This is a genomic window from Acinetobacter sp. CIP-A165, assembly GCF_000367985.1.
Lineage (GTDB): Bacteria > Pseudomonadota > Gammaproteobacteria > Pseudomonadales > Moraxellaceae > Acinetobacter.
Window position 1 is genome coordinate 32,230 of the sequence record NZ_KB849202.1, and the last position, 57,671, is coordinate 89,900.

46 protein-coding genes, 4 tRNA genes and 2 pseudogenes (1 of these 52 running past the window's edge) are annotated in these 57,671 nt (G+C 42.3%); 40 read left to right on the forward strand and 12 right to left on the reverse strand.

Annotated features, from left to right (window positions below):
- The first annotated feature begins 223 nt into the window (after positions 1-223).
- Positions 224-1,669, forward strand: a complete 1,446-nt coding sequence (locus tag F991_RS05785; protein ID WP_004669820.1) for a C13 family peptidase — start codon at positions 224-226, stop codon at positions 1,667-1,669.
- Positions 1,638-2,483 (forward strand): S-formylglutathione hydrolase, encoded by an 846-nt coding sequence (fghA, locus tag F991_RS05790; RefSeq protein WP_004669821.1) that lies wholly within the window; start codon positions 1,638-1,640, stop codon positions 2,481-2,483. The genes F991_RS05785 and fghA overlap by 32 nt, the downstream gene beginning before the upstream one ends.
- 29 nt (positions 2,484-2,512) lie before the next feature.
- On the opposite strand, the gene F991_RS05795 is transcribed toward fghA, so the two are convergent.
- The gene (locus F991_RS05795) at positions 2,513-2,788 is read right to left on the reverse strand and encodes a DUF2218 domain-containing protein (RefSeq protein ID WP_004669822.1); all 276 of its coding nucleotides are present in this window, start codon (positions 2,786-2,788) and stop codon (positions 2,513-2,515) included.
- Positions 2,789-2,970: 182 nt separating this feature from the next.
- Between F991_RS05795 and rpe the strand changes: the two genes are divergently transcribed.
- The 17 genes and pseudogenes from rpe to F991_RS05880 all read left to right on the forward strand — a co-directional run bounded on the left by rpe (position 2,971) and on the right by F991_RS05880 (position 16,900).
- Complete coding sequence (rpe, locus tag F991_RS05800; RefSeq protein WP_004669823.1) at positions 2,971-3,657, forward strand: ribulose-phosphate 3-epimerase; 687 nt, start codon at positions 2,971-2,973, stop codon at positions 3,655-3,657.
- Positions 3,658-4,014: 357 nt separating this feature from the next.
- Positions 4,015-4,440 carry a hypothetical protein gene (locus F991_RS05805; RefSeq protein ID WP_004669824.1) on the forward strand — a complete coding sequence of 142 codons (426 nt, stop codon included), beginning with the start codon at positions 4,015-4,017 and terminating at the stop codon, positions 4,438-4,440.
- 101 nt (positions 4,441-4,541) lie between these two features.
- Entirely contained in the window at positions 4,542-6,323 is a 1,782-nt protein-coding gene (locus tag F991_RS05810; protein ID WP_004669825.1) for a copper resistance system multicopper oxidase, read from the forward strand.
- Positions 6,310-7,200: a copper resistance protein B gene (locus tag F991_RS05815; protein WP_004669826.1), complete on the forward strand. Its 891-nt coding sequence runs from the start codon at positions 6,310-6,312 to the stop codon at positions 7,198-7,200. The genes F991_RS05810 and F991_RS05815 overlap by 14 nt, the downstream gene beginning before the upstream one ends.
- 82 nt (positions 7,201-7,282) lie before the next feature.
- Complete coding sequence (locus F991_RS05820) at positions 7,283-7,786, forward strand: hypothetical protein (RefSeq protein ID WP_004669827.1); 504 nt, start codon at positions 7,283-7,285, stop codon at positions 7,784-7,786.
- Between the two features lies 1 nt (position 7,787).
- Positions 7,788-8,330 (forward strand): hypothetical protein, encoded by a 543-nt coding sequence (locus tag F991_RS05825; protein ID WP_004669828.1) that lies wholly within the window; start codon positions 7,788-7,790, stop codon positions 8,328-8,330.
- A gap of 159 nt (positions 8,331-8,489) precedes the next feature.
- Positions 8,490-8,807, forward strand: coding sequence for a DMT family transporter (locus tag F991_RS05830; protein ID WP_004669829.1), 318 nt, complete (start codon positions 8,490-8,492; stop codon positions 8,805-8,807).
- A gap of 47 nt (positions 8,808-8,854) precedes the next feature.
- A complete protein-coding gene (locus F991_RS05835; RefSeq protein WP_004669830.1) occupies positions 8,855-9,343 on the forward strand; it encodes a methylated-DNA--[protein]-cysteine S-methyltransferase in 489 nt (162 codons plus the stop codon).
- Positions 9,344-9,691: 348 nt separating this feature from the next.
- Positions 9,692-10,924, forward strand: coding sequence for a bifunctional glutamate N-acetyltransferase/amino-acid acetyltransferase ArgJ (gene argJ, locus F991_RS05840; protein ID WP_004669831.1), 1,233 nt, complete (start codon positions 9,692-9,694; stop codon positions 10,922-10,924).
- Between the two features lie 139 nt (positions 10,925-11,063).
- A complete protein-coding gene (gene nadA / locus F991_RS05845) occupies positions 11,064-12,128 on the forward strand; it encodes a quinolinate synthase NadA (protein WP_004669832.1) in 1,065 nt (354 codons plus the stop codon).
- 132 nt (positions 12,129-12,260) lie between these two features.
- Positions 12,261-12,337, forward strand: a tRNA-Pro gene (locus F991_RS05850).
- Between the two features lie 70 nt (positions 12,338-12,407).
- Positions 12,408-12,484: transfer RNA gene (locus tag F991_RS05855), tRNA-Arg, on the forward strand.
- A gap of 38 nt (positions 12,485-12,522) precedes the next feature.
- Positions 12,523-12,598, forward strand: a tRNA-His gene (locus F991_RS05860).
- Positions 12,599-12,616: 18 nt separating this feature from the next.
- A tRNA-Pro gene (locus tag F991_RS05865) sits at positions 12,617-12,693 on the forward strand.
- A 322-nt stretch (positions 12,694-13,015) separates the two neighbouring features.
- On the forward strand, positions 13,016-13,483 hold the full coding sequence (locus F991_RS05870; RefSeq protein WP_004669833.1) for a DMT family transporter: 468 nt from the start codon (positions 13,016-13,018) through the stop codon (positions 13,481-13,483).
- A 287-nt stretch (positions 13,484-13,770) separates the two neighbouring features.
- Positions 13,771-15,376 (forward strand): annotated as a pseudogene (locus F991_RS05875) (GMC family oxidoreductase).
- 348 nt (positions 15,377-15,724) lie between these two features.
- Positions 15,725-16,900 (forward strand): zinc-binding dehydrogenase, encoded by a 1,176-nt coding sequence (locus tag F991_RS05880; RefSeq protein WP_004669836.1) that lies wholly within the window; start codon positions 15,725-15,727, stop codon positions 16,898-16,900.
- 117 nt (positions 16,901-17,017) lie between these two features.
- Here the strand turns inward: F991_RS05880 and F991_RS05885 are convergent, their stop codons facing one another.
- From F991_RS05885 to betI, 4 genes are all read right to left on the reverse strand, one after another.
- Complete coding sequence (locus F991_RS05885) at positions 17,018-17,809, reverse strand: TorF family putative porin (RefSeq protein ID WP_004669837.1); 792 nt, start codon at positions 17,807-17,809, stop codon at positions 17,018-17,020.
- 64 nt (positions 17,810-17,873) lie between these two features.
- On the reverse strand, positions 17,874-19,568 hold the full coding sequence (gene betA, locus F991_RS05890; RefSeq protein ID WP_004669838.1) for a choline dehydrogenase: 1,695 nt from the start codon (positions 19,566-19,568) through the stop codon (positions 17,874-17,876).
- Between the two features lie 78 nt (positions 19,569-19,646).
- Positions 19,647-21,119, reverse strand: coding sequence for a betaine-aldehyde dehydrogenase (betB, locus tag F991_RS05895; RefSeq protein ID WP_004669839.1), 1,473 nt, complete (start codon positions 21,117-21,119; stop codon positions 19,647-19,649).
- Positions 21,112-21,735 carry a transcriptional regulator BetI gene (gene betI, locus F991_RS05900; protein WP_004669840.1) on the reverse strand — a complete coding sequence of 208 codons (624 nt, stop codon included), beginning with the start codon at positions 21,733-21,735 and terminating at the stop codon, positions 21,112-21,114. Before betI ends, betB begins: the two co-directional genes overlap by 8 nt.
- Before the next feature lie 200 nt (positions 21,736-21,935).
- Between betI and F991_RS05905 the strand changes: the two genes are divergently transcribed.
- Both F991_RS05905 and F991_RS05910 read left to right on the forward strand, forming a co-directional pair.
- Positions 21,936-23,534 carry a BCCT family transporter gene (locus tag F991_RS05905; protein ID WP_004669841.1) on the forward strand — a complete coding sequence of 533 codons (1,599 nt, stop codon included), beginning with the start codon at positions 21,936-21,938 and terminating at the stop codon, positions 23,532-23,534.
- 120 nt (positions 23,535-23,654) lie between these two features.
- Positions 23,655-25,715: a choline transporter gene (locus F991_RS05910; RefSeq protein WP_004669842.1), complete on the forward strand. Its 2,061-nt coding sequence runs from the start codon at positions 23,655-23,657 to the stop codon at positions 25,713-25,715.
- Positions 25,716-25,767: 52 nt separating this feature from the next.
- Here F991_RS05910 and F991_RS05915 read toward each other — a convergent pair whose 3' ends face one another.
- Positions 25,768-26,223 carry a hypothetical protein gene (locus F991_RS05915; RefSeq protein ID WP_004669843.1) on the reverse strand — a complete coding sequence of 152 codons (456 nt, stop codon included), beginning with the start codon at positions 26,221-26,223 and terminating at the stop codon, positions 25,768-25,770.
- A gap of 531 nt (positions 26,224-26,754) precedes the next feature.
- Positions 26,755-28,394 (reverse strand): annotated as a pseudogene (gene mqo / locus F991_RS05920) (malate dehydrogenase (quinone)).
- Positions 28,395-28,909: 515 nt separating this feature from the next.
- On the opposite strand from mqo, the gene F991_RS05925 reads away from it, so the two are divergent.
- The 4 genes from F991_RS05925 (at position 28,910) to F991_RS05940 (ending at position 32,896) form a co-directional block, all read left to right on the forward strand.
- Positions 28,910-29,092 (forward strand): hypothetical protein, encoded by a 183-nt coding sequence (locus tag F991_RS05925; RefSeq protein ID WP_034595476.1) that lies wholly within the window; start codon positions 28,910-28,912, stop codon positions 29,090-29,092.
- A 275-nt stretch (positions 29,093-29,367) separates the two neighbouring features.
- Positions 29,368-30,129, forward strand: a complete 762-nt coding sequence (locus F991_RS05930; protein WP_004669846.1) for an ABC transporter ATP-binding protein — start codon at positions 29,368-29,370, stop codon at positions 30,127-30,129.
- The gene (locus F991_RS05935; protein WP_004669847.1) at positions 30,126-31,556 is read left to right on the forward strand and encodes an ABC transporter permease; all 1,431 of its coding nucleotides are present in this window, start codon (positions 30,126-30,128) and stop codon (positions 31,554-31,556) included. The genes F991_RS05930 and F991_RS05935 overlap by 4 nt, the downstream gene beginning before the upstream one ends.
- Complete coding sequence (locus F991_RS05940; protein WP_004669848.1) at positions 31,553-32,896, forward strand: DUF3526 domain-containing protein; 1,344 nt, start codon at positions 31,553-31,555, stop codon at positions 32,894-32,896. The genes F991_RS05935 and F991_RS05940 overlap by 4 nt, the downstream gene beginning before the upstream one ends.
- A 116-nt stretch (positions 32,897-33,012) precedes the next feature.
- On the opposite strand, the gene F991_RS05945 is transcribed toward F991_RS05940, so the two are convergent.
- The 3 genes from F991_RS05945 to F991_RS05950 all read right to left on the reverse strand — a co-directional run bounded on the left by F991_RS05945 (position 33,013) and on the right by F991_RS05950 (position 37,455).
- Positions 33,013-34,296, reverse strand: a complete 1,284-nt coding sequence (locus tag F991_RS05945; protein ID WP_004669849.1) for a ribonucleotide-diphosphate reductase subunit beta — start codon at positions 34,294-34,296, stop codon at positions 33,013-33,015.
- Positions 34,297-34,434: 138 nt separating this feature from the next.
- On the reverse strand, positions 34,435-34,566 hold the full coding sequence (locus F991_RS17095; RefSeq protein ID WP_004669850.1) for a hypothetical protein: 132 nt from the start codon (positions 34,564-34,566) through the stop codon (positions 34,435-34,437).
- Between the two features lie 54 nt (positions 34,567-34,620).
- Positions 34,621-37,455 (reverse strand): ribonucleoside-diphosphate reductase subunit alpha, encoded by a 2,835-nt coding sequence (locus tag F991_RS05950; RefSeq protein WP_004669851.1) that lies wholly within the window; start codon positions 37,453-37,455, stop codon positions 34,621-34,623.
- A gap of 523 nt (positions 37,456-37,978) precedes the next feature.
- Between F991_RS05950 and bfmR the strand changes: the two genes are divergently transcribed.
- Together bfmR and bfmS are read left to right on the forward strand one after the other, a co-directional pair.
- Entirely contained in the window at positions 37,979-38,695 is a 717-nt protein-coding gene (gene bfmR, locus F991_RS05955) for a response regulator transcription factor BfmR (RefSeq protein ID WP_004669852.1), read from the forward strand.
- An 85-nt stretch (positions 38,696-38,780) separates the two neighbouring features.
- On the forward strand, positions 38,781-40,421 hold the full coding sequence (gene bfmS, locus F991_RS05960) for a sensor histidine kinase BfmS (RefSeq protein WP_004669853.1): 1,641 nt from the start codon (positions 38,781-38,783) through the stop codon (positions 40,419-40,421).
- Between the two features lie 96 nt (positions 40,422-40,517).
- On the opposite strand, the gene F991_RS05965 is transcribed toward bfmS, so the two are convergent.
- Both F991_RS05965 and F991_RS05970 read right to left on the reverse strand, forming a co-directional pair.
- Positions 40,518-40,874, reverse strand: a complete 357-nt coding sequence (locus F991_RS05965; protein WP_004669854.1) for a hypothetical protein — start codon at positions 40,872-40,874, stop codon at positions 40,518-40,520.
- Positions 40,875-41,232: 358 nt separating this feature from the next.
- Complete coding sequence (locus F991_RS05970) at positions 41,233-42,651, reverse strand: sensor domain-containing diguanylate cyclase (RefSeq protein ID WP_004669855.1); 1,419 nt, start codon at positions 42,649-42,651, stop codon at positions 41,233-41,235.
- A 395-nt stretch (positions 42,652-43,046) separates the two neighbouring features.
- Here F991_RS05970 and F991_RS05975 point away from each other — a divergent pair, with 395 nt between their 5' ends.
- The 13 genes from F991_RS05975 to nuoN all read left to right on the forward strand — a co-directional run.
- Positions 43,047-43,598: an NADH-quinone oxidoreductase subunit A gene (locus tag F991_RS05975; RefSeq protein ID WP_004669856.1), complete on the forward strand. Its 552-nt coding sequence runs from the start codon at positions 43,047-43,049 to the stop codon at positions 43,596-43,598.
- 6 nt (positions 43,599-43,604) lie between these two features.
- Positions 43,605-44,282: a NuoB/complex I 20 kDa subunit family protein gene (locus F991_RS05980; RefSeq protein WP_004669857.1), complete on the forward strand. Its 678-nt coding sequence runs from the start codon at positions 43,605-43,607 to the stop codon at positions 44,280-44,282.
- An 86-nt stretch (positions 44,283-44,368) separates the two neighbouring features.
- Entirely contained in the window at positions 44,369-46,156 is a 1,788-nt protein-coding gene (gene nuoC / locus F991_RS05985; RefSeq protein WP_004669858.1) for an NADH-quinone oxidoreductase subunit C/D, read from the forward strand.
- Positions 46,157-46,168: 12 nt separating this feature from the next.
- Positions 46,169-46,678 (forward strand): NADH-quinone oxidoreductase subunit NuoE, encoded by a 510-nt coding sequence (gene nuoE / locus F991_RS05990; RefSeq protein WP_004669859.1) that lies wholly within the window; start codon positions 46,169-46,171, stop codon positions 46,676-46,678.
- On the forward strand, positions 46,675-48,000 hold the full coding sequence (gene nuoF / locus F991_RS05995) for an NADH-quinone oxidoreductase subunit NuoF (RefSeq protein ID WP_004669860.1): 1,326 nt from the start codon (positions 46,675-46,677) through the stop codon (positions 47,998-48,000). The genes nuoE and nuoF overlap by 4 nt, the downstream gene beginning before the upstream one ends.
- Positions 48,001-48,011: 11 nt before the next feature.
- On the forward strand, positions 48,012-50,696 hold the full coding sequence (nuoG, locus tag F991_RS06000) for an NADH-quinone oxidoreductase subunit NuoG (protein WP_004669861.1): 2,685 nt from the start codon (positions 48,012-48,014) through the stop codon (positions 50,694-50,696).
- Positions 50,697-50,699: 3 nt separating this feature from the next.
- Entirely contained in the window at positions 50,700-51,716 is a 1,017-nt protein-coding gene (nuoH, locus tag F991_RS06005) for an NADH-quinone oxidoreductase subunit NuoH (protein ID WP_004669862.1), read from the forward strand.
- A gap of 18 nt (positions 51,717-51,734) precedes the next feature.
- Complete coding sequence (gene nuoI / locus F991_RS06010; protein ID WP_004669863.1) at positions 51,735-52,277, forward strand: NADH-quinone oxidoreductase subunit NuoI; 543 nt, start codon at positions 51,735-51,737, stop codon at positions 52,275-52,277.
- The gene (nuoJ, locus tag F991_RS06015) at positions 52,277-52,795 is read left to right on the forward strand and encodes an NADH-quinone oxidoreductase subunit J (protein WP_171063453.1); all 519 of its coding nucleotides are present in this window, start codon (positions 52,277-52,279) and stop codon (positions 52,793-52,795) included. Before nuoI ends, nuoJ begins: the two co-directional genes overlap by 1 nt.
- Positions 52,795-53,103 (forward strand): NADH-quinone oxidoreductase subunit NuoK, encoded by a 309-nt coding sequence (gene nuoK, locus F991_RS06020; RefSeq protein WP_004638057.1) that lies wholly within the window; start codon positions 52,795-52,797, stop codon positions 53,101-53,103. The genes nuoJ and nuoK overlap by 1 nt, the downstream gene beginning before the upstream one ends.
- Positions 53,100-54,995 (forward strand): NADH-quinone oxidoreductase subunit L, encoded by a 1,896-nt coding sequence (gene nuoL / locus F991_RS06025; RefSeq protein WP_004669865.1) that lies wholly within the window; start codon positions 53,100-53,102, stop codon positions 54,993-54,995. The genes nuoK and nuoL overlap by 4 nt, the downstream gene beginning before the upstream one ends.
- 1 nt (position 54,996) lies before the next feature.
- The gene (gene nuoM, locus F991_RS06030; RefSeq protein WP_004669866.1) at positions 54,997-56,595 is read left to right on the forward strand and encodes an NADH-quinone oxidoreductase subunit M; all 1,599 of its coding nucleotides are present in this window, start codon (positions 54,997-54,999) and stop codon (positions 56,593-56,595) included.
- A gap of 3 nt (positions 56,596-56,598) precedes the next feature.
- Positions 56,599-57,671, forward strand: partial view of an NADH-quinone oxidoreductase subunit NuoN gene (nuoN, locus tag F991_RS06035; protein WP_004669867.1) — the 5' portion only. 424 nt of this gene lie beyond the right edge of the window; only the first 1,073 of its 1,497 coding nucleotides appear in the window; its start codon is at positions 56,599-56,601; its stop codon lies off the right edge, out of view.

Genomic DNA, 57,671 nt, shown 5'->3' on the forward strand with positions numbered 1-57,671 from the left:
TACTAAAAGTAATGGCAGCATAATTTAAATATTTAGAGCGGATTTATCACTTATAAAACTGAATTGAGTGGTCTAATTAACGGAACCACATTATAGTGCCAAAGCATAATTGCTAAAAAAATCTGCTCCAGCATACACTAGCATTTCGCACCGCATCTTTTTAAAAAATGAAATTCATTCTGTAAAAGATTGGCATATTTTGAGTTTAATCCCGAAGAATTTTATGATAGACCTCAAACCATCGATAAATATCTGGCATGATTTTAAAAGTAACCAAATTGCTGGAATGTGGTTGTTTCTAGGTTCGCGTCGATCTTTACAAGTGGTTCACCCTTCGATCACGCAGCTGATTCTGTGGGGGATTTTGGGCGCTTGTACCAACTCACTTTATAGTTGGTTGGTGGCGGGGCAGGTTGGAGACTTTAACTCTCAAGGTTTGATTGGTTATGCGCTTTGGCCTTTTATTGCCCTAATTGTTGGTATTTTTTTATCACAACGGATGAACCAACCACGCTTGATGCTCGTTCCTGCATTACTGTGGTTAGTGCTTGATACCAATATCCTGCTTTTACAGTGTTTGGTCCAATATCTTGGTTCAAATGGTTATCTCAATTTTATTCCCGATAGTATTTATAACGGTTTGTTGCCACCATTATTTGCAGGACTTTTTGTTTGGCAAAGTTTGGCTGTGATTTGGGTTTTTTCTCGTGCGTTGAATTGGCCATGGTGGGAACGTACTTTGGTCTTCGTGGCGACCATTGCAACTTTGGTGGTTTGGCAGTTATCGGTAAAAGATCAACCGATTTGGAAGGTTGAAGAAAGACCAGCCACTTTTGCAGAAGACGCCTTCTATGCTCAAAGCCATTTATTAAATAATGCGTTAGATCAAATTCAATACAGCGATATTGCTAACAGCCATTGGTATTTTTTTGGTGTGGCTGGAGACAGTTATGCGGATGTATTTAAGTCTGAAATTGAGCGAATAAAAGAACAATTTGATACCCGTTTTGGCACTTTTGGTCGCTCAATTATGCTGGTCAATAATCCTGCAACACGTTTAGATATCCCGATTGCATCTAAAACCAGCATTGAATTGACTTTGCGCCGTATTGGTCAGCAAATGAATCGTGATAGTGACGTTTTATTTCTTTACATGACCTCACATGGTGAGCGTAATCATTTTGAGCTTGAAAATGCGCCTTTAGATTTGGGGCAAATTGATCCGAAATGGTTACGTGAGACACTTGATAAATCAGGGATTCGCTGGCGTGTGATCGTTATTTCAGCATGTTATTCAGGCAGTTTTGTTCCAGCACTACAATCGCCAGATACCTTAATTATTACGGCTTCCGCGGCAGATAAGACCTCGTTTGGTTGTAATAGTGAAGCGGACTATACTTATTTTGGTCGTGCTTTTTTTGATTTAGCCATGCGCGAACAACATTCGATGAAAGCGGCTTTTGATCAAGCAAAGCAAACGGTAACCAAATGGGAAGTTGCACAAGGGGTTGAGCCTTCTGAGCCACAGTGGTCGATTGGTCGAAATATGGAACTCATGCTACCGCAATTGGAGCCGTATTTATTCCCAACGCAGAATATGGCAACAACTGATACTACAAAAACACAGGATAATGAACATGCAGCTACTACAAAAAAATCGTTGTTTTGAGGGTGAGCAACGTGTTTATCAAATTGAGTCTCAACATCTTAAGGGCTTAACTAAAGTCGGGGTTTATCTACCGCCTGCGGCTTTAGAGGGCAAAGCATGTTCAGCTTTATTTTATCTTGCAGGCTTGACGTGTACGGAAGACACTTTTGCGATCAAAGCCCATGCACAACGTATGGCTGCTCGACTCAGTCTGATTTTAATTACGCCAGATACTTCGCCTCGAGGTGAAGATGTTGCACAAGGTGATCATTGGGATATCGGGCAGGGCGCAGGATTTTATCTGAACGCGACGCAACAGCCTTGGGCAGCGCACTATCAAATGGAGTCTTATCTGGTTGATGAGCTGTATGCACAAGTGTTGCATGCGTTTCCAATTATTGAAAATCGAGTCGGAATTTTCGGGCATTCAATGGGTGGTCACGGTGCATTGACCTTGGCATTTAAATATCCTAAACAATTTAAATCGGTTTCTGCATTTGCCCCAATTTGTGCGCCAAGTATTTGTCCTTGGGGTGAAAAGGCATTTAGCCAATATTTAGGTGATGATCGACAAGCTTGGTTGGCACATGATGCAACCGCTTTGGTTCAGCACAAAGGGAAGTTGTTTGAGGAAATATTAATTGATCAAGGTATAGATGATCAGTTTTATAGCCAACTCAATCCCGAAGCATTCAAGCAAGCGTGTTTGGATGCAAGTCAACCGATTACCTTGCGTTTGCACCATGGCTATGATCACGGATATTACTTTATCCAAAGTTTTATGGATGATCACTTACAGTTTCATGCCATTCAACTCGAAAAAGTAGGCGATTAATCTAAAAGAAGCTCAAATGGTGCTTCTTTTTAACTACGTTGCCATTCAGCAGTAAATTCTTGCTGTGCCATGCGATTTAAATGATCAATCACCACTTGTTCTAAACGTTCGACATCTTCTTGTTGGTTTTCAATAAGGACGTCTAAATGTTGTTGTTGAGGTGTTAATGTTACGGTTGCAGTCGGCATAAAGATTTTTGAATGCGTTTCCGTTTCAGCCACTTCAAACTTATGTTTCCAGTGATTTACTAAACGTTTGCTAATACGTTTTCCTTCGATGGTTGTAATTTGTGTAGTGCTATTCATTTCTCTAAGTCTTGTTGTGGCTTGATTTTCAACTTAGCAAATTTGATTTTATTTGAAAATAGCATTCCTGCAACGTGCTGTTGCAACTTTGCAATGCTGTATTGATGACTTTGTAACAGGCGGAGTTACGGTAAATTTGTTATACTTCACCCATCATTTTCTTAGTTTTTGCCAGGTCATCCATGTCCAAGCCGTATTTAATTGCTCCTTCGATTTTATCTGCTGATTTTGCACGTTTAGGTGAAGATGTAGAAAAGGTTTTAGCTGCGGGTGCAGACGTTGTACATTTTGATGTGATGGATAACCACTATGTACCGAATTTGACTTTTGGTGCACATATTTGTACCGCATTAAAAAAATACGGCATCAAAGCACCGATTGATGTGCATTTAATGGTGTCGCCTGTTGACCGTATGATTGGTGATTTCCTTGATGCAGGCGCAGACATTATTACCTTTCATCCTGAAGCATCCCATCATATTGATCGTTCTTTACAATTGATCAAATCGGGCGGTGCGAAAGCAGGTTTGGTGTTTAATCCTGCAACGCCGTTACATTATTTAGATTATGTATTAGATAAAGTTGATCAAGTTCTTATTATGAGCGTAAATCCGGGTTTTGGCGGACAAAAGTTCATCCCAACGACGTTAGAAAAGCTACGCCAAGCGCGAAAAATCATTGATGCGAGTGGTCGTGATATTCGTTTAGAAGTTGATGGTGGTGTAGGTCCAGCCAACATCCGAGAAATCGCAGAAGCCGGTGCAGATATGTTTGTGGCGGGTTCAGCAATTTTTGGTCAACCAGACTATAAAGCCGTGATTGATCAAATGCGTGCAGAGTTGGCTAAAGTTGGTGCGAAAGAAGTCTAGTATTTTTTTAACACAGGGTGTGGATAACTTTGTTTATAACTAGGTGGATAACAGTGTTGATAAGCAAGGGGATAACATGTTGTTAAAATAAACAAAATGATTTCAACTGTTTATATTCACAGCAAAATGATGAAAAAAGGACAATTTTTTGTCCTTTTTTTGTGCGCTAAGATGTTTATTTTGCTTTATTTTTATTCTTACGGTTCTTTGGGCACAATTGTGTGATTAAACAGCAGCTTTAATCTAAACGACGATTAAGTTATTACAATTCGAACATGAAGTTGATTGTGCAAATCAATGAAAGAAATTATGCTAAACATATCGAACAGCTTTCATCATTGAAACCAAGGATATTCAGTGCAACTTCTCAAACAATACAAACAACTGTGGTTTGTATTCCTGATGATTTTTTTCATTGGGGGAAGTGGTGTGGTTGCTGCTGCAGTTCCAGCGATTCAATTTGAACAAAAAACGGGTATAACAACACAAACGATGCCGTGTCATGAACTATACAGGGCAGATCACCATCATCAGATGTACATGCCCGATACAGATGTTTCGACTTCAGCAAAATGTCATGAAGCACATCTGCAAGGTGGTCAGCATTGTCAGGACTGCAATAGTCCAACGCATTGTCAAACGACAAACTTTGCGTTAGATCAACAGACGCCGAAGCTTTCTTCCTTAGTGTTGTTAGAGCTGCATACGCATAAAAATACCGACTATCAAGCCCGACATCTTGCTGGATATTGGCAAGAGATATTACGCCCTCCTAAAGCCTGATCTGCTTTAAGTTTCCCTCTTTTTCCTTGTGCCATATCTGGCTTGGGTCTAGTGGAAATTTATACCGCTTAAAGTCAGTTTTATTAGATTAGGAAAATATCATGTCTTCAAAAATATACGCTGGCGTTGTTGCCAGTCTGAGCCTATTGTTTGCACCCTATAGTTGGGCTGCGATTAAAGAATATCATCTCAATATCAATCAAGAGATGGTTAACATTACTGGGAAACCAGTCAAACGCATGACGGTAAATGGTAAATTTATTGCACCGCTTTTAGAGTTTGAAGAAGGCGATGAAGCGGTCATCCATGTCCATAATCAATTAAAAGATCAAGATACCTCTTTGCATTGGCATGGTTTACTTTTACCCGGTCTGATGGATGGTGTGCCAGGATTTAATGGTTTCCAAGGCATTCAGCCAAATGGCAGTTTTGAGTATCGTTTTAAGGTACGTCAAAATGGAACCTATTGGTATCACGCACATAGCAAGGGACAAGAACAAGATGGGCTATATGGCGCACTGGTGATTTATCCAAAAGGCAAACAGCCTGTTGCGGCACATGAAAAAGCACAGCGTGACTATGTGGTGATGCTCTCTGACTTCCATGAAACGGACAGCGATCAGATCATGGCAAATCTTAAGAAATCTGCGGAGTATTATCAGAATCAACGTGAAACGGTTGCCGATGTTTGGAAACAAGTCAAACAACAGGGTCTAAAAGCGACATGGCAAGACCGTTCAATGTGGAATCAGATGCGGATGCTTAAAACGGATTTGTCTGATGTCACAGGCTATACTTTTCTTGTAAATGGAAAAACACCACAACAGAACTGGACGGGCGCATTTAAAACAGGTGAAAAAGTTCGTCTGCGTTTTATCAATGCCTCGGCTATGTCATTTTTTGATGTGCGTATTCCAAATCTAAAAATGACGGTGGTGAGTGCGGATGGTCAGCCAGTACAACCTGTAGCAGTCGATGAGTTTCGTATTGGTGCAGCGGAGACCTATGATGTACTGGTTGAGCCAAAACAGCCACATTATCAAATCGAAGCTGAATCCATTGATCGTTCGGGTTTTGCCATCGCTTCGTTACATAATGAAATTCAAACTCAGCATCAGCATACGATTGAAATGCCTAAACCACGTCCACGTTCATTATTGACGATGGATGATATGGGGCATAGTTCGAATGCTCAGATGGATCACAGTGCGCATAGTCAAATGAAGATGGCTGAAATGGATCACAGTACCCACGCGCAGATGAATCATGATACTCATGACCAAATGGATTATAGCGCTCATCAACAGCAGACAACTGCTCGTAATGAAAAGTCAAAACCTGAAACAGTATTTGGTTGGGCCAATGCAGCAACGCCTGTGGGACATAAAGCTTTGCAGTACGCTGATCTGAAATCCTTAACACCGCAGCCTGATATCCGACCAGCCGAAAGAGAGTTGGTGATTCGTCTTGGTGGCACCATGGAACGTTATATTTGGACCATCGATGGGAAGAAGTTTAGTGACAAAGATTTTGAACCGTTGAAAGTACAGTATGGTGAACGTATTCGTTTGAAGTTTGTGAATGAAAGCATGATGGCGCATCCGATGCATTTACATGGCATGTTTATGCAACTAGAAAATGGGCAAACTGCAGCCAATATGCCCAATAAACACACCATTGTGGTTCCACCGGGTCAAACAGTCACTGCCATGCTTACCGCAGATGAATTGGGCGAATGGGCGATTCATTGTCATTTATTATTCCATATGTCAGCAGGCATGATGAGTAAGTTGATTGTTGCAAATGTCGATGATTCAAAAACCGTAAAGCAAAAAACCAGCCCAGTTCAGTCATCTCAAGGAGAGAGCCATGCACATCACTAAGCGATCTTCTGAGATCAAGCGATATACTCAATTGGTTCTTATTGGTGGTCTCATGTCCTCGATCAGTCTATTGACCTCGGCACATGAAGGCCATGATCATCAAATGATGCAATCACAATCGAGTATGCAATCAAATGCATCTGCATCAATGGATCATTCAGACCATCCAATCATCCCGCCACAGCAAAACCAGATTACTCAACATGGGAAGCATGATCATCGGCTAGAACATGGCGGGCAAGTTTATCAGGCGACCAGTTTGGAGAGTGCTTGGACTGTGGATGATGACGGACGAGGACGTGCCAGTACTGAGTTGAAAACTTGGGTCGGAACAGATGAGAATAAAGTTTTTATCAAAGCCCATTTAGAAAAGGCTGAATCCGAGCAAGCTGACACTGAAGCAAAGGTATTGTACAGTCGTAATATTGCAGATTTTTGGGATATACAGGCAGGTTTGCGGTATCAATATCAGTCTGAACAACAGCAAGATAAAGATCAATGGAGTGCGGTATTTGGCTTACATGGTTTAGCACCTTATTTCTTTGAAACGGATGCGTATGTATATGCAGGCCAAGATCAGCGTTGGCAGCTGAGTTTAGAAAGTAGCCGTGATATCTTGTTCACCCAAAAGTTGATTGCACAGCCTTATGTGAATGCAGATGTGGTATTGAATGATGAATCTAAATATGCACGTAAAACAGGTCTATCTAAGCTGCAAACGGGTGTACAAATGCGTTATGAAATCAGTAAAAAAGTGATGCCGTTTATAGATGTTGCCTACGCTTATCATAAAGGTGTAAAGCAGACGGAATGGCAAACCGCATCGCAGCGCGAAAAAGGTGGATTGTACGGTGCTGGTGTTACGCTAAAGTTCTGATATTTTGCTTAATTTTTAACATTTTTGAGATACTGTTGGTTTATACTAGCAGTATCTTTTTTGAGTCATTTATGGTGCATCAATGGCTTTAGAACAACAAGACAATCAAATAACAGAAAGAACAAAGCAATCTGAAAAGGTCGGGCGTACCCAAGATACGTTAGCGTCGCAATTAGAGTTGATTGCACCCGATGGCAGTATGTACGTGAGTTACTATAATATTCCACAGATGAGTAGTGTTGTGGAGGCTCAACGTGTCAGAAAAGCACTGATTCCTTTTGCTGCAATACTGGTAGAACACAATATTGATTTAGATGTACGTCATTTAACCCTTTATCACGATGACTCAATTGATGAGGTCACGGCTGTATTACAAGCATTGAACTTAGGTGCAGAATTACAGCAAACAATGTCTCATTATGAGCCATTGGAACTTGCAAACTTCAAACCACAACAATCTGATGAATTGAGCAACAAACAAGAAAGAGTCGGATTTTATTTAAAAGCAGCTCAAAAATTTTTATATGTGATTTTAGAAAAGTGTAGACAATGGGTTAAAGCATTGCGAAGCAAAAAGGATAAATAATATGCCGAGATGGATGTATGGCCTTATGGGCTTTGCATTGATTTGGCTGGTTTGGACCAATTGGCTCAAACCTGTACCCAATCTCACTCAGGTTACTGCACAGGGTGTGCAAATCGTAGAATTACAGTCTTATGAAGGTACCTTTCGTGTGCTTTCACGCAAAGATTATCATTCGGGGCGAGAGGCTGAGTTTTCTCCAATTGATTTAGCGGTCGGTTGGGGCGATATGGCGAAACCCGATATCTATAAACATGTTGATATTTCACAACGGAATCGTTGGTATTATTGGCGTGTAGATGCACAGCCTCCCATTGCGTTACGCGAAATCGCAGTACAAAGTGCCAATATGCATATCGTGCCTGCAACCGCACAGGTCGCGGAACAGCTTAAGAAAATTAAAAAAGATGATTTGGTTAATTTGAAAGGTGCATTAATAGAAATTCAGGCACCTGATGGATGGCGTTGGCGGAGTTCCTTGTCACGTGAAGATACGGGGAGTGGGGCATGTGAGTTGATGCGAGTCGATAGTGTGGTTTGGTATTGAGTGTTTGGTATAAGTAAGCCATTGAATAAGCATCGTTTAGATACATAATAATTCACATGATGGCAAGATTATAAATTACACTATTGGGTTGAGTAGGACGACCTCTCAATAAAGAATCACGTTGGGACGACCCAACCCTTGCTATACACGAGAGAAAAAATGGCGTGGGCAATTTTAATTTTGGCAGGTATTTTCGAAATTATTTGGGCGTATTCAATGAAACTGTCAGAGGGTTTTACTCGTTTAACTCCGACAGTGATTACCCTCGTTTTTATGATTTTGAGTTTCGGTTTACTTGCGACAGCAATGAAAACTTTGCCGTTGGGCACTGCTTATACCGTTTGGACAGGGATCGGTGCAATCGGATCATTTATTATTGGTATTATGGTATTAAATGAACCTATGACGGCTATGCGAATGATCGCAGCGGTACTCATTGTATCTGGTTTAGTTTTGATGAAACTTTCATCAAATTAAGAAAAATTCCCCCTCTTTATTAAAGTGGGGCTAGGGGAGCTTTTTTCATGCAACTGGTTTATATGTATATGGATTCTCCAGTGGGTACATTAAAACTGGTTGCGCATGATCACGCCTTAGTTGCGGTGATGTGGGACAATGAAGATCATAAGCGCGTACGCTTGGCAGCGTTGTTAGAGAACACTCAACATCTAATGCTGCTTAAGGCGAAACAACAATTACAACAATATTTTGCAGGACAACGTCAGCAATTTGATTTGCCTTTGGATTTTCAGGGTACGGACTTTCAACAGCAAGTTTGGCAAGCTTTGCTGACCATACCTTATGGGGAAACGCGTAGTTATAAGGATATTGCGCTTCAGGTTGGCAATGAAAAAGCCGTACGTGCAGTCGGTGCTGCTAATGGCAAGAATCCAATTTCAATTATTGCGCCGTGTCATCGGGTGATTGGTTCTGGTGGAGCATTGGTGGGCTTTGCAGGTGGGTTGGATAAGAAGCAGATTTTGTTGAACTTAGAGCAAAGTAAATCTGCTTAGTTTATTGATAAAAACTCGATTTTTTTGATTATTTAGCATAAGCTTTTAAGGTAAGGTTTGATATATAAACCTTAGTAGATTTTTGATACGCGGAAATGTCACCCGCAACCTGCGTGGTTTAAAAAACAGGTAAGTTATTGTATTTATAATTTAAATTAAATAGATGCAAAAAATGAACAGGTTTTGCGGGGGACAAATGGTTTTGCCTACTTTTCCCGAAAGAAAAGTAGGTCGAGCCGAAGGCTTATCCTAAAATTGGATGAATGTTCGGCAAGACTCCGATGAGATAGATCTCTTAATTGAATATCAAGCTAAAATCTTTAAAGCTCAATGAATGGAAGTTTAAAAATGGCTGTTGGTGACGTAACGATGCCACTTATGCATGTGGTGCAGGGTGTAAAAATTGGCTCAACTGAGGCGTATGTACGTTATCCAAACCGACGAGATTTGGTCATTTTTCAATTTGCTGAAGGTTCAAATGTAGCAGGGGTGTTTACCCAAAGCGCATTTGCGGCTGCGCCAGTTTTACTCAGTAAAAAACATTTGGCTGAAAGCACTTCACAAAAGCAGCCACGTTATCTGATTATTAATACAGGCAATGCCAATGCCGCAACAGGCACTGTGGGCTATCAAAATGCCGAAGCAACTTGTGCCAAACTTGCTGAATTAACAGGTGTGCAAAGCAATCAGATTTTGCCATTTTCAACAGGTGTGATTGGTGAGCAGTTGCCAATTGAACGTTTGGTTCAAGGTATTCAACCTGCGTTGAACGATCTAAATACTGATCATTGGGTAGATGCTGCATCAGGGATTATGACCACGGATACCACACCAAAAGGCGCGTCTGAACAATTTGAACTCGATGGCATCACTTATACCATGACCGGTATTAGTAAAGGTGCAGGTATGATTCGCCCGAACATGGCGACTATGTTGAGCTTCGTTGCCACAGATGCTCCGATTGCAAAAGCATTGGTTGAGCAGCTTCTAAAAACAACGGTTGAGCATTCATTTAACCGCATTACCATTGATGGGGATACCTCAACCAATGACTCCTGTATTTTTGTTGCAACAGGTTTAGCTGGTGGTGCTGAGATTGAGAGCCAAGATGATCCACGTTATCAACAGGTACTCGATGTACTTGCTCGGATGATGAATCGTCTCGCACAGCTGATTGTACGTGATGGTGAAGGTGCAACCAAATTCATTACCGTTCAAGTTGAAGGTGGGGCAAATACTCAAGAGTGTTGTGATGTTGCCTATAGTGTCGCTGAGTCACCATTGATCAAAACGGCTTTATTTGCATCAGATCCAAACTGGGGACGTATCGTGATGGCAATTGGTAAAGCCGGTGTGCCTAATTTAGACAGCAGTAAGGTTCAAGTTTGGTTGGGTGATGTACAAATCTGCTTAGATGGTGGCGCAAATCCAGACTATACCGAAGAAGCAGGTGCGGCAGTGATGGTAGAGAAAGAAATCACTATTCGTATTGATCTTGGACGAGGTACTGCACAGGACACCGTTTACACCTGTGACTTTTCTTACGACTATGTGAAAATTAATGCCGATTATCGTTCGTAAATTTGCGTTATAATGCAGCCTCCACAGTGAGGCTTTTTTTATATCGCTTGTTTGTGGATGTGATTAATCCCAAATCTCAACAGATACCCACGTTATCAGTTTGCAGTGATGCAAGCGCGCAGGATAGAGAAGACGCTTTATGAATGATGCGAATTTAATTGCGAACGACGCCAAAAATATTGTGCAGACGCATTTAGATCGTTTGGGCGAGCCAAAGGACAATAGCCTAAGCCCAGAAGTGAAACAACAGAAGTTTGCTCAAATCGCAGCCGAGCTTAAAAAAAGAAATGCGGTATTGGTCGCACACTATTACTGTGATCCTGACGTACAAGAGCTTGCCGAACTTACTGGTGGTTGTGTTTCTGACTCATTAGAAATGGCACGTTTTGGTCGTGATCATCCAGCGACGACACTTGTGGTTGCTGGGGTTAAGTTTATGGGTGAAACCTCAAAAATTTTATCACCTGAAAAAACGGTGCTGATGCCAACTTTAGAGGCAACCTGTTCACTTGATATTGGTTGTCCAGTCGAAGAGTTCTCTGCATTTTGCGATCAACATCCTGATCATACTGTGGTGGTGTATGCCAATACTTCAGCAGCAGTAAAAGCACGTGCGGATTGGGTGGTAACTTCAAGTTGCGCGGTCGAGATTATTGAGCATTTAGACAGTTTAGGTGAAAAAATTATTTGGGCACCTGACCAACATTTGGGCCGTTATATTCAGAAGAAAACAGGCGCAGAAATGTTGTTGTGGGATGGTGCGTGTATCGTGCATGAGGAGTTTCGTGCACGGGGCATTATTCAGATGAAAGCACTTTATCCCGATGCTGCTGTTTTAGTCCATCCAGAGTCGCCTGAAGCGGTTGTGGATATTGCGGATGCGGTGGGAAGTACCTCGCAATTGATCAAAGCAGCACAAACATTGCCGCAGAAACAAATGATCGTGGCAACAGATCGAGGCATTTTTTATAAAATGCAACAAGCTGCGCCTGATAAAGAGTTATTTGAAGCGCCGACAGCAGGTGAGGGTGCAACATGTCGTTCATGTGCGCACTGTCCTTGGATGGCAATGAATGAGTTAGATGGTATTTTGCATGTGTTACAACATAGCGATCAAGAAATACACGTCGATCCAGCATTGGCTGAACGTGCCAAATTACCTTTAGATCGAATGTTGAACTTTAGCGCGTCGTTAAAGCGTTAAAATGTTTGTTAAATATACATTTGATAAGGAAAAATCATTTTTTTTAAAACTAGGTGTTGACGTGATGCAACGTCAAGCCTAGAATGCACACCGTACCGCACGATGTGCGATACAATAAAAGCTGAGATAGATCGGAGCATAGCACAGCCTGGTAGTGCACCTGGTTTGGGACCAGGGGGTCGTAGGTTCGAATCCTACTGCTCCGACCAATTAAAACATGTTGAAAAACATTGTTTTAGGATCGGCCAAGTATCGCATGATAGTTTTATCATCGGTTATGCGCCTGTAGCTCAGTTGGATAGAGCATCCGCCTTCTAAGCGGATGGTCACAGGTTCGAATCCTGTCGGGCGCGCCATTTGGTAGCTTGGTACATAGAATCAAAAGTATGTTATGGTGGATGTAGCTCAGTTGGTAGAGCCCCGGATTGTGATTCCGGTTGTCGCGGGTTCGAATCCCGTCATTCACCCCACTCTTTTATAGAGAGTATCGGAGCATGGCGCAGTCTGGTAGCGCACCTGGTTTGGGACCAGGGGGTCGTAGGTTCGAATCCTACTGTTCCGACCATCATCTTAAAGATGAAATAAAAATCCGCTAAATGAGCGGTTTTTTTGTGCCTAAATTTTTAGGCAACTCTCACTCGCTTCTTGATGAAGTCTCTTCTGTTTTGATTGATTCATTTAAACGATTCAAGTTTAAATATGGATTTGTTTGTCACAATTTCAATCTAGTATTTTATCTTTCATATCTGTTGTTATATAACAGACCTAAAAAGTGATCTTAATATTTGCTCGGTCAAAATATGAAATATTAATCGAAAGTTGATAGCTCATTGTATTTCATTCCTACTCTATAAATCAGTTTTAAAAATTCTAAAGAGAGTGAGTGCATGCATAACATAAACTATGTCTTTATTAGTCTTTTGGGTGGGCTCATCGTACCGCTACAATTGGCTATGATTAACGCCTTTCGTCATGCAAGTGGCGCCACTCAAATACAATCAACATTTTTCTTATATGTTGGTGGGGCGATTGCATCATTGGTTATTGCACTATTTGTCGATGGCAGTATTAAGCCGCCGTTGTACCAACAAACCTCATGGTGGATGTGGCTATCTGGCTTATTAGGATCACTTTATATACTGTGCATGTTCTTAGCTGCTCCACATATTGGGGCAACCAATACATTACTTTGGATTTTCTTAGGTCAAATGATCTTTGCCACAATAATTGATAGTAGCGGTTTTCTCGGAATGCAGATTAAAAAAATAGATGGTCTTAGATTATTCGGTCTAGGACTTATTTTTATGGGAGGATTGATCATGATCTATAGCGAATATAGACATTCGACAGCTTAAAAATATTGTAAGTATGGCTGAGAAACGATGAATAAATGATTCAGATATCTTGTCATTAAATCGAAAATTTAAACTATGAAAAATCAGAAAAAGTATCGATAGCTTAATCCTTCGATCAGAATGATTATTTATTGCAACTGTCTTGCAGGATTTGGCTATTGTGATTTGATTGTTAACACGTTATTTTGCACTTTATGATTTAAGTCAGTTAGACAACGACAACATTATTTAAATACCATGTTCTGCATAATGCATGCACTTTTTAAAAAGAAAAAATAGAGATAGATATGATGCAAACAGCTTTTGATTTTGTAATTATTGGTGGTGGCTCAGCAGGATGTGTATTGGCTGGGCGGTTATCTGAAAATCCAAACATTTCTGTATGTTTATTAGAAGCTGGCGGCGATGGAAATAGCTGGTTGGTGAATACACCTGCGGCGGCTGTGATTAGTATTCCAACTAAACTGAATAACTGGGCAATCGAAACGATTCCACAAAAGGGTTTGAATCAACGAAAAGGCTATCAACCCCGCGGTAAATGCTTGGGGGGGGAGTTCAGCGATTAATGCAATGGTGTATATCCGTGGGCATCGTGATGATTATGATCATTGGGCTGCACTGGGGAATACCGGCTGGTCATATGATGAAGTGTTGCCATATTTTAAAAAATCAGAACATAACGAAAGAATTAAAAATGAATATCATGGGCAGCATGGTCCACTGAATGTCAGTGAGTTGAATTCAGATAATCCTTATCAGAAAACATTTATTGAAGCGGCAAAACAGGTTGGCTATCCACTCAATGATGATTTTAATGGCGCTGAACAAGAAGGTTTAGGCGTGTATCAAGTCACTCAAAAAAATGGTGAACGTTGGAGTGCTGCACGAGGCTATTTATTGCCTTATTTAGGTAAACGTCCTAACTTACATGTGATTACTCATGCGACCGTCTCCCGTATCATTATTGAAAATGGTCGTGCGATTGGGGTAGAGTATAAACAAAAAAGCCAAACCACGATTGTTAAAGCAAACAAAGAGGTTTTGTTGTCAGCTGGCGCATTTCAATCGCCGCAAGTGTTGATGCTATCAGGCATAGGTCCACGCCAAGAGCTAGAAAAGCATGGTATTCCAGTCATAAAAGATTTGGCAGGGGTAGGTGAGAACTTACATGATCATCCCGACTTTATTTTTGCTTATAAAACCAAGCTGATGGACGGGACATTCGGTTTATCTGTTGGTGGGAGCTTGGATTTAGTCAAACAAATTGGGCGCTATCGTAAAGAGCGCCGTGGTTTGATTACCACCAACTATGCTGAATGTGGTGGTTTCTTAAAAACGCGACCTGAACTAGACAAGCCGAATTTGCAATTACATTTCGTGATCGCCATCGTGGATAACCATGCGAGAACAATGCATGCTGGACATGGTATCTCGTGTCATGTTTGTTTGTTGAATCCACGTGCGCGTGGTTCAGTCAAACTTAGTGGTAAGCACGTGGATGATCCTTTATTAATTGATTTTAAATTCCTTGAGGATGAGCAAGATCTTCAAGATATGGTAGATGGCTTTAAAGTCACACAAAAGCTCATGCAAGCGCCAGCGTTAAATGAAAAGATCAAAGAAGATATGTTTACTGCCAATGTGAAATCGGATGATGAAATTCGTGAGATTTTATGTCAGCGTGTAGATACGGTTTATCATCCCGTCGGTAGCTGTAAGATGGGTGTGGATGAGATGGCGGTGGTTGATCCTGAGCTTAAAGTCTATGGCGTTGAAGGTCTTCGTGTGATTGATGCTTCAGTGATGCCAACCGTGGTGAATGGTAATACCAATGCACCGACGATTATGATTGCTGAAAAAGCAGTTGATATGATTCGTCAGGCTTGGAAATAAAATCAATTTTCATCAAAATCAGGCGAATTTTTATTTATAGAGGGCGAATGCAATTCGCCCCTACGCCGTTTCATTTTCAATAGGGTGTCGTGGTGTTTCTAACATACGTGGAAAGCTAAAATTATAATTTTTAAGTAGTAGTAGAGAGCTTGTATTGGTTTAACAATAATAACTGTGAGACAACACTTTTCTTGCTGACCTGATTTGATAGAGATATTGATATTTAAGCCATAGATTTTGACAATGCAGTTTGTCAATATTAAGCAAGATTTTGTTGGCTATACTGTTTCAGTAGATCAAAAATCTGAAAAGCGAACAAATGCAATAAAAAAATAAGGAAAGCAACCTATGAAGTCTCTGATTTGTCATAACGCTGAGTTAAAGCTGGAAGACAGTCTCCAATTAGTCCCAGCGAAAGGGCAAGTATTACTTGAAGTGGTACGTTGTGGCATTTGTGGCTCGGATTTACATATGCAACATCACTGTGATCATATGCATGATTTGGCAGCGCGAGTCGGTTTTAATGGCGTTGCAAAATCTTCTGATAAACTCGTTTTCGGTCATGAGTTTTGCGGAAAGGTATTGGATTATGGTCCAAAAACACGCCGTAAATTAAAAGCAGATACTTTGGTCTGTGCTATGCCATTGCTCAATGTTGATCCACAAGGATATGTGCCAACAGGTCTTTCACCAAGTGCATCAGGCGGTTATGCAGAACAAGTTCTAGTTCAATCCAGTTTAATGTTTGAAGTTCCCAATGGTTTAGATGCGGACAGTGCTGCGCTGACAGAGCCTATGGCTGTTGCCTTACACGCCGTGCGTCGTAGCCGAATTAAGAAAAATGAGCCAGCAATCGTAATCGGTTGTGGTCCAGTTGGTTTGGGTGTGATTATTATGCTCAAAGCGATGGGTGTAAAAACCGTGGTTGCCAGTGATTTTTCACCAAATCGCCGTAAGTTGGCTGAGCAATGCGGTGCAGATATATTGATTGATCCTAAGCAGCAATCTCCATTTAGTAGTTGGAAAGAGCTGGGTTTGCTGGGTAATGTCTCTGAAGCAATTAATATGGGGATGGGGATTTTTGATAAAGTTCAGACTTTCTCATTGCCATGGGTCAATGCAATGCGTGTGGGTGACAAACTCGGTTTGTTACCGAAGCGCCCAGTGATTTTTGAGTGTGTTGGTGTGGCAGGTATCATGCAGCAGATATTGGAGGGTGCGCCACTGTTCTCGCGGATTGTGGGGGTTGGTGTTTGTATGCAAAGCGATAAGATCGAACCTGCATTGGCGATCAATAAAGAACTCGAAATCCAGTATGTGCTGGGTTATACGCCACTGGAGTTTCGTGACACCTTGCATATGATTGCCGAAGGTAAAATTGATGTTTCACCACTGATTACAGGTGTGGTGGGCTTGGAAGGGGTAAGTAATGCCTTTGATGCATTACGAGATCCAGAGCAACATGCAAAAATCTTGATTGATCCAAAACGAGCAGGATCGGATATTCAGTTGATTAAAGCTTAAAAGAAATTCAAAAAAAGCTGCTATTTTTGGAAATAGCAGCTTTTTTGTTTTAAGTGACTAAAATAGCCTAAGCAATCTCTGTCTCAGCAGATATTGGAATTTAGTTAAATTGACTACTTAAAAACTTTTGGTGAGGGAAAATGTCACAGTCGAATCAATCGGGTTTGAGATTCGGGCATTTGGATTGCCATTACTGTATTCTTTGTAATAATCCTCTTTGTCCCATGCTTTGCTATACATGAGGCTAGCAGCAAGATCATAAGGCAGTTCTTTATTGACTGAGAAACTAGCATCTTGAAAGCTTGCGGCCGAAAAGTTTTTAATACGTTGGTTGCCATAATGTGCATCGGCAGACCAACCTTGACCTAACGGTTGATGCCAGTTGACATCTAAATAGCCTGATCCTCGTGAGTGTTGATCATTGCCGACACCTAAAGTCTTTGAGTTATTACCAAAATAATCTTGGGTATAAGTCACTGCATATTTGACGGTGACGGGTCCATAAGCAATCTCTGGAATAATTTCACCATAGTCAAAACTGGTATGACCTGTTTCAGCTGTGGTTTCTGCACCCGGATAAAAATAGTAAGCGACAGTGACACCGAGAGAAAGATCACCAAAACTACGCGAATAACCCGTATAAACATCCCACTCTACAGAAGCGTCGCGAATAAAATGATCACTTACCGTCGATGCCCACGTACCCACGAACAAGCCATTGGGATGTGCATAATCAAGACCGCCTTGTAGGGCTGGTTTGCCCCATGTTTGCTGGAAGCCGCGTGATACATATTGGTTTGCAACGGTGATATTGGCGCTAAACGGTGATACTGTTTCGGTGGTTGACTCGGTTGCATGAGCCGTGTGTAAAAAAAAGCCCAAAGGGATTGTGAATAAAATTCTTTTCATTTGAATTTTCCTAATGGTTGGCAGCACCTTAGCGATCTAAGGTGCTGAACATAACTGGACTAGGTTATGCAAATGGACGTAAAGGACTTTGGCGGATAGGCGTTGAGCCTGCTTTGTAATAAGATGCTTGCGAACGTGGTAGCTTTTGTCCACGAATTTGATCGGCAATTTTCTCTGCCATCATAATGGTGGTGGCATTTAAGTTACCTGTAATGATCAATGGCATAATCGAGGCATCAATCACGCGTAAGCCTTGCACGCCATGAACACGACCTTGTCCATCAACCACGGCCATCTCATCTTCACCCATTTTGCAACTACATGATGGGTGGTATGCCGTTTCAGCATGGTTACGGATAAAGTCATCCAATTCAGCATCTGTTTGTACGTGCTTTCCAGGACTGATTTCTTCGCCACGATATGGATCAAGTGCGGGTTGATGCATAATCTCGCGGGTAATACGGATACCATCGCGGAATTCACGCCAATCTTGTTCTGCTGACATGTAGTTGAACAAAATACTTGGATGCTCAAACGGGTCTTTAGATTTCAGCTTAATTCGACCACGGGATGGCGAGCGCATCGAACCAACATGGGCTTGAAAACCATGTTCTTTCACTGCATTACTGCCGTTGTAGTTAATCGCCACAGGCAAGAAATGGTATTGGATATTTGGCCAATCAAACTCATCTGAACTGCGGATAAAACCACCTGCCTCAAACTGATTGCTTGCGCCGATGCCTTTGCCAAGGAACAGCCATTCAGCACCAATCGCGGGTTGGTTATACCATTTCAATGCAGGGTAAAGAGAAACAGGTTGCTTACATTTGTATTGCAAGTACATTTCCAAATGGTCTTGTAGATTTTCACCTACACCAGGAAGATCTTGTACAACTTCGATGTCCATTGATTTTAAGAAGCTACTTTCGCCAACACCCGAGCGTTGTAAAATTTGTGGAGAAGCAATTGCACCTGCACATAGCAACACTTCACGTTTCGCCTGTGCTTGTTTCATGTTGGCTTTATCCGTGCCAATAATATATTCCACACCCGTCGCTTGTTTTTGATTAAACAAGATTTTATTGGTTGTTGCATGCGTAACGATGGTCAAGTTAGGACGACCTTTGGCCATATCCAAATAACCACGTGCGGTACTTGAGCGACGACCTTGAGGCGTAACGGTACGATCCATTGGACCGAAACCTTCTTGTTGATAGCCATTTAAGTCATCGGTACGTGGATAGCCTGCTTGTACGCCTGCTTCGATCATCGCGTGGAACAGTTCGTTATTGCCTTGTTTGGGAGTGGTCACCGAAACAGGACCATGATCGCCGTGATAGTCATTGCCACCGATATCACGGGTTTCTGCTTTTTGGTAGTATGGCAAACAGTCTGCGTAGGTCCAATCTTCAAGACCTTTGTGCGTTGCCCATTGGTCTAAATCCATCGCATTGCCACGGATATAGCACATACCATTAATTAAGGATGAACCGCCTAAGCCTTTACCACGACCACATTCCATACGGCGATTGTTCATGTGTGGTTCTGGGTCGGTCAAATAGGCCCAGTTATAGCGGCGACCTTGTAGAGGAAAAGCCAAAGCTGCTGGCATTTGTGTACGAAAATCTAAACGATAATCTGGACCGCCTGCTTCTAATAATAAAACAGTCACATCTTGGTCTTCTGTGAGACGTGCTGCGAGAACATTTCCGGCAGATCCTGCGCCAATGATAATGTAATCGAATTCTTGCTTATTCATAATTAGCCTTTATTGTTGCATGATCAACTGAATACATAGTGATTCAGTTGATCAAGTGAAGATAAAGCGCAATGCTTTTTAGAAAATGCTTTGGTAATCACCAAGCTCAATTTGAATGGATTTAATACGGGTGTAATGGCCCAAAGTGGTTAAACCATTTTCACGTCCAACGCCAGATTGTTTATAACCACCGACTGGCATTTCAGCAGGGGATTCGCCCCAAGTATTGATCCAGCAAATACCCGCTTCGATCTGATGAATCATACGATGCGCTCTGCTGATATCTTGAGTCACGATGCCAGCGGCTAAACCAAAGGTGGTATTGTTGGCACGAAGAATCACTTCTTCTTCAGTGGTATAACTGAGAATACTCATGACTGGCCCAAAAATTTCGTCCTGTACAATCCGCATATCATCGGTACAGTCGCTAAAAACGGTAGGTTGAACGTAAGCACCTTGTGCAAAATCGCCATCGAGGACACGTTCACCACCAATCAACAGCTTAGCGCCTTGCTGCTTGCCTGCATTGATATAAGAGAGCACTTTGTCCATATGTGGAAAGCTGGTCAGCGGACCAAAATTGGTTTCAGCATTCATCGGGTCACCGATACGAATACGTTTTACGCGTTCGACGATAGCCGCTTCAAAATCAGCTAACAGGGCTTTTGGTACAAAGACACGGGTACCATTGGTACAAACTTGACCCGAACTAAAGAAGTTTGCCATCACCGCAATATCTGCGGCACGGTCGATATTGGCATCGGCACAAATGATCAGTGGTGATTTACCACCGAGTTCCATCGTGACTTCTTTGAGGGTAGAGCCTGCGGCACTGGCCATGACTTTTTTGCCAGTTTCGACACCACCAGTAAATGAAATTTTTTCAATGACAGGGTGTTCAGTTAACCATTGTCCAATTTCACGACCAGCACCTTGTACAACGTTAAATACGCCGTTAGGAAGACCTGCTTCGGTATAAATTTCTGCAAGTTTAAATGCAGTTAGGGGAGTGGTTTCGCTTGGTTTGAAAATCATGGCATTGCCTGCTGCAAGCGCAGGGGCAGATTTCCATAAAGCAATTTGAATTGGGTAGTTCCAAGCGCCAATACCAGCAACGACACCGAGTGGTTCACGGCGGGTATAGAAAAAGCTTGATTCACGAAGAGGGACTTGTTCACCTTGAATTGCAGTCGCAAGACCAGCGTAGTATTCAAGTACATCGGCACCTGTGACGATATCAACGGTTGATGTCTCGCTGTAGGCTTTACCAGTATCGAGCGTTTCAAGTTGCGCCAGCTCATCATTACGTTCACGTAAAATGTCAACTGCACGGCGTAAAATACGAGAACGCTCTATGGCTGTCATGGCAGCCCAGATTTTTTGTCCTTGCTGCGCGCTATGAACTGCGGCTTCAATATCTTGTTGCGAGGCTTGTTGAAGTGTTGCAATCACTTCACCATTGGCAGGGTTAATACTATCAAATGTCTTACCACTGGTTGCTTCTACATAGCGTCCGTGGATATATAATTGATGAACGTGTGCATCACTCATTCTGTTTCTCCTGCAAAGGTTTTTGCGCAAATTGTAATTGCGTTTTGACATAGTCATAGGCAATGGAACGGGCAAGTTGGCTGTCAAACTCTTCATGACTGCTTAAACTGCCGCGTAGCCATAATCCGTCAATCAATGCCGCTAATCCGCGAGCAGCAATGCTGGCCTGTTCTTTATCGAGCAACTTGAGAAAATAAAACTTCAAGTTTGAATACAGGCGTTGATCATTAATGCGTTGCAAACGACCAAGTTCGGGTAGGTGCATGCTTGCAGACCAAAAGTCCAACCAAACACGCATGGCTTGTTTATTGACCTGACTAATATCAAAGTTGGAATCAATAATGGCCTTAATCTGGCTTTCTGGATGTGAATCAGCTTCAACTTTATATTGATCTGTTTTCTGACGTAAAACGTTAAGCATTTCCTGCATACAAGTATTGATGAGTCCTTGTTTGTCACCAAAATAATGACTCACAATACCCGTTGATACTTCAGCTTTTTTTGCGATTTGTGCAATGGTGGTGTTGGATAACCCCACTTCATAAATCACGTTGAATGCGGCGCTGATAATTTCTTCGCGTCGCACATGCTCAGGTTTTACTCTACGTTTTGTCATGTTGATCCATTGAAAGCCCGATTCAGGTACTTTTTATTTAACATTTCTCAATGTTGAACATCATAACATTTTTTTATCATACTTTTTATTGATTGAACGTTCAATCAATAAAAAGTATGATCTGTAAAAATCAATTAATTTTTGATTGGTTGGTCAAGATTTAAAGTAATAAGAATACACCGATTGCAAGGAGCAACCACATGGTGTCAAAAAGTAATGCTGGATTTACATCCGAACGCGTTCGATTAAATTTATTTGTTTTTTGGAGCTCGGCAATCAGTATTGGCATTTTCGGCCTATTGTTTGTGCTGTTTCCAGAGCAAAGTCAGTTTTGGCTCACCTATGTGCAAGAGCAAGTCAATCAATTGTTTGGCTGGTATTACATGTTGGTCATCGTTGCTTGTTTAGGCTTTGTTGCATGGTTGGCTTTTTCACGAGTTGGGCAGATTCCACTGGGAAAAGATCAGGATAAACCTGAGTTTGGTTATATGGCTTGGGTGTCGATGCTATTTTCAGCAGGTATTGGTATCGCATTATTGTATTACGGTGTTGCTGAACCTGTTGATCATTTCTTAAGGCCACCAGAAGGTGAGGGCGGCACAGTTCAGGCGGCGCGAGATGCCATGATGTATAGCTTTTTACATTGGGGTATTCATGGTTGGGTGCTGTATGCCTTGATCGGTGTCACGCTGGGTTATTTTGCTTTCCGTTTAGATTTGCCTTTGGCGTTACGTTCTGCCCTTTATCCTATCTTTGGTGAGCGAATTTATGGCTGGGTCGGGGATTTTGTCGATGGATTTGGTATTTTAGCCACGGTTATTTCATTGGTCACCAACTTAGGGATTGGCGCATTAGTCCTCGTCTCTGGCCTTGTTTATCTCGTACCCGACATCCCTAATAATCATACAACGCTGATTGCAGTGGTGTTGTTGATGATGTTTGTGGCAACGATCACCACGGTGATTGGGATTGAAAAAGGCTTGGCTTGGCTATCGCGTATTAATCTGCGCTTATTGTATGTGTTGTTGTTATTTGTGTTTTTAACAGGACCGACCAATCATCTACTTAATGGTTTAGTGCAAAACGTAGGGGATTATCTGAGCCAGTTTATTGCCAAAAGTTTTGATATGTATTTGTACGACCAGCAGGCGAATACATGGTTGGGTTCATGGACGGTATTTTACTGGGCATGGTGGATTGCTTGGGCGCCATTTGTTGGCATGTTCATCGCGCGTATTTCCAAAGGACGCACCATTCGTGAAGTGGTTTTAGGTGTATGCCTTGTTCCACTTGGTTTTACTTTGGCGTGGATTTCGATTTTCGGAAATACTGCCATTCATTTAATTTTAGATCAAAAACAAAAGGTTTTAGGGGAAATGGTCTTGGCTGACCCCGCATTATCGTTATTTAAATTTCTCGAATATTTGCCTTTCAATCCTTATATTGCTGGGATTGTTGTTATGATTTGTTTCGTTTTGTTTTTGACCCCAGTGGGTTCGGGTACACTCATGATCGCAAATCTATCTTCGAAAGGGGGTAGTAATGAGAGTGATTCACCTATTTGGTTACGTATCTTTTGGTCGGTGGTGATTACTATTGTCAGTATTGGCTTGCTCTTAGCGGGTAGCTTTGATGCGATGCAAAGTGCTGTTGTGCTCTGTGGATTGCCATTCTCCGTAATTATTTTGCTTTATATGTTTGGTTTAGCCAAAGCATTGAAGCAAGATCAACAGCTACAAGTTGTAACGACGACATCACAGTCATCCCAACAACAGACCAAACCATCAGAAGATATGTAATTTCGGTTAATGACCTTTATTTTTCATTTTTTTATTCAGATGTGTCTTTTCTTTATTGCTTAAATAGGGAAAAGACAACGATGAATATTTTCTTTTTTTCTCGAATTCCTTGAGGATTGTATGGTGACAGATAATCCAAGAGCAGTTGATGATTCATCTATTCAAACAAAAGACCATCTTAATCGTGTGGTCTTTTATGTTTCAGCGCTCATAATTTTAATATTTTCATTAACCACGATTTTGTTTAATGATTTCGCCAATCACGTATTGAATACGGTTTTGGGTTGGGTCAGTTCCACATTTACTTGGTACTACTTACTTGCAGCAACGCTTTATTTAGTCTTTGTGGTCTTTATTGCCTGTTCTCGCTATGGTGATATCAAGCTTGGGCCAAAGCACTCAAAACCTGAATTTAGTTTATTGAGTTGGTCTGCGATGCTATTTGCCGCAGGGATCGGGACGGACTTAATGTTCTTCTCGGTGGCAGAACCTTTGTCTCATTATATGAATCCACCTGTGGGTGAGGGACAAACCTATGAAGCTGCGCGTCAGGGCATGGTGTGGACATTATTTCACTACGGCTTGACGGGCTGGGGGATGTATGCCTTGATGGGCATGGCTTTGGGCTACTTTAGCTATCGTTATAACTTACCACTGACCATTCGTTCTGCTTTATATCCTATTTTTGGTAACAAAATTGATGGTCCGATCGGGCATTCTGTCGATACGGCAGCCGTAATCGGAACGATTTTTGGTATTGCGACGACCTGTGGTATCGCTGTTGTTCAGATCAATTATGGTCTGCATGTTTTATTTGATTGGCCAGAAGGTTTATGGGTTCAGTCAGGTTTAATTTTATTCGCGGTCATTGTCACGATTATTTCGGTAACGGCGGGGGTCAATAAAGGGATTAAAGTTTTATCTGAAATTAATATTTATGTCGCCATTGGCTTAATGTTATTTGTTTTATTTTTGGGTAATACCGAATTCTTACTCAATGCTTTGGTACAAAACTTTGGTGATTATATTAGTCGCTTCCCAAGCTTGGCTTTAGATAGTTTTGCGTTTGAACAACCGACTGAATGGATGAATAGCTGGACCATTTTCTTCTGGGCATGGTGGGTGGCTTGGTCACCATTTGTTGGGCTGTTTTTAGCACGTATTTCTCGTGGGCGAACCATTCGTGAGTTTGTTTGCGGCACTTTAATTATTCCCTTATTGTTCACCATTACATGGTTATCTATCTTTGGAAATAGTGCCTTATACAATGTTATTTTTGATGGCAATACGGCATTGGCACAAACGGTTCTCACTGATCCTGCACATGGTTTCTATGACCTATTGGCGCAATACCCATGGTTTGCATTTGTCGCTGGGATTGCCACGATTACAGGCTTGCTGTTTTATGTGACCTCTGCCGATTCTGGCGCATTGGTGCTAGGTAACTTCACCACCAAATTTTCCAATATTGACAATGATGCACCACGTTGGCTGCGTGTCTTTTGGGCGGTTGCTATTGGTTTACTGACCCTTGCGATGTTGATGGCAAACGGCATTACTGCTTTACAAAGTGCCACAGTAATCATGGGGCTACCTTTTAGTTTTGTGATGCTGTTGGTGATGGCGGGATTATATAAATCTTTACGCTTAGAAGACTATCGCAACGCCAGTCGTAGTCTCAATGCTGCGCCTGTGGTGGGTAATGTTGATATTCTGAACTGGAAGCAGCGTTTACGGCGTGTGATGAAGCATCCGGGGACAACCGAAACGCAGCATATGTTAGATACGGTGTGTCATCCTGCGGTGAAAACAGTTGCAGATGAGCTGATTAAGCAGGGTATGCAGGTTGATGTGACCAGTACACCGCTAGAAGAAAACGATGCGCTGTATCATCTTGACCTCACGATTTATTTGGAAGAGGAACATAATTTCATCTACCAAATCTGGCCTGTGCGTTATACAGCACCAAACTTTAGTGAGCGCGGTAAACGTGGTAAACAATTCTACTATCGTTTAGAGACCTTCTTATACGAGGGCTCTCAGGATAATGATTTGGCTGGCTATACCAAAGAACAGGTGATTAATGATATTTTGGATAAATATGAGCGGCATATGTCTTTCTTGCATATGAATCGTATTGGTCCGGGGAATCGTCTTTTGTATCCTGATTCACAAGATTAGTCATTGTAATAAAGAAAACCTCACAAATCTTGTGGGGTTTTTTATTGGGGTATTATAAAGCGCCGTACTGTTGCCATGTTTCACCCGTTTCATGAGGTGCGTATTTTTCTTTTAATTCATGTAAGGACTGAGCCTGATATAGCGCAAATACGATTAAAATTAAAAACAATCCAGCGAGTTTGATTAGCTTTTTATATCGATAATTACCTGAATATAAATAGAAAATACAATAGAATGCTAAAATCAAATAAGTACAAAAAAGCGAGTTTAGTGCTAAATAAATCAGCAGCAAAGTCGTGAACAGTAACGCGGTTCGATTTTTAAAAGTGCTTGGTCGGAAACTCAATAAATTAAGTAGCAACAGACCCAACGAAGTCCAAAACAGATAAGCACTGCCACCAATAATCACGATATAACTGGACTGTAGGTACAAAAGAACCAACCATACAAAGACGGAAAAAATAATAAATTTGGAGAGGCCAGAAGTTGTGGGCAAAGCGTCTTTCATATGGATTAGATTTTAAAATCACGGTTTAGTGTGGGTGAGATGCGAAAATAAGCCAAATCTTTCATCTTGGTTGATACAACGTAGACTAAAGCACTGATCAATATTGCTGGTACGGTGCGAAAAAAGCGCGTTCCAATAACCGCCTGAACGCGCCCAATTTATTGCTAGAGGTCATAACGATGCCATTTGGTAGGCAGTCACATGTCCAAGCAGGGCTTTGGGAGGACAGATTGCAGTTGGGTTAGTTCGATGGCAATGTTGATAGCATCACATGTTCTCATAATAATGAGTGATATGACGGAAAAATACAGTTGTCTCGTAACAATGCTTAGTCGTAAAGAGAGGGCTGATTAGTACAAACAGTAGCTCTTAAATGAGTAGCCTAGACAAGTTGTTGATGGTGAATGATTTAAACATTTGGATGTAGATAGGCCACAAAACTGATGATGTAACAGAAGAGATAGAATGTAGATGCACAGTAAAAAAGGGATGAGTCGTAACTCATCCCTTTTGATTTATGTAGCGATTTATTTATTGAGCCACAGCTTCCGCTTGAGCTACTTTTTTAGCAGGAACTAAGTTCGCAGGCGTTGAGTAGGTTAAGCCTAAAGTTGAGCTGGTGTAATGACGGATTTGATCTAGCAACGCTGGATCTGTTGCAAGATCTTGACCATAAGAACGAATGATCTCATGAAGTTTACCATTCCATTCCCCAGCCGTTTGCTCAGGGAATGCTTTTTCAAGCAAGTTCAACATGATGTACGGTGAGGTTGAAGCACCCGGAGAAGCGCCAAGAAGTGCCGTTACAGACTTATCTTCAGAGGCGAAGATTTCTGTACCAAACTGCAATTTAGCAGGTTTGCCCGGTTCTTTTTTGATGATCTGGACACGCTGACCGCCTTGGCGTAAGTGCCAGTCTTTCGGGTCAGCTTCAGGGTAGTATTTTTTCAACTCATTGAAGCGATCTTCATCCGACATCAATACTTGGCTAACCAAATACTGAACGAGGTCAGCATTTTGCATCCCAATCGCTGCCATTGGCAACACATTGTTTTTGTTGGTCGATGCAAGTAAGTCAAGTTGTGAACCATATTTTAGGAACTTATTTGAATAGGTTGCAAAAGGTCCAAACAAGACATATTTCTTACCGTCGATATAACGTGTATCAATATGCGGTACTGACATCGGAGGCGCACCTAGATCAGCACGACCATAGACTTTGGCAGTGTGTTTCTCGGTGATTGCAGGGTTATCAGTAACAAGGAATTCACCACCGACAGGGAAGCCTGCATATTGTTTTGCTTCTGGCAAGCCAGTCATTTGCAATAATTTAATGGCTGCACCACCCGCACCAATAAACACAAAACGTGTTTTGACATGGTTGACTTCACCAGATTTCAAATCTTTAAACGCAACAGACCAAGTATTGTCATCATTTTTGCTGATGCCAGTTACTTCAGTTGACGTTCTGAGTTTGAAGTTTGGATTTTTTCCAGATGATTGACCAGTTGAGTTGTGATCGCGCCGTAGTTCACGTCAGAGCCAACGTCCATACGTGTCGCTGCGAGTTTTTGTTGCGTATCACGACCTGCCATAACTAAAGGCGCCCATTGCTGAATTTCAGCTGGGTCTTCAGTGATTTTCATGCCTGCAAATAATGGTTCTTTGATCATGGCTGCATAACGCTTTTCCATGAATTCCACATTGTCACCCCATACAAAGGCAATATGTGGCACAGGGTTAATAAAGCTGTTTGGAGTACCCAATACACCTTGTTTCACTTGGTGCGCCCAAAACTGCTTTGCAATTTCAAACTGACTCGCCACATTGACTGCTTTAGAAACGTCCATCTTACCGTCTTTTTCTTCGGTATAGTTCATTTCCATAAAGCCAGAGTGACCTGTACCCGCATTGTTAAAGCCATTAGAACTTTCTTGAGCAACTGCATCAAGACGTTCATACATGCGAACGTTCCAATCGGGTTGTAATTCGTTGAGGTAAGCACCTAGAGTGGCACTCATGATACCGCCACCGATTAATACGACATCGACAGTCGGTTCGTCACTTTTAGTTTTGATTGCCTTAGACGTAACAGGTCTAAAAAGAAAGGCAATTGCGATAACGATTAGCACTAGAAGGAGTGCTAATAAGTATTTCCAAAATTTTTTCATTCAATTTACCTTAAAAATTAAATGACTCCCGATATGTTTGATATAGGGAGAAAAGATTTAAATGAGGATTGGCGCATTAAAGACACATCTGGATAGGTGAGTGCTTTAATTGATGTTGGAGACAATTTTGTGAATTTTACTTTAATTTGGATAGTATTTTTGTGTATTTAATGTTTCAAAATACGTGACTCATATCACTTTTTTAATTCTTGGTCAGGGTAACTTATCAGAATACTTGAGCTTTAGGGTTAAAGCACTTGGGAGAAAGTGAGTGGAGAGTACGAAGCATTCGCTTACATATCCTAGACAATGGTGGAAATTACATCCATGAAATTCGTGCATGTGTGTCTGTATTCAAAATTACTGAATTAGGCGGATCTTAAACCTAAGTTTTGACTTAAATTTCTTTAAGTGCAGTAAATGTTATGTTATAAATACACTTTATACTGAGATGTTATAACATAACATTGTGTTTTGGTGGGGTTTCCCATGGTTAACGTTCTATAGCCATCAGAGTGAATGCAATTACAAGACGAATTGGTTCGGATTTTGATGGTGAAAAAAGAGAATTAGATGCTTTAAGTGCTTCACTTCTTTATAAAATCAATGATGAATTATTGACTTCCCTCTCGATTGAACATTCAAAAGATGATGGTAAGCATGACGATCAAGGCATGCCATATTTTCATTTTTGCTGAAAAACTTAACAGATGAAATCTATGCCACAACAGCAACAAGAGATGCGCACGTCTTTCTTGGGGAGGCTAGGGGTTTTGAATTGGGTCTGAAATATAAGTTTGAAAAACTAAGTATTGATTACAAAGATATTTATCAATACTTGTCGCGAACTATATCGGTATTACAAGCATCTAGTGATTGGTTATGATCGCTAAAGTACAAACAGTATGCCATTTGTTCGTTAGTAGCCATCCAGTGTGAGCTTCACACTTTTGATTGAATAAAAGGGTTTCGAGTGAGTATAAACAAACTAAAGCTACCTTCTACTGTCATTGATTCCAGTGATTATGTGTTAGAGGCCAGTACAGTCGTTGCTGGTTATGGCAACAAAACGATTCTGCAACAACTAGATTTACATATCCGTTGTGGTGAGATTTATGCTCTGCTTGGTGCCAATGGTGCAGGTAAGACCACGACGCTGAGCTTATTTCTTGGTTTTCTTGCACCTCAAGCGGGGCGAGTACGTGTACAGGGTGTTGATCCGGTTACACAAGCTGCTGAAGCTCGACGTAATATTGCCTATATTCCAGAAAATGTTGCACTGTATGAGCATTTGAGTGCACGGGAAAATGTTGCTTATTTACTTGATTTAGCGGATCAAAATGTAAGTCAGGACAGTATTGACCAAGCATTGGCGGCGGCAGGGTTGGCTCAGGATGCTTTTGATCGCCGTGTCGGTGGATTTTCTAAAGGCATGCGTCAAAAAGTTGCGATTGCTTTGGCTTTAGCGCGTAAGGTACCAGCATTACTGTTAGATGAGCCGACTTCTGGACTTGATCCACAGGCAACGACTGAATTTAACCGATTATTAGGTGTGTTACGTGAACAAGGCGTTGCTATTTTAATGGTAACACACGACCTACTGAGTGCGGCTGATGTTGCAGATCGTATTGGCTTCTTGGATGCTGGACGTTTGGTTGAAGAGGTTGCTGCAACGGGTGTTGATCGCTTTGACGTTCGTGCATTGCATCGACGTTATGCAGGATATGAACTATGAGTGTTGTGAAGCGAATCGCCCGCGAAGAATGGCGCTATTTGTTTCGAAACCGAGTTGCTGTTTTTGGTTTGTTATTACTCTTGGTCTTAATGTTAGTCGCAACATTTAATGCTTGGGAACATCAAAATCAAACCAATGCTGAGCGAGCGCATTATCAGGCGCAGGTTAATCATGAATTTGAAGCCCAACCCGATCGCCATCCACACCGAATGGTTCACTATGGACATTTCGTATTTCGACCACTCAATCCATTGGCTGCATTTGATACAGGTATTGATGCTTATACGGGTAATACGCTGTTTTTAGAAGGGCATCGGCAAAATAGTGCAAACTTTGGTGACGTACGTCAATCCTCTTTGTTATTACGTTTTGGTCAGTTGACTCCCGCTTTTGTTCTACAAGTGTTGGCACCACTGCTATTAATTTTTGTTGGTCATTCAGGGGTGGTACGTGAACGTGAATCGGGCACCTTGCGGGTTTTATTGGCACAAGGGGTGAGCGGTCGGCAACTGGTTATGGGCAAGTTGCTTGCACTTACTGGTTTTGCTGGATTGATCATTTTACCTGCACTTTTAGCGTTAGGCTGGATGGCGATGAGTGGGCAGACATTATGGTCATTCGTTTTGTGGCTTTCGGCAGGTTATATCCTCTGGTTACTCATATGGACTTTTGCTGTTGTATTGATGTCTAGCTTATTTGCACGTACCCGTGATGTGCTTTTAGCGATGTTAGCGGTTTGGGCTGTAATGGTCATTTTATTACCACGCTGGATACCAGATGTTGTCAATACAACGATTGAGCTTCCAACGCGTATGGAAAATGAAATTAATGCGCAACGTGAGTATCGAGCGTTAGGCGATGCGCATAATCCAGATGATCCGAAGTTTACTGAGTTCCGAGATAAAGTGTTAAAAGAATATGGTGTTACACGTATTGAGGATTTGCCAGTCAACTTTAAAGGCTTAGTCGGTATGGAGGGTGAACGTCAATCTACAGAATTGTTTAACCGCTATGCAACAGCAACGCTCGACTTACAATCACAACAAAATCAAATCGTTGATCGGTTTGGATGGCTCAGCCCAACATTGGCATTACGTCGTCTTTCGATGACAGCCTCAGGTACAGATTTAGATAATTTCCGTCGTTTCTTAGAGCAAGGAGAGCATTACCGTTACGACTTGATTCAAGGATTGAATCGGCTTCAAGCAGAAGCGTTAAGTTATGCGGATGATACGGATAAAAATAAGGAAAATCGTATTGACCACAAGCATTGGCAGTCTTTCCCAACATTTGAGTTTAAACCTAGAACAGTCTCTGAAACTAGGCAACAAATTGTACCTGCTGGCAGTATTTTATTGTTGTGGTTAGTCGCTCTTGCTATTGCCACATGGTTCCAAGCTAGCCGACTCGGGAGAATTGTACGATGAAATGGTTAATACATGAATGGCGTTTGTTTCAACGATCAACTCTCTCTATCGTGGCCATTCTCTTACTATTGGCTCTGACAACCATGTCGGTATGGTCTGGTTTAAAAGAAGTTGAACGGCAACGCCAGACAATTGAACATTTAGCTTCTATTCATGAACAAGATGTAGCGGCCATAGCAGATCAATATGCCGATGCAGGCGATGTTGGTTATCCTGCGTATTATACTTTTCATAACACTTGGGATACACCGTCTGATGCTGCTTTTTTAGCGTTGGGATTACGCGATGCAGCGCCTTATGTGTTGCGAGTACGGGCTTTGGGTTTACAGGCACAATTATATGAAGGAGAAGTATTCAATCCTGAATTGGCATTATCGGGTCGATTTGATTTTGCATTTGTACTGATTTATCTGGTTCCTTTATTTGTGATCGCACTGTTACATGATTTGATCTCTGTAGAGCGTCAGTCTGGTCGCTTAGGTTTATTGCTCTCACTACCTGATGGAACACGTATTTGGCGACGCCGTGTTGCATTGCGTTATGGTCTGCTTTTAAGTTGCTTGGTTGTACCTGTGTTAATTGGTGCAGTTGTTGCGGGCACTGCATGGACGGCGGTGAGTATGGTTGTATTCATCGTGGCAAGTTATTTGGCTTTTTGGGTTGGACTTGCGTTACTTGTTGCTACACGGGGGTGGCGCTCAGTAACCAATGCTACTGCATTGATGGGAGCTTGGGTGATGTTGACGTTAGTGCTCCCAACATTAGCGAATGTTGCTTTGGTTCGTACTATTCCTGTCCATCAAGGGGTAGATTTAATGCTAGCACAACGTCAGATCGTGCATGGTGCTTGGGAAGTTCCACGAGAACAAACCATGCAACGTTTTTTCGCGAGTCATCCTGAGTGGAAAGATACTGCACCTTTGACAAAAGGCTTTCAATGGAAATGGTATTTTGCCTTTCATCAAGTAGGGGATGAGAGCGTGGCTGGGCAAGCACAGCAATATCGTGAAGGTTTGCTGAAACGTCAGGCATGGACTGATCGTATCGGATGGTTCTTGCCGGGTGTTGGTGCGCAAGTTGCCTTACATCAATTTGCAAATACCGATCTACCTGCGCAATTGCATTATCAGGATCAGATTACGAATTACCATAAACAGATTCGAACGTATTACTACCCCTATTTGTTCCATGATTTGGAATTTAATTCTGCTGAGTTTGATGCACGACCTGTGTTTAAACCAGAGTCGCATGATGCTGGACCAATCCATATGCATACTTGGATTATGTTAATCCTTTGTTGGTTGATCGCAGGGTTGGGGATAAGACGTATCTACAATTGATGATTTTTAGGATAGATGGCGTAGTACGCCACGTCGTGATCTTGCAAACTTCGACTCCGATTGTTGAAGTAAAAAAATAGAGCCTGATGGCTCTATTTTTTATAATGAAGAATAGCTTACCAGCTCAAAGCACCGCCTGTCTGATAGTCAGTTACGCGCGTCTCGAAGAAATTCTTCTCTTTACGCAAGTCCATCATTTCTGACATCCACTGGAATGGATTGGTCACACCAGCAAACTGCTCTGGTAAACCAAGCTGAGATAGGCGACGGTTACAGATGAATTTTAAGTATTCTTCCATCATTGCTGCGTTCATACCCAATACACCGCGTGGCATCGTGTCACGTGCATATTCGATCTCAAGCATCGTGCCTTCAAGAATCATTTGAATGACTTCTTGTTGGAATTCAGCCGTCCACAACTGTGGGTTTTCGATCTTGATTTGGTTAATCATATCGATACCAAAGTTCAAGTGCATCGACTCATCACGCAAGATGTATTGGAATTGCTCAGCAACACCATTCATCTTATTACGGCGACCCATAGATAAGATTTGGCTGAAACCACAGTAGAAGAAGATACCTTCAAGTACACAATAGAATGCGATCAAGTTACGCAATAAGATTTGATCGTTTTCAGGTGTACCAGTTTGGAAGGTTGGATCGCTCAATGACTGTGTATATTTCAAACCCCATGCTGCTTTACGCGCAACACTTGGGACTTCACGGTACATATTGAAGACTTCGCCTTCATCCATGCCCAAAGACTCAATACAGTATTGATACGCATGGGTGTGAATCGCTTCTTCAAATGCTTGACGCAAGATGTATTGGCGGCATTCAGGGTTGGTAATATGACGGTAAATCGCCAAAACCAAGTTGTTTGCAACCAATGAGTCCGCAGTCGAGAAGAAACCTAAAGAACGCATGATGATGGTACGCTCATCTTCAGTTAAGCCATTTTCAGACTTCCAAAGCGCGATATCATGGTTCATGTTGACTTCTTGTGGCATCCAGTGGTTGGCACATCCGTCTAAATACTTCTGCCAAGCCCATTCATATTTAAATGGAACAAGCTGGTTCAAGTCCGCACGGCAGTTGATCATCGCTTTGTCATCAACTTGCACACGTTGTGCACCCATCTCAAGCTCTTCTAAACCCGGTGCAACATCGAGGTGTTCTAAGGCTTTAGATGCTCGAGCCAACGAATCGGTGGGATTTGTTGATCGGATGGCACTGGCTCCAGTGGATTGTGAAGCTGCCACGCTCGGCGATGCAGGCTCTGCATCAGATACCATCTGCGTATCAACCGTTTTTTTCGGTTCGACGGGCGCAGACTTGTGTTCATGTGTAGTCGGTTTTTGCGAATCATCTTCAAAATCGTCCCAACTTAGGATAGACATTTGCGTTCTCTCTTCGTTGTGTATAGCTGTTATCGACATCTCAACAAAGACATCTTAAATATACGCTTATATTGTGTAAGCAAAATTAAGTTTTATCGATTGATATTCAAAATTTTGATGAATTCAGACCTACAATCCCTAAGACTTATTTTGCTTACGCTGTTGTTTGCGAATGGCTAAAAATGCATAAACCATGGGCACATAAAAGAAAATAAAAGCAAAGATTAGAACAGCAAGTCCTAACATATAGTTATGGCTAAAATTGAACATAATCTCTGCCTTTTAATTAAGCCCCCCTTTTGAAAAGGGGGATTTAGGAGAATTTTACTGACAAGCTTCACAGTCTGGGTTGTCGATTGAACACGCCATTGGCACTGGAGCCGCAGTGGTGAAACCATCTTCTTCAACTTTAGCTTCTGGCTTCTTCTCTTCTACAACTTGTGCTGCAATAACAGGAGCTTCAGCCGATGCTGGTTTCACTGCATTGAGTGCACCCGTATTAATCGTTGATTTCTCAGCAGAGGTTGCGCCCAAAGCTCGGAGGTAATAAGTCGTTTTCAGACCACGTAACCATGCCATCTTATAGGTGATGTCAAGTTTCTTACCATTTGCACCAGCGATATAAAGGTTCAATGATTGTGCTTGATCGATCCATTTTTGACGACGAGACGCAGCATCAACGATCCAACGTGTATCCACTTCAAATGCAGTCGCAAAGATTGCTTTCAACTCTTCAGGAATACGCGCAATTTTTTGTACAGAACCTTCAAAGTGTTTCAGGTCATTGACCATCACGGTATCCCACAGACCACGTTCTTTTAATGAACGAACGAGGTATGGGTTGATCACAGTGAATTCACCAGAAAGATTTGATTTCACATATAAGTTTTGGAATGTTGGCTCAATGGATTGAGACACACCACAAATATTTGAAATGGTTGCCGTTGGTGCAATCGCCATCACATTCGAGTTACGCATACCATCTTTTTGAACTTTGGCACGTAATGTGTCCCAGTCCAAACGTTGAGTACGGTCAACTTCAAACATACGCTCTGGACGAGTTTTTGCAACAAGGTCTAAAGAGTCGATTGGAAGGATACCTTGATCCCACAATGAACCTTTAAATGTTGTATACACACCACGCTCAACAGCCAAATCACTCGAAGTTTGGATTGCATAGTAGCTAATCACTTCCATTGATTCATCAGCAAAATCAACGGCTGCATCAGAACCATAAGCGATGCCCATTTCATATAGTGCATCTTGGAAGCCCATGATACCCATACCGACAGGGCGGTGCTTCAAGTTTGAGTTCTTCGCTTGTGGAACTGCATAGTAGTTAATGTCGATCACGTTATCGAGCATACGAACTGCTGTTTTAATGGTACGAGCAAGTTTCTCGCGATCGAGCACACCACCTTTAACGTGTTCTACAAGGTTAATCGAACCTAAGTTACATACCGCGATTTCATCTTGGCTTGTATTTAAGGTGATTTCTGTACACAAGTTTGATGAGTGCACTACACCAACGTGTTGCTGTGGTGAGCGTAAGTTACATACGTCTTTGAATGTGATCCAAGGATGACCAGTTTCAAATAACATAGACAACATTTTGCGCCATAAGTCTTTCGCACGGATTTTCTTATGAAGCATATTGCTTTCTTTCGCAATGCCTTCGTAGTAAGCATAACGCTCAGCAAAGGCAGCGCCCGTCAAGTCATGCAAATCTGGTGTTTCAGAAGGGGTGAATAATGTCCAATCACCATCTTCAAATACACGCTGCATAAATAGGTCTGGCACCCAGTTTGCAGTGTTCATGTCGTGAGTACGACGACGATCATCACCGGTGTTCTTACGTAGCTCTAGGAATTCTTCGATATCCAAGTGCCAAGTTTCTAGGTACGCACATACTGCACCTTTACGTTTACCACCTTGGTTGACAGCGACTGCGGTATCGTTGGCCACTTTCAGGAATGGAACAACACCCTGAGATTTACCATTCGTACCTTTGATATATGAGTTCAACGCACGAACAGGTGTCCAGTCATTACCTAAACCGCCAGCCCATTTTGATAGCATTGCGTTGTCACGCATTGCACCATAAATGTCATACAAGTCATCACCAATAGTGGTCAAGTAACAGCTTGAAAGTTGTGGGCGTAATGTACCTGAGTTAAATAGGGTAGGCGTAGATGCCATGTAGTCGAAACTAGACAGTAAGTTATAGAACTCGATTGCACGGTCTTCTTTATTTTCTTCACTGACCGCCAGACCCATCGACACACGCATAAAGAATAATTGTGGTAATTCAAAACGCACGCCATTTGAATGGATAAAGTAACGGTCAAATAAAGTTTGTAGACCTAAATAAGTAAATTGGTTTGAGCGTTCAGGTTGAATCGCAGCTGCCAATTTTGCAAGGTCAAAATTAAGAAGATCAGGTGAGAGTAGATCGAGCTCAATCCCTTTCTTTAAGAAGGTTTCTAAAGCATCACCTTCCGAAGTATCGGTTGGTAAACCTAAGAAGATTAAGCCTGTGCTGACCAACTCATTACATAACAAACGTGCCGTCACATAGGTGTAGTTTGGTTCATGTTCGATGCGGGTACGTGTTGCCATCATCATGGTGGTGGCAATATCACTCTCTTTGACGCCGTTATATAAGTTCTTAACCGTTTCATCGACAATGGCTTGTACATCAATGCCTTCCAAATCTGCACTTGCAGTTTCGATCGTGGTGGTCAGTGCATCTAAGTCTAACGGTTGCAGTTGACCTTTAGCATCAATGATTTGAAGTGTCGGGTGGTGGTTTGCCCCAGTTTGCTGGCGCGCAGTTGCACGCTGATCACGATAGATCACATAAGCGCGTGCAACTTTTTGCTCGCCTGTGCGCATCAATGCCAATTCAACTTGATCTTGAATTTCTTCGATATGAATCGTACCACCTGATGGTAAACGGCGATTAAATGTATTCAGAACCATCTCAGTCAGTTGCGTGATACGGTCATGGATGCGACTAGAGTCAGCACCTTGTTGACCTTCAACAGCTAAAAAAGCTTTCCCAATCGCAACAGAGATTTTTTCAGCGTTAAAAGTCGCAATTTCACCAGTGCGCTTAATTACCTGAAGTTGGCCGGGTGTAGAAGTGATGATGCTCATGTCAGCATAGCTCCATTATCATCTATATTTTTATGTTCATAGACCGTTTGAATCGAGCAAAAAATATGCCACGATGTTTGAGGGATAAACACAAGACTTAGTGGTTAAAGTTTATTTTAAACACAAGATACGGTATTTTTAGCAGTAGATCAATATTGACATTTTACTAAAGTTTTTTTCATGTTTTAACTGCTGATTTCACAGACACATAGCATAGCAAAGCCCTTCAAAAAGCCGTATAGATAACTCTGTGGATAACTCAAAAAACAAACACTTAAATTCTTTTTGACCAACTAAGAAACAAATTGTTTAACATTGGAACAAATTTTATACTTATTTTTCATTTTGTTGGAGAGAAGCATAAAAAACTGAAAAAGCCATTAAAATTCATAATTTTAATAAAATTATAACAAAATGAGGTAGGCGTGTATCAGTTTGGTGAACGGCTACTTGTTTACAATGTAAACGTGTGTATATTGCAAAACATGAACCAATGTATATGCCAAATTTTAGGGGCAAACAAATGAGCCAAGAAGAAAAGTTACCGAAAATTTTAATCGTAGAAGATGATGAGCGTTTAGCACGCTTAACACAAGAGTATTTGATCCGTAACGGTTTAGAAGTTGGGGTCGAAACTGACGGTAACCGTGCGATTCGTCGAATTATCAGCGAGCAACCAGATTTAGTTGTACTTGATGTGATGTTGCCTGGTGCAGATGGTTTAACCGTTTGTCGCGAAGTGCGTCCGCATTATCATCAACCGATTTTGATGTTGACAGCGCGTACTGAAGATATGGACCAAGTACTTGGTTTGGAAATGGGTGCAGACGATTACGTTGCGAAGCCTGTTCAACCGCGTGTGTTGTTGGCTCGTATCCGTGCTTTGCTACGTCGTACCGACAAAACAGTTGAAGATGAAGTTGCGCAACGTATCGAGTTTGACGATCTTGTGATTGATAACGGTGGTCGTTCAGTGACCTTAAATGGTGAACTGGTTGATTTCACCAGTGCTGAATATGACCTATTGTGGTTATTGGCATCAAACGCAGGTCGTATCTTGTCTCGTGAAGATATCTTTGAGCGTCTACGTGGTATTGAGTACGATGGTCAAGACCGTTCAATCGATGTGCGTATTTCTCGTATTCGTCCAAAAATCGGCGATGATCCAGAAAATCCGAAACGTATTAAGACCGTACGTAGTAAAGGTTATTTATTCGTTAAAGAAACCAATGGGATGTAAAATTCAGCCCCTCCTTTTCTCATAAGGGAGGGTTTCTCTTTTTTGACAAGGAGAAGTTGTTGAATAATTTGGAATCATTTCCCTTATGGTGAGTCGAGTACTTAAGAACAGCATATTCTTGCGAATTTATGCTGGATTGGTCGTATTGGTGGTTGTGGTTGCCGCATTTTGTTATTTGCTGGTACAAATCATTAACTATCAACGTGCGCAAGAATATCGTGAGTCTCTCACGGATGGTATTTCCTACGTAATTAGTGAGGGGGTATCTCGTCAACCAGAAAAACAACAAAAATTAGATTGGATTTCCGATGCATCCGACTTGTTGGAATTGCCCATTTATTATGTGGATGCAGCGCGAGTCGAGCTTTCTCGAACTGAAAAGAAACGTATCGCTGCGCAAAAATCCGTGGTTCGTTATGATGCAAATAATGGCGTCGGTTATATCATTATTGGTCTGAAAGATGATCCTCAGCATTTCCTCTATATAAAAGTCGATAAACTCGGCGAACGTCAAATGAAGGCGCTGCCTATTTTTGTCTTGGATTATTTGATTTTTTATCCGGGGCAGGAGCGAGAGTATTTAGAGAAAATTAAAGAGCACTTTTATTATCCAATTGAAATTTTAGATATTCGAGACATTAACTTAGACTCAGAACAGATCGGTCGTTTGCGTCAAGATCAAAGTGTGTTGTTGTATAAAGACAGTGCCAGCATACGGGGCACAACCATTTCGATTGTTTCACCGATGCCAAATCACCCAGCACGCGTTTTGCTACTGGGTCCAGTGCCAATGTTTAATTGGATGCCTTTCCAGCTTTCAGCAGGTATTACCCTATTTAGCTTATTCTTATTGAGTTTGGGTGTGTATGGATTGATTTTGCCTTTAGAGCGCAAAATCCGTCAGGTACGCCATGCCTTGAATAAGATGAAGTCAGGTGATTTGTCCTTGCGTGTACCGATTGAAGGTACGGATGAAATGGCAAACTTGGCATCCAGTTATAATAATATGTCAGACCATATTCAGCGTCTGATCGAAGCGCAGCGGGAATTAATGCGGGCCGTCTCGCATGAGCTTAGAACACCTGTGGCGCGCATTCGCTTTGGGATGGAAATGTTGGCTGAAGAAGATGATTATAATTATCGGATTCAACAAGTCGATATGATTGATAAGGATATCGAAGCACTGAATACCTTGATTGATGAAATCATGACTTATGCCAAACTTGAGCAGGGAACCCCATCTCTTGATTTTGAAGAAATCATATTGGTTGAAGTGCTTGATCAAGTTGCGATGGAAACTGAGGCACTGAAAACACAAAAAGAGATTGAGTTGATTGCCCCTTCATTGGTATTGAAGGTGGATGCTGAACGTCGATATTTACATCGTGTGGTGCAAAACTTAGTGGGCAATGCAGTTCGCTATTGTGATCATAAGGTGCGTATTAGTGGCGGTGTTCGTGCTGACGGCAATGCTTATGTGTGTGTGGAGGATGATGGTCCGGGTATCCCTGAGCAAGAGCGAGCGCGGATCTTTGAAGCCTTTGCACGTTTAGATGATAGTCGTACCCGTGCTTCAGGTGGTTATGGTCTAGGTCTATCGATTGTGAGTCGTATTGCGTATTGGTTTGGTGGCGAGGTTCATGTGGATCAGAGTCCAAACTTAGGCGGTGCGCGCTTTATGATGACGTGGCCTGCAAAACGTTATAAGCAAACCTTAAAGAAATAATCAGCACTTAAATACCCAGATAAAATGCCGTAACTAAAAGCCAAAGCACTGTTTGCTTTGGCTTTATCGTGTATCTTTGAAAGATATAGCGTTGGTCTATTCCTGTAGAGAAGAATCAGGTTCGATTAAAGGGCGACCTGATCTTAAACTTTGTAAAGCATCTGCATTAAAATCAACCAATAAAGAATTGTTTTTAACGTCTATTTTATAGCTTTGGATCAGTCGTTCATCTCCATTTATGGTTTCTACTCGATAGGCATCTGCAATATTAAGAATTCCTTCAAGATTTGTTGTGGTTGATGCAAAATCCTCTCTAAATAATTCGTAAATATCCCTTAAATCAAAAATTGCGTTATCTGCATCTGGGTGTTTACGGACGTAATTCTCAATATGACGCATGAGTAATTGTGAAAAAAAGAAATAATCTGAGTGGTGTGCGAATTTTAGATCCATATTTTTCTCCTTATTATAGGGGCTGTGGATATTTCACAGATGCTTGCGACAGAGGATATTTTTTACTGATACAAGGCATAATTTGCGAAATTTAGTGATTCTAAATAAGCAAAATATAACGCTGTTGCAGTAAAAAATATTCCTGTCCCAAAGGGTTATGGCTAAAACCGCCCCAAACTTCGTTATGAAACTTGATAAGGGTATCGCCATTGTCTGCGTTTCATGCCTTGTTTGAGTTGTTTTAGCCTATAACGCAAGACATGGATGAAATATCAACAGCCCCTTTTCTTTAGAATACCGATCTATTGACGAAGCTGTGTAAAAAGATAATTAAAGTATTTAGCTGAATTGCAACATATTATGTCGAAATCACCACCTGATTTCGTCCTTGTCTTTTGGCTTGGTAAAGTGCGTCGTCCGCTTGTTTAAATAAGTATTCAATTGAATGTCGATTTTCAGCAGAGCAAACAAAAATTCCGATACTGATTTGGATTGAAAAAGTTTGGTGATGCTCCAGTTTAATTGGCGTTTGACTTACGTGTAGACGGATTCTTTCAGCATCTTGGTAGGCTGTGTCGGCATTGGTGTTGGTTAAGAAAATAGCGAATTCCTCACCACCTAAACGTCCGATCAAGTCCTGAGGCTTTAAAAGCGATTGAATGGTTTTTACACAGCTTTGCAGGGCGCGATCTCCGATGAGATGACCGTAGTTGTCATTGACTTGTTTGAAGTGATCGATGTCGAGCATCAAGAAGGCTGTTGTTTGACCTGCATTTTTGGCTTGTTGTTGTAAAAGTTGTAGGGATTGTAGAAATTGACGTCTGGTTAAGCTGGATGTTAACTCATCATGAGCAATCGTGTGTTGTAGCTCTCGAATCAACTTAGATCGCACCACATTGATACTGGAAACCGTTAGCGGCGCGATGGTCATCATAATCAGCCCAAGACGAATAGAGATCGTATTATTTAGATATTGATCTGGATAAAGTAATAAATAATGTTGGGAGACGTGATGAATGATAAAAGCACAGCTTATAGAGGTGATAATTGCCACTGAAAAATGGGGGTATCTCAGCGCGCACCAGATCAATGGCGCAATCGGATAGAGTAATGAGCCAGGACCCGCATCATAGTAGGCAATCACAATTGATATAACGACTGCAACCAAAGGTAAGCTTTCTAGAATAATTTGAGATTTAAATGCGTTGAGTTGTTGTTTAAATTTGGCTAAATACGGTGTGCTGATGATGGCGGGTAAAAGTAAGAGTGCATTCTGAATTTCTGCTGTAAACCAATGTCCATAATCAAGCCAGAACGAGCCTAAAGCAAACTTAGTCTCAAAAAAAGGCAGTGTAATCGCTGCAAATAAGGCACTCGATAATCCGCCAATACAGCAAAAACTAAATAAAAATAAATAGAAATAGCCTTGATGCATTGAGCGAATAAAGGCGTTAAATTTTATGTAGAGGGCAAGTGTGACCAGTACATAGATTAAGTTGGCAGAGGTTAAACAAATATTTAATAGAAGAGGTGTGTCTTGCCAACCGTCTGCGAGGAGGTAGCCAAGGATTGCGCCGATAAAGCTAATTGGATGGCGTGTCTGTGGGAAGCGAATCAGCAAACCCAAAAGCACTGAATTGGCAGGCCAGAACGAAGCAAGAAAGTTGAGTTGTCGTGTTGCGATACCGAGTAAGCAACACAAAAAAATCACACCCGTAAATATTAAAAATAATTGGAAAAGCGACAGGGGCTTTAATGCTACTCTTGATTGAGCCATTCTGACGCGTTTCCTTAGATATTTGGTCGCGCTATTATATAAATTTTGTTTAAATTTTCATCATAAATTTGTATTAATGCAATGATTTAGTGCATGGAGCATTAATTCTGAGCATAGACCATAGATTGCGATAGTTTTTGGTACATAAGTAAAGAAAAAAATGATTAACATGCTATGTTTGATTTGTTAATTCGATTTTTAAGGGTGAATTAACCATGATCTTGGATATATTTGTAATTTTAAGGACAAAATCATCCGAAAGACTAAAGCGCTTCAACTAGCATGCGAAATTAGAAATCAGGTACAATTGGCGGAATTAATTTTGTGTTTGGTGTATTTGAAGGCCAATACATACATTCTTTGTTAAAAATAGGCCTGCCAGGAGTTATCCCCGCATGAGTGCCATTACTCCATACGATTGGGCGATTATTGCCTTCGTGATCGGCGTTACATTTCTTTGCGTTTTTATGCTGACCGTTCCTTTACTCCTTGGGGGTAAAGCTTGGGGACGTGCCAAGCAAGAACAGTTTGAGTCAGGTGTAGTAAGTGCGGGCGGTGCTCGTATTCGCTTGTCAGCCAAGTTCTATCTCGTTGCGATTTTCTTTGTCGTTTTTGATTTAGAAGCCCTTTACCTCTATGCATGGGCAACCTCTGTCCGTGAAGTTGGTTGGGTTGGCTTTATCACTGCCGCAGTGTTTATTTTAGTATTACTTATTGGTTTGATTTATGAGCTTTCTACAGGTGGACTTAACTGGGCACCTTCAGATCGTCGTAAAGCGGCTGGTGTGAAAACTAAGATTGGTTCGCCAAATATGAATATCGCTGACATTACTCGATTCAATAACATTGAAGAATTGGTGATCGATCCTACTGGTCAAATTCCAGCGCAGTCTTCTGGTCGTGTTAAGTCTAAAACACCGACTACCTCATCATCTGAACAGGAGTAAGTCGGGATGAAATATACTTTAACCCGTGCGAATCCGGATGCCGATCAATATCCATTACAAGATCGTCAAATCGTAACTGATCCACTTGAGGAAGAAGTCAATAAAAGTGTGATGATGACTCGTCTAGAAGATGCTGTGCATACAGCAGTCAACTGGGGTCGTAAAAACTCTTTGTGGCCATTTAACTTTGGTACTTCTTGCTGCTACGTCGAATATGCAACCACATTAACTGGCGTACATGATTTATCTCGGTTCGGTGCAGAAGTGATTCGAGCTTCACCACGTCAGGCTGATTTGATGATTGTTGCAGGAACATGCTTTGTCAAAATGGCACCTGTAATTCAACGCTTGTATGAACAAATGCTTGAGCCTAAATGGGTCATTTCAATGGGTGCTTGTGCTAACTCTGGTGGCATGTACGACATCTATTCTGTGGTTCAAGGTGTAGACAAAATTATTCCTGTTGATGTGTACGTCCCAGGTTGTCCTCCGCGCCCAGAGGCATTGATCCAAGCTTTAATGTTATTACAAGACCAAATTCAACTTGAGCGCCGCCCACTTTCAGCCGTAATTGGTGATGATCTTCAGCCTGTGTATAAGCCAAAGATGATGCCAGAACGCGATCGTAAAAATGCGGAACGTATTGCGGTGAAAAACTTGCGCTCTATGGATGAAATTAAATAATTTTTGAAGATGAGTTTTTGACATATCTGATGGGTATGGTCATCTAAAAAATTGCCAGAATTTGTATTGAATAGGAAGCCAAACCAATGGCTGAAACTGACATTGCTATGCCAGAGTCAACACCAGTTGATTCACGCCCAGCATTTGCAATCGTAGAAGAGCTCAAAAATAAATTTGGTGAGAACTTCTACGTGCAGGCGACTTTTGAAGAGTTTCCAACAGTCTGGGTTGAGCGCGCACGCGTGCAAGAAGTCCTTATGTTCTTACGTAAAGTAGAACGTCCTTATGTCATGCTATTTGACTTATCTGCGATGGATGAGCGTTTACGTGTTCATCGTGATGGTTTACCTGCATCTGACTTCACTGTGTTTTATCATTTACTTTCACTTGAGCGTAATAGTGATATTCGTGTCAAAGTGGCTTTGAATGAAAATGATTTAAACCTGCCAACGGCAACCAATATTTGGCCAAATGCAAACTGGTACGAGCGTGAAGCTTACGATATGTTTGGGATCAATTTCGAAGGGCATCCAATGCTACGTCGTATTTTGTTACCAACCTATTGGGAAGGTCATCCGTTACGTAAAGAATATTCTGCTCGTGCGACAGAATATACGCCGTATATGCAAGACCAAGCCAAGCAAGACTTCGAACAAGAACATTTACGTTTTGTACCAGAAGATTGGGGTCTAACACGCGGCAACGCTGATGAAGACTTCATGTTCCTCAACTTAGGTCCTAACCATCCATCTGCGCACGGTGCATTCCGTGTGGTTCTACAGTTGGACGGTGAAGAAGTGAAAGACTGTGTGCCTGATATTGGTTATCACCACCGTGGTGTGGAAAAGATGGCTGAACGTCAAACATGGCATTCTTTCATTCCTTATACTGACCGCGTGGACTACTTGGGTGGTTGTGCTCAGAACATGCCGTATGTGATGGCTGTAGAGCAAATGGCAGGAATCAAAGTTCCTGAACGTGCCCAAGTGATTCGGGTCATGTTGAACGAATTGTTCCGTATCAATAACCACTTATTATTCTGTGGTACGGCGATTCAGGATGCGGGTGGTATGACGCCAGTATTCTATATGTTCGCAGATCGTCAAAAAGTCTATGACATCGTTGAGGCGATTACGGGATACCGTATGCACCCTGCATGGTTCCGTATCGGTGGTACGGCACATGATCTTCCAAATAACTGGCAAAAACTAGTTAAAGAGTTATTGGAATGGATGCCAAAGCGTTTGAACGAGTATTACACTGCCGCACTTAAAAACTCAGTATTTATCGGTCGTACCCGCAATGTTGCGCAATACGATGCGAAATCTGCGTTGGCTTGGGGCGTGACAGGTACAGGTTTACGTGCAACGGGTATTGATTTTGATGTCCGTAAATATCGTCCTTATAGCGGCTATGAAAACTTCGATTTTGATGTGCCGCTCGAATATGAAGGCGATGCGTACGCGCGTGTTCTGGTTCACTTCCGTGAAATTACTGAGTCACTGAAAATTATTCAACAGTGCTTGGATAATATGCCTTCTGGTCCATACAAAGCGGATCATCCATTGGCTGTTCCACCACCAAAAGACAAGACCTTACAAGATATTGAAACCTTGATTACGCACTTCTTGAGCGTGTCATGGGGTCCTGTAATGCCAGCAGGTGAAGCATCGTTTATGACTGAAGTGGTGAAAGGGGCAAGTACCTATTATCTCACGTCTGATAAGTCGACGATGAGCTACCGTACTCGTATCCGTACGCCGACATTCACTCACTTACAGCAAATGCCTTCAGTGATTAATGGTAGCTTGGTCTCTGATTTGATCATCTATTTGGCAACCATTGACGTGGTTATGGCTGACGTGGATCGCTAGGGGTAAACGATAATGATGATTTTGACTGATAAAAAACCTCGTGTGAATGTTGAAGGGATTTTGACTGCTGAAGAAATCCATGACATTGAACATCACATTGATCACTATCCATACCCACGTGCGGCATCATTGGATGCGCTCAAGTGTGTACAACGCCGTAATGGTTGGGTAGATGACGCTCAAATGAATGCCATTGCGCAATTGTTGAGTATGAGTGTGGCCGATTTGGAAGGTGTAGCAACGTTCTATAACCGCATTTATCGCCAGCCTGTAGGCCGTCACGTGATTTTATTGTGTGACTCTATTGCTTGCTTCTTGATGGGTGCAGAAACGTTGGCAGAGGCGTTCCAGCGTGAGTTGGGAATCCAGTATGGACAAACCACAGCAGATGGTCGTTTTACTTTGCTGCCAATTTGTTGTTTAGGCAACTGTGACAAAGGTCCAACTTTAATGATTGATGAAGATACCCACGGTTTAGTGGATGTGTCATCGGTCAAACAGTTATTGGAGAAGTATGTATGAATACTGAACCAAAACCAATCTATGGCGACGGTAACCCAGAAACACATCCATTGACTTGGCGTTTGAGTAAGCAAGCACATGTTCGTGCTGCTGATGATTATGAAGCGCTTGAAGGTTATGCAGGCTTTAAAAAAGCACTCAGTATGCCACCAAAAGATGTATTGGAAGTGGTCAAAGCTGCAACCGTAAAAGGTCGTGGTGGTGCAGGTTTCCCAGCAGGAATTAAATGGTCATTAATGGCGCCCAATGATGGTGGTCCACGTTATTTGATCTGTAATGCTGATGAAATGGAACCGGGTACTTTTAAAGACCGTTTGTTGATGGAACAACTTCCACATCAATTGATTGAAGGGATGCTGATCGCGGGTTATACCCTAGAAGCGACACATGGCTATATCTTCATTCGTGGTGAATATGTTGAAGCAGCTCAATACTTAAATGAAGCATTAGAGCAAATCCGTGCCAAAGGTTACTTGGGTGAAAATATCCTAGGAACGGGCTGGAACTTCGAGATGCACGTGCATACAGGCGCAGGGCGTTATATCTGTGGTGAAGAAACCGCATTGATTAACTCGCTCGAAGGTCGCCGTGCTAACCCACGTACGAAACCACCATTTCCACAAGTAGCAGGTGCATGGGGTCGTCCAACGATTGTAAATAACGTTGAGACCTACAATAACTTGCCAGCGATTATGCTGCGTGGTCCTGAATGGTATATCAATCTTTCTGCGCATAAATCCAAAGACCCAGGCACCAAGATTTATGGTGCGTCAGGTAAAGTGAAATTCCCAGGACTTTGGGAACTTCCATTTGGTACCACTGCACGTGAAGTGATTGAAGACCATGCGGGTGGTATGCGTGATGGTTTAACCCTGAAAGCATGGTTGCCGGGTGGTGCATCAACAGATTTCTTGGCTGCTGAACATATTGATCTACCAATGGATGCAGAAAGCATTATGAAGGCGGGTTCTCGTTTAGGAACGTGTTTGCTGATGGTGGTAGATGAAACCCAATGTATGGTTTCAGCGACTCGTAATTTAGAAGAATTCTTTGCGCGTGAATCTTGTGGTTTTTGTACACCGTGTCGTGATGGTCTACCTTGGGCTGTTAAGGCATTGAAAGCACTTGAAGATGGTAAAGGGAAGATGGAAGACATTCAACATCTATCTGAACTGACTAAAAAGTTGTGGATCGGTAAGACTTTCTGTGCCCATGCACCGGGTGCGATGGAACCACTGATGGGCGCATTAAAATATTTCCGCCATGAGTTTGAAGCGAAGGTTAAAACCCATGCTCCAGCTCTTGACGTAGAACAAGTTTAAGGAATTCGACTATGGCTACAATTCATGTCGATGGAAAATCGTACGAAGTCAATGGTTCTGAGAACTTGCTACAAGCATGTTTATCTCTCGGGCTTGATATTCCGTATTTTTGTTGGCACCCATCCTTAGGTTCAGTTGGTTCTTGTCGTCAATGTGCGGTGACTCAGTATGCAAATCCTGAGGACACACGTGGACGTTTAGTGATGTCATGTATGACACCTGCGACCGACAATACCTATATTTCAATCGAAGACAAAGAAGCAACTGAGTTTCGCGCATCGATCGTTGAATTCTTAATGACCAACCACCCACACGACTGTCCAGTCTGTGAAGAAGGTGGGCACTGTCATTTACAAGATATGACGGTGATGACGCAGCACGATCGTCGTCGCTATCGCTTTACCAAGCGTACCCATCATAACCAAGAGTTGGGTTCGTTTATTGCGCATGAGATGAACCGTTGTATCGCATGCTATCGTTGTGTGCGTTACTACAAAGATTACGCAGGTGGTACAGACTTTGGTGTGTTTGCCAATGCATCACGTGTGTATTTTGGTCGTCCAGAATCAGGAACCTTAGAGTCTGAGTTTTCTGGTAACTTGACGGAAGTCTGCCCAACGGGTGTATTTACCGATAAAACACATTCGGCTCGTTATAACCGTAAATGGGACATGCAGTACGCACCAAGCGTCTGTTTTGGCTGTTCTTCTGGTTGTAATATTTCACCGGGTGAGCGTTATGGCGAAATCCGTCGTGTTGAAAACCGCTTCAATGGTGAAGTGAACCAATACTTCCTGTGTGATAAAGGGCGTTTCGGTACTGGCTATGTCAACCGCGAAGATCGTCCTCGTCAACCACAGTTCCGCAATGGTGACGCTGCTGCAACTGTGACTGTAGATCAAGCACTTGATCAAGTGATTGGCCAACTTCAAGGCAAGAAAGTGTTAGGAATTGGTTCACCACGCGCAAGCTTGGAATCAAACTACGCGCTTCGTGAATTGGTTGGACAAGACAACTATTCAACAGGAATGTCGCAAAAAGAGCAAAATCTGGTTGAATTGGCTGCGTCAATCATGCAAACACAGGGTATTCATAACCCGAACATGCGTGAAATTGAAAGCTATGATGCAGTGTTGATCTTGGGTGAAGACTTAACGCAAACTGCGCCACGTATGGCTTTGTCTGTTCGCCAAGCTGCGAAAAATAAAGCCAAAGAAATGGCGGCTAAAACACGCACACCAGACTGGTTAGCTGAGCCTGTACAACGTATTGGTCAAGATGCAAAATCTCCAATTTACATCCTTGCTGCAACACAAACGCGTTTAGCGGATGTGGCAACGGGTGAAGTGGTTGCATCACCAAATGACATCGCGCGTTTAGGCTTTGCGGTTGCGGCTGCGGTTAAAGGTGAAGTACTTACAGGTCTTGCTGATGATGCAAAAGCATTTGCGCAAACCATTGCTGACACATTGAAAGCAGCCACCAAGCCATTGATTATCTCTGGTACGAGTCTGCAAGATCCTGCAATCATGGAAGCAGCAGCACAAGTTGCTCAAAACTTGGGTGGAAATGCAGGTTTATCCTTGACGGTTCCTGAAGTGAACTCAATGGGCTTGGCATTGTTTGGTGGTTTAAGTTTAGAACAAGCCTTTGCACAAGATTTCGATGCAGTTGTGATTGTTGAAAATGATTTAACGCGTCGTTTACCTGTTGCACAAGTCAAAGCTGGGCTAGATAAAGCTGAAACAGTGATCGTACTCGACCACAGCGAAACTGAAACCTTGAAATTGGCGGATATCGTCCTTTCAGCAGCAAGTTTTGCTGAGGGTGATGGTACGGTAGTAAGCCAAGAAGGTCGTGCACAACGTTTCTATCAAGTCTATGACCCAAGCTACTACAAACCTGATTATGCGATCAAAGAATCATGGCGCTGGTTACATGCCATTGAAACGGGCATGAAAGGTAAAGTGGTTGACTGGACGCTTCTTGATGATGTGATTGATGACATTGTGAAGAATGTTCCAGCACTCGAAGCGATTCAAGATGTTGCACCAGATGCTGGCTATCGTGTTCATGGTTTGAAAATCGCACGTGAACCACGTCGTTATTCGGGTCGTACTGCGATGCGAGCTGGAATCTCTGTACATGAGCCAAAACAACCGACTGATCTAGATTCTGCATTGACCTATTCGATGGAAGGTTATGTTGGCACACAGAATGCGTCATCGTTAGTTCCATTTGCATGGGCTGCGGGGTGGAACTCACCACAAGCTTGGAACAAATACCAAGATGAAGTGGGTGGTCACTTAAAAGGTGGTGATTCAGGTGTGCGATTATTCGATCGTTTAGCCAAGCGTCCAGCACGTAGCTATGTTGCACCGACAGCAGTTGTGGTGAATCCTGAAAGTTTCCGTCTTGTACCAATGCACCATATTTTTGGTTCTGGTGAGTTCACGATTAAAACACCTGCGATGGAGTCTCGTATTCCTGAAGCGATGTTTGCAGTGGCTGAACAAGATGCGACACGTTTAAATGTTCAAGATGGTCAACGTATTACGGTTAAGGCGGGTGAAACCAGCATTAGCTTACCTGTACAAGTGATTGAATATTTACCAACGGGTTATATTGGTTATCCAATTGGTTTAGCACCAACAGTTTCATTGGCTGAGCCTGTGTCTGTGGCAGTAGGAGTGTAATTCATGAATCAAGAATTTATACGTCAAACGCCACTTTGGGCTGATCAATGGCCAATCGCGTATTCAGTGATTCAAGCGATTGTCATTTTGCTGGTTGTGGTGTTGGTCGCGGCATTGATGTCGTTTATTGAACGTCGTCTTTTGGCGCTCTGGCAAGACCGTTATGGTCCAAACCGTGTTGGTCCAGGTGGTATGTTCCAGATCGTTGCCGACATGCTCAAGATCATGTTTAAAGAAGACTGGACACCAAAGTTTGCAGATAAGTTAACCTTCCGTTTAGCACCAGCAGTTGCGATGGCAACTGCGGTACTTTCATTCATGGTTATTCCTGTGAGTCCGATGTTGGGCGTAGCAGATATGAGTATCGGTCTATTGTTCTTTATGGCAATGGCAGGTATTGCAGTTTATGCCGTGTTGTTTGGCGGTTGGGCATCGAACAACAAATACTCATTATTGGGCGGTTTACGTTCTGCGGCTCAAACCATTTCTTATGAAGTGTTCTTGGGTATTTCGTTAATGGGTGTGGTTGCGATTGCAGGCTCATTTAACCTCCGTGAAATCGTTGAAGCACAACGTGATATGTGGTTCATCATTCCACAATTCTTAGGTTTCTTGATCTTTGTGGTTGCAGGCGTTGCGGTAACGCATCGTCATCCATTTGACCAACCTGAAGCTGAGCAAGAATTGGCAGAGGGTTACCATGTCGAATATGGTGGGATGAAGTGGGGGATGTTCTTCGTTGCTGAATATGTCAACGTGGTGCTGATCTCTGCTTTGATCGTGACTTTATTCTTCGGCGGATGGCTTGCACCATTTAACTTAGAAATTCCATTTGTTCCACCCGTATTTTGGTTCATTATCAAAACAGCATTCTTTGTAATGATGTTTGTCTTGGCTCGTGGCTCGTTAATGCGTCCGCGTTATGACCAAGTAATGAATTTTGGTTGGAAAGTTTGTTTGCCATTGGCGTTGGTCAACTTGTTAGTGACTGGTGCTGTGATTCTGATGAATCAGGCCTAGGACAGCAGGGAGTACAAAATGTATAAAATTCTAGCTGGATTCGGATCGATTGTACGTTCGTTATGGATGGTGTTTAGCCACGTAACGCGTAAACGTGACACGATTTTATATCCAGAAGTACCAGCAGAACAAATTGTGCCTCCACGCTTTCGTGGTCGTATTGTATTGACGCGTGATCCAGATGGTGAAGAGCGTTGTGTGGCATGTAACCTCTGTGCGGTTGCATGTCCTGTGGGTTGTATTTCATTACAGAAAGCGGAAAAAGAAGATGGACGTTGGTATCCAGAGTTTTTCCGTATTAACTTCTCTCGCTGCATCTTCTGCGGTATGTGTGAAGAAGCTTGCCCAACAACTGCGATTCAGATGACCCCAGATTTCGAATTGGGTGAATATGTACGTCAAGATTTGGTTTACGAGAAAGAAAACTTATTGATTTCTGGGCCGGGTAAATATCCTGACTATAACTTCTACCGTGTTGCTGGTATGGCGATTGATGGTAAAGGCAAAGGTCAAGCACAAAAAGAAAGTGCACCAATCGATGTACGGAGCTTATTACCATGATGTGGCCATTTTATTTGATGGCACTTGTGGCCATTGTTTCGACTATTCGTGTTGTGACCAATACGAATCCTGTACATGCACTTTTAAGTTTGATCGTGTCACTTCTTGCTGTTGCAGGTATTTTCCTGATCGTCGGCGCACCATTCGCTGCTGCGCTTGAGATCATCGTTTATGCGGGCGCGATCATGGTCTTGTTCGTGTTTGTGGTCATGATGTTAAATGTTGGTCAAGACACCGTTGAACAAGAGAGTAAGTGGTTAAGCTCTGATGCTTGGGCATTTCCTGCATTGATGAGTTTTCTCATGGGCTTGCTTTTAGTCTGGATGCTGGGTAGTGACTATACGACTTCGGGTGCAGTGATGGGGCGTGAAGTGGTGGGTCCGAAAGCAGTAGGACAAGCATTATTTACGCATTATCTATTATTGGTAGAAGTTGCCGCGATGTTATTGCTTGCAGCCTTAGTTGCAGCATTCCATCTAGGCAAACGTGAACCAGGTGCAGAAGAGGATAAAGAATAATGGGACACATCCCTTTAGAACATGGTTTGATTGTCGCAACCATCCTTTTTGCACTGGGTTTTTACGGTGTAATGGTGCGACGCAACCTATTATTTATGTTGATGAGCCTTGAAGTGATGATGAATGCTGCTGCATTGGCATTCGTTCTCGCGGGCAGTGTTTGGGCGCAACCAGATGGACAGGTCATGTTCATCTTGATCTTGACCCTTGCGGCGGCAGAGGCGTGTATCGGTCTTGCGATCGTCCTTCAGTTCTATCATCGCTTCCATCATTTGGATGTAGATGCTGCTAGTGAGATGCGCGGATGAGTACATTATATTTAACCGTTTTATTTCCGCTCATTGGTTTTATCCTTTTAGCGGCAGGACGTAACAAACTTTCTGAAAATGTAGCCGCAATTATTGGTGTGGGGTCAGTTGGTTTATCTGCTCTATTTGCTTTAATTGCAGGTTTGGCATTTAGCAATAGTGGCGAAACTGTCTTTATTCAACACTTGTGGACATGGTTCAGTGTTGCTGGTTTTGAGCCGGGAATTAGCCTACAACTTGATGGTCTTTCATTACTGATGATGGGAATGGTGACCGGTGTTGGTTTCCTGATCCATATTTTTGCATCTTGGTATATGCGTGGCGAAGAAGACTATGCGCGCTTCTTTTCTTACTTCAACCTATTCGTTGCCAGCATGTTGTTGTTGGTACTGGGCGATAACTTAGCGTTATTGTTCTTAGGTTGGGAAGGCGTAGGTCTGTGCTCGTACTTGCTGATTGGTTTCTATTATTCAAACCCTGCCAATGGTTGGGCTGCGATCAAAGCATTTACCGTAACGCGTGTAGGTGATGTATTTTTACTGATCGCATTGTTCTTGCTCTATCAACAGTTTGGTACTTTGAATACACAGTACATTGTTGAAAATGCAGCAGCGGTGATGACGCAAAGCTCTTCATTGTCGATCTGGACAGCATTGATGTTGTTCTTGGGTGCAGCAGGTAAGTCAGCGCAAATTCCGCTCCAAACGTGGTTAGCGGATGCGATGGCGGGCCCTACACCAGTTTCTGCATTGATCCACGCAGCGACCATGGTTACAGCAGGTGTGTACTTGTGCTGCCGTATGTTCTCTGTGATGGAAATGGCACCAGAAGTGATGCAATTCATTTCGATTACAGGTGCGGTGACATTGCTGGTGGCTGGTTTTGCAGCATTGGTTCAAACCGATATCAAACGTATCTTGGCTTACTCAACCATGAGTCAGCTCGGTTATATGTTTATGGCGGTGGGTGCTGAAGCATACCAAGCGGGTCTGTTCCACATGTTGACGCATGCATTCTTTAAAGCGTTATTGTTCTTGTCTTCTGGTGCGGTTATTTTGGCCTACCATCATGAGCAAAACATTTTCAAGATGGGCGGCTTATTCAAGCATAACAAATTCTTATTTGCATGTTTTGCGATTGGTGGCGGTGCGTTAGCGGCGATTCCATTCATCACAGTCGGCTTCTTCTCTAAAGATGCGATTTTATGGCAAGTTTGGGCACATGGTCACACTACAGGTATTGAGACCTATGGCATGTTATTCTGGGTCGGTGTTGCTGGTGCATTCTTAACCTCTATTTATACGTTCCGTTTGATTTGGATTGTATTCTTTGGTGAAGAAAAGACCCCATATCACGAAATCAAAGGTGCGACTTACTGGGCGCCGCTTGCAATTCTGGCTGTACTTTCAACTGGCGTTGGTGCTTTGTTGCAAGGTCCGGTACAAGGTCTGTTAAATACCGCGGGTATCCCTGCATTTGTAATGACGGATGCGCTAGCACATTTACAGCATGCGGTTGAATTAAAAGCGGTTGGTATTGCGCTTGCTGGTTTAGTGGTTGGTATTGTGCTGTTTGTCTTTGCCTATGGTGCGGTCAAATCTTTTGCTCAAACATCGTTGGGTTCAGGTTTAGCACACATCTGCCGTACTGCATTTGGTTTCGATGCTTTATATAACATTGTATTTGTAAAACCTTATTTATTGATTGCGAAAATTTTAGGTCGCGATCCAGTAGATGGTTTGTGGCTGGTACTTCCTGCGATTGTGCAAGGTGGTAATAGCTTTACAAGTTCGCGTCAAACAGGTTCATTACGTGAATACGCATCAAGCATGTCACTTGGTATCGTGGTGCTATTGATGGTCTTGATCGTTATTGAGGTTGTGGGGAAATAAAATGGAAAACAATTTAATTTTACCCGCACTGATTTTAGTTCCTTTCATTGCTGGTTTTATTTGTTGGTTGGTAGATAAATTCGACCAACATTTACCGCGCTGGATTGCCTTGATTGGTATGCTGATTACCTTAGGTTTAGGTATCGCGTTATGGCAAAGTGGCACATTCGTTTATGAAATTGGCTCAAAAGTTCCAGTTTGGGCAGCGGAGTTTCATCTTCCTTGGATTCAGACTTTAGGTATTAGTATTCACTTAGCGGTGGATGGCTTATCTCTATTGATGGTGCTACTGACTGCATTACTGGGTGTACTTGCAGTTGGCTGTTCATGGGGCGAGATTCAGAAAAACGTCGGTTTCTTCCACTTAAACTTACTTTGGAGTTTGGGTGGGGTTATTGGTGTCTTCCTTGCGATTGACATGTTCTTGTTCTTCTTCTTCTGGGAGATGATGCTTGTACCAATCTATTTCTTGATTGCGTTATGGGGTCATAAAGGATCGAATGGTCGTTCACGTGTTTATGCTGCAACCAAGTTCTTCTTATATACTCAAATCGCTGGTTTGATTATGTTGATCGGTATCCTAGGCCTCGTGGTTTATGGATACATGATGACGGGCATGATTGGTTTCGATTACAACTACTTACTTGCTGTAGCGAACCATTTACCACCTGAAGTTGCCTATGCATTCATGCTGTGTTTCTTCATTGGTTTTGCGGTGAAATTGCCTGTATTCCCATTACACGGTTGGTTGCCTGATGCGCATGCGCAAGCACCAACAGCGGGTTCTGTGGACTTAGCGGGTATTTTGATTAAAACTGCAGCCTACGGTTTGCTTCGTTTTGTGATTCCATTCTTCCCAGCGGCATCAGCACAATTTGCTGATATCGCAATCATTTTGGGTCTGATTGGTATTTTCTACGGTGCATTCTTGGCGTACCAGCAAACAGATATGAAACGCTTACTTGCGTATACGTCTATTTCACACATGGGTTTCATTTTACTTGCAATCTATGCAGGTAATATTCTGACCTTCCAAGGCTTAATGATTATGATGCTGGCACATGGTTTGTCATCAGCGGCATTGTTTATTATGTCTGGTCAAGTCTATGAGCGTTTACACACTCGTGATTTGCGCTTAATGGGCGGTCTTCGTGGTCAATTGCAATACTTGCCTTTCTTCTTGATGTTTTTCGTGGCAGCGCTTGTCGGCGTACCGGGCTTAGGTAACTTTATTGGTGAATTCCTGATCTTAATGGGTTCATTTAAAGCCTACCCAACGTTCACGATCATGGCAGCAGTGAGTTTGGTATTTGCAGGTCTTTATGGTTTGATCTTGATTCATAAAGCCTTGTTTGGTGAACCGAACCCTGAACAAAAGCAACATTATACAAGTCCACTCAAAGATCTATCGGCACGTGAAGTCAGCATTTTGATGATTTGCGTGATCGGTTTAGTTTGGTTAGGTATTTACCCACAAACGTTCTTGGATGTATCTCATTCGAGTATGCAATGGATCGTAAATAGTTATATGCCAGTACAAGAAGTTGTCGAAACTGTTCAGCAGGCAGCAACTCAACTTGAACATGTGGAGATGCAATAAATCATGAACTTCACACTTTCTTTTTCTGAGCTTATGCCGCTTGTGCCTGTGATGATTGTGGCATTGACTGCAATCGTGGTGATGTTATTGATTGCGATCAAACGTCACCATAACCTCATTGCCACGACCTCGGTCGTGGGTTTAAACCTTGCGGCAATCTTTATTGTATACACCGTGTTTAGTGGAAGTTTTGTTCCAGTAAACGTGATGGGCATGTTTATGGTTGATCCATTTACCATGCTCTATCAATTCTTAATTTTGATCGCTGCATTGGCATGTTGTACTTTGTCTCATGCCTATATTGAGACTTATAAAGACAACCGCGAAGAGCTGTATATCTTGTTACTGACTTCAGTAGCGGGTGCAATGTTGATGGTTGCAAGTTCACACTATGCGGCATTCTTCATCAGTCTTGAGCTTATGTCGATTCCAATTTATGGCATGTTGGCATATACCTACCAACGTAGTCAGTCTTTGGAAGCAGGGATTAAATACCTCGTCCTTTCTGCAACTGCATCTGCAATGTTGTTGATGGGTATGGCTTATATCTATGCCTATACAGGTTCGTTGTCTTTCTATGACTCTGTTCAGACATTATTTGCTGTCATTGATCAGCCAATGGTGTTATTGGGCTTGGCTTTAATTGTCTTTGCAGTCGCATTCAAACTCTCGCTTGCACCATTCCATAAATGGACACCAGATGTGTATGCAGGTGCACCAGCACCAATGGCAACATTCTTGGCAACCGTCGCCAAAGTTGCAACCATCGGTTTGTTTGTTCGTTACATACTTACGTCTGGCGCAATTTTACATCAAGGACTCATTACGGTTTTAACCATCCTTGCGGTATTGTCGATCGTGGTGGGTAACTTACTCGCTGTACGTCAAGTGAACTTGAAGCGTATCTTGGGTTATTCATCGATTGCGCATTTTGGTTATTTGTTGATTGCTTTAATCAGCATGACTTATGCAAGTCTAGGTAGCGTAACGGTTTATGTGATTACTTATGTACTCACTACAATTGGTGCCTTTGGTGTCGTGGCATTGATGTCCAGTCCATATAACAATGTGGATGA

Coding starts and splice junctions, on each gene's coding strand:
- nuoI (WP_004669863.1), top strand. CDS start 51,735: ATGTATAAAATTCTAGCTGGATTCGGATCGATTGTACGTTCGTTATGG.
- F991_RS05795 (WP_004669822.1), bottom strand. CDS start 2,788: ATGAATAGCACTACACAAATTACAACCATCGAAGGAAAACGTATTAGC.
- F991_RS05940 (WP_004669848.1), top strand. CDS start 31,553: ATGAAATGGTTAATACATGAATGGCGTTTGTTTCAACGATCAACTCTC.
- bfmR (WP_004669852.1), top strand. CDS start 37,979: ATGAGCCAAGAAGAAAAGTTACCGAAAATTTTAATCGTAGAAGATGAT.
- betI (WP_004669840.1), bottom strand. CDS start 21,735: ATGACAAAACGTAGAGTAAAACCTGAGCATGTGCGACGCGAAGAAATT.
- F991_RS05915 (WP_004669843.1), bottom strand. CDS start 26,223: ATGAAAGACGCTTTGCCCACAACTTCTGGCCTCTCCAAATTTATTATT.
- nuoL (WP_004669865.1), top strand. CDS start 53,100: ATGAGTACATTATATTTAACCGTTTTATTTCCGCTCATTGGTTTTATC.
- F991_RS05945 (WP_004669849.1), bottom strand. CDS start 34,296: ATGTCTATCCTAAGTTGGGACGATTTTGAAGATGATTCGCAAAAACCG.
- nuoC (WP_004669858.1), top strand. CDS start 44,369: ATGGCTGAAACTGACATTGCTATGCCAGAGTCAACACCAGTTGATTCA.
- F991_RS05880 (WP_004669836.1), top strand. CDS start 15,725: ATGAAGTCTCTGATTTGTCATAACGCTGAGTTAAAGCTGGAAGACAGT.
- F991_RS05810 (WP_004669825.1), top strand. CDS start 4,542: ATGTCTTCAAAAATATACGCTGGCGTTGTTGCCAGTCTGAGCCTATTG.
- nuoH (WP_004669862.1), top strand. CDS start 50,700: ATGAATCAAGAATTTATACGTCAAACGCCACTTTGGGCTGATCAATGG.
- F991_RS05975 (WP_004669856.1), top strand. CDS start 43,047: ATGAGTGCCATTACTCCATACGATTGGGCGATTATTGCCTTCGTGATC.
- rpe (WP_004669823.1), top strand. CDS start 2,971: ATGTCCAAGCCGTATTTAATTGCTCCTTCGATTTTATCTGCTGATTTT.
- F991_RS05970 (WP_004669855.1), bottom strand. CDS start 42,651: ATGGCTCAATCAAGAGTAGCATTAAAGCCCCTGTCGCTTTTCCAATTA.
- nuoM (WP_004669866.1), top strand. CDS start 54,997: ATGGAAAACAATTTAATTTTACCCGCACTGATTTTAGTTCCTTTCATT.
- argJ (WP_004669831.1), top strand. CDS start 9,692: ATGGCTGTTGGTGACGTAACGATGCCACTTATGCATGTGGTGCAGGGT.
- F991_RS05815 (WP_004669826.1), top strand. CDS start 6,310: ATGCACATCACTAAGCGATCTTCTGAGATCAAGCGATATACTCAATTG.
- nuoJ (WP_171063453.1), top strand. CDS start 52,277: ATGTGGCCATTTTATTTGATGGCACTTGTGGCCATTGTTTCGACTATT.
- F991_RS05905 (WP_004669841.1), top strand. CDS start 21,936: ATGGTGTCAAAAAGTAATGCTGGATTTACATCCGAACGCGTTCGATTA.
- F991_RS05910 (WP_004669842.1), top strand. CDS start 23,655: ATGGTGACAGATAATCCAAGAGCAGTTGATGATTCATCTATTCAAACA.
- F991_RS05885 (WP_004669837.1), bottom strand. CDS start 17,809: ATGAAAAGAATTTTATTCACAATCCCTTTGGGCTTTTTTTTACACACG.
- F991_RS05870 (WP_004669833.1), top strand. CDS start 13,016: ATGCATAACATAAACTATGTCTTTATTAGTCTTTTGGGTGGGCTCATC.
- nuoE (WP_004669859.1), top strand. CDS start 46,169: ATGATGATTTTGACTGATAAAAAACCTCGTGTGAATGTTGAAGGGATT.
- nadA (WP_004669832.1), top strand. CDS start 11,064: ATGAATGATGCGAATTTAATTGCGAACGACGCCAAAAATATTGTGCAG.
- F991_RS05785 (WP_004669820.1), top strand. CDS start 224: ATGATAGACCTCAAACCATCGATAAATATCTGGCATGATTTTAAAAGT.
- nuoK (WP_004638057.1), top strand. CDS start 52,795: ATGGGACACATCCCTTTAGAACATGGTTTGATTGTCGCAACCATCCTT.
- F991_RS05980 (WP_004669857.1), top strand. CDS start 43,605: ATGAAATATACTTTAACCCGTGCGAATCCGGATGCCGATCAATATCCA.
- F991_RS05820 (WP_004669827.1), top strand. CDS start 7,283: ATGGCTTTAGAACAACAAGACAATCAAATAACAGAAAGAACAAAGCAA.
- betB (WP_004669839.1), bottom strand. CDS start 21,119: ATGAGTGATGCACACGTTCATCAATTATATATCCACGGACGCTATGTA.
- bfmS (WP_004669853.1), top strand. CDS start 38,781: ATGGTGAGTCGAGTACTTAAGAACAGCATATTCTTGCGAATTTATGCT.
- F991_RS05935 (WP_004669847.1), top strand. CDS start 30,126: ATGAGTGTTGTGAAGCGAATCGCCCGCGAAGAATGGCGCTATTTGTTT.
- nuoG (WP_004669861.1), top strand. CDS start 48,012: ATGGCTACAATTCATGTCGATGGAAAATCGTACGAAGTCAATGGTTCT.
- F991_RS05830 (WP_004669829.1), top strand. CDS start 8,490: ATGGCGTGGGCAATTTTAATTTTGGCAGGTATTTTCGAAATTATTTGG.
- F991_RS05835 (WP_004669830.1), top strand. CDS start 8,855: ATGCAACTGGTTTATATGTATATGGATTCTCCAGTGGGTACATTAAAA.
- F991_RS05825 (WP_004669828.1), top strand. CDS start 7,788: ATGCCGAGATGGATGTATGGCCTTATGGGCTTTGCATTGATTTGGCTG.
- betA (WP_004669838.1), bottom strand. CDS start 19,568: ATGAATAAGCAAGAATTCGATTACATTATCATTGGCGCAGGATCTGCC.
- nuoF (WP_004669860.1), top strand. CDS start 46,675: ATGAATACTGAACCAAAACCAATCTATGGCGACGGTAACCCAGAAACA.
- F991_RS17095 (WP_004669850.1), bottom strand. CDS start 34,566: ATGTTCAATTTTAGCCATAACTATATGTTAGGACTTGCTGTTCTAATC.
- fghA (WP_004669821.1), top strand. CDS start 1,638: ATGCAGCTACTACAAAAAAATCGTTGTTTTGAGGGTGAGCAACGTGTT.
- F991_RS05965 (WP_004669854.1), bottom strand. CDS start 40,874: ATGGATCTAAAATTCGCACACCACTCAGATTATTTCTTTTTTTCACAA.
- F991_RS05950 (WP_004669851.1), bottom strand. CDS start 37,455: ATGAGCATCATCACTTCTACACCCGGCCAACTTCAGGTAATTAAGCGC.